Genomic DNA, 57,671 nt, shown 5'->3' with positions numbered 1-57,671 from the left:
GGACGGCAACGGGCGCTGGGCCAAGGAGCGCGAACTGCCGCGCACCGAGGGCCACAAGGTCGGCGAGGGCGTCGTCCTGGACGTCCTCAAGGGCTGCCTGGACATCGGCGTCAAGAACCTCTCGCTGTACGCGTTCTCCACCGAGAACTGGAAGCGCTCGCCGGACGAGGTGCGCTTCCTGATGAACTTCAACCGGGACGTGATCCGCCGCCGCCGCGACGAGATGGACGAACTGGGCATCCGCATCCGCTGGGTGGGCCGGATGCCGAAGATGTGGAAGTCCGTGGTCCAGGAGCTCCAGGTCGCCCAGGAGCAGACGGTCGGCAACGACGCGATGACGCTGTACTTCTGCCTGAACTACGGCGGCCGGGCGGAGATCGCGGACGCCGCCCAGGCGCTGGCCCGCGACGTCGCGGCCGGCCGGCTCGACCCGTCCAAGGTCAACGAGAAGACCTTCGCGAAGTACCTCTACTACCCCGACATGCCGGACGTGGACCTCTTCCTGCGCCCCAGCGGGGAGCAGCGCACCTCCAACTACCTGATCTGGCAGTCCAGCTACGCGGAGATGGTCTTCCAGGACGTGCTGTGGCCGGACTTCGACCGCCGCGACCTGTGGCGCGCCTGCATGGAGTACGCCTCCCGAGACCGCCGGTTCGGCGGCGCGAAGGCGTGACCGGCGGGCGGTAGCCGTCCCGCCCGCCGGCCGTCCGGCCCGGAGACCGCTGAGGCTTCCGGGCCGGCCAGCCGGGATGTGCGGGAAGGGCTGGGCGGGCGGCGGCTCAGTCCTGGTGCACGACGTCGGTGCCGGGGCCGCCGTCGAGGGTGTCCGTGCCGGGACCGCCGTACAGGTGGTCGTCGCCCTTGTCACCGTTGATCGTGTCGTCGCCCTTGCCGCCGCGCAGGACGTCCTTCCCGTTCCCGCCGGACAGGTGGTCGTCGCCGGGGCCGCCGTAGATCCTGTCGTTGCCGTCGCCGCCGGACAGGTCCTGCCAGCCGGCGCCGCCGTGGATCACGTCTTTGCCGGCGCCGCCGTCGACGGAGGTGTAGTTGCCGGTGGCGTAGACGGTGTCGTCGCCGTCGCCGGCCAGGACGATGGCGCCCTTGGCGGCCTTGATCGTGTCGTCGCCGTCACCGCCCAGCGCCACCGTGTACGGGCCCACCGTGAGGGTGTCGTCGCCCGCGTCGCCGGAGACGGAGTTCCCCTGGACACCGCCGGTCTCGGTCAGGGTGTCGTTGCCGTCGCCCAGGTCGATCGAGGCGAAGTAGTACGTCTGGCCGGTCTGGTTGTCGTACGCGACGGTGTCGTCGCCGTCGCCGAGGGACAGCTGGAGTGTCGCGTACGGGTCCTCGCTGTCCTCCCCGGTGACCAGGCAGGAGACCCGCGTCCGGTCCGCGGGGCCGGCGTAGGAGCAGCCGTCGCCCGTGGTGATGGTGACGTCGTCGGAGATGGCGTAGGTGAAGTCCGCACCGCTCCTCGTCGCGGTGACCGACACGTTGTTCGTCTGCCCGGAGGCGGCGGTGTAGACGACCACTCCGTTGTCGACCGCGACGGTGGCGGCCGAGGTGGCGGCCTCGGCGGTGCCCGCGACCAGGAGCGGGGTGGCCAGCGCCGAGCCGAGGACCAGCGTCAGGGCTGATGCGGCACGTGTCATCCGGCGGCTGACAGGACGAGAGGACATGGCGAGCTCCAGGAGAAGTCGGTGTTTGCCGGAGTCGGTGCTCCGACGACAACGTGTGACTTCCGGGATGTGCTTTTCGTTGCCTCGCCGCTTTGCGCGAAGAGTGTCCCCGCCGGCCCGTTTCGGACGGCCGTCGCGCCGATGACCTGCGGTCTTCCTTCGGCCGATCGAATTTCCCGCAGAACTCCTCCAGGAACTGTTCACCTCGCGGCCGCCTCCCGGCCCGGCGGAGACGGCGGGCCGGAATTCCGGGCTCCGCCGGAATCGCGTGTTCCGCCGGCCGGTTTCGGTCGACCGGTGGCGAATGCACCGAGGTACGGGAAAGGGGGCAAAAAGGCATTGGAAGGCGGGAGAAGGCAGGAGAAGGCGTGGAAGGGGCGTGAAAAAAGGGGGCGCCGTCCACTACCGGACGGCGCCCCCTCATCGCCCCCGCGGGGCCGGGGCCCGGGGTGTCAGCAGCCCAGCAGCCGCGTGGCCAGGTAGGACTCCACCTGGTCCAGCGAGATCCGCTCCTGCTTCATCGTGTCGCGCTCGCGCACGGTCACCGCGTTGTCCTCAAGGGTGTCGAAGTCGACGGTGATGCAGAACGGCGTGCCGATCTCGTCCTGGCGGCGGTAGCGGCGGCCGATGGCGCCGGCGTCGTCGAACTCGATGTTCCAGTGCGCGCGCAGCGCGGTGGCCAGGCCCTTCGCCTTCGGCGACAGCTGCGGGTTGCGGGACAGCGGCAGCACCGCGACCTTCACCGGCGACAGCCGCGGGTCGAGCCGCAGCACGGTGCGCTTCTCCATCACGCCCTTGGCGTTCGGCGCCTCGTCCTCGGTGTAGGCGTCGATCAGGAACGCGAGCATGGCGCGGTTCACACCGGCGGCCGGCTCGATCACGTACGGGTACCAGCGCTCGCCCGCCTCCTGGTCGAAGTACGACAGGTCCTGGCCGGAGCCCTTGGCGTGGGCGTTCAGGTCGTAGTCCGTGCGGTTGGCCACGCCCTCCAGCTCGCTGAACTCCGAGCCGCCGAAGTTGAAGCGGTACTCGATGTCCACGGTGCGCTTGGCGTAGTGGGAGAGCTTCTCCTTGGGGTGCTCGAAGAAGCGGATGTTCTCCTCGCGGATACCCAGGCCCAGGTACCAGTTCCAGCGCTGCTGCAGCCAGTACTCGTGCCAGGTCTCGTCCTCGCCCGGCTTGACGAAGAACTCCATCTCCATCTGCTCGAACTCGCGGGTGCGGAAGATGAAGTTGCCCGGGGTGATCTCGTTCCGGAACGACTTGCCCATCTGCGCGATGCCGAACGGCGGCTTCTTGCGCGAGGTGGTCTGCACCTGGGGGAAGTTCACGAAGATGCCCTGCGCGGTCTCCGGGCGCAGGTACGCGAGCGAGCCGGCGTCCTGCGTCGGGCCGAGGTGGGTCTGGAGCATGCCGGAGAACTGCTTGGGCTCGGTGAAGGCGCCCTTGGTGCCGCAGTGCGGGCAGTTGATGTCGGCCAGGCCGTTCGGCGGCGGGTTGCCGTGCTTGGCCTCGTACGCCTCCTCCAGGTGGTCGGCCCGGTACCGCTTGTGGCAGGAGGTGCACTCGGTCAGCGGGTCGGAGAACGTGGCGATGTGGCCGGAGGCGGCCCACACCTCGGGGGCGAGGATCACCGACGAGTCGAGCCCCACCACGTCGTCGCGCGAGGTGACCATCGACCGCCACCACTGGCGCTTGATGTTCTCCTTGAGCTCGACGCCCAGCGGCCCGTAGTCCCAGGCGGCCCGCGAGCCGCCGTAGATCTCGCTGCTCGGGAAAACGAAGCCACGGCGCTTGCTCAGGCTGACGATGGTGTCGATCTTGTCGGCGGCCACGGTGCTCTCTTCAGTACGACGAAGGGGTCAGTCCTCCCAGATTACCGGCGGGTGCGGGGCGCATATCAAATCCGTTCTCCCAGTCCAGCGCGAGGCGTGGTCCGGGCGGGCGAAGAACGAGCAATAATTGACAACGGTTTCCACTTACGGGGGCCGTGGTGATCGGGTCCAGGCTGGCACAATGGGGCGACCCGGAGGAGTGCGACCGAGAAGGAGACAACCGGTGAGCAGCACCAGACAGCCCGTGCGCAGCCGCTCCACCCGGCAGCGGGCCGCGGTGGCGGCGGCACTCGACGAGGTCGAGGAGTTCCGCAGCGCCCAGGACCTGCACGACCTGCTCAAGCACCGGGGCGACTCGGTGGGCCTGACCACGGTCTACCGCACGCTCCAGTCCCTCGCCGACGCCGGCGAGGTCGACGTGCTGCGTACCGGCGACGGCGAGTCCGTCTACCGCCGCTGCTCCGGCGGGGGGCACCATCACCACCTGGTCTGCCGCGGCTGCGGCAAGGCGGTCGAGGTCGAGGGGCCGGCCGTGGAGAAGTGGGCCGAGTCGATCGCCGCCGACCACGGCTTCGTGGATGTCGCCCACACGGTGGAGATCGTCGGCACCTGCGCGGAGTGCGCCGCCGCGGCGGCCCCGCCGGCCGCGAACCCCGGGTGACGGGCCGGACCGGGGCCGCTTCGCCGCGTCGGTGAGCCGGCCGAGCGTCGTGCCGCCGGATGGCGGCGCCCCGCGCGCGGGCCGGTGGCAGGTTCACGACTCCGTCGTCCCCCGGCCCCCGGTCCCGGCGCGCGAGCAGCCCGGCCGGGTCGGGAGGCCGCTGTTCCCCGGGTCCGCTGTTGCCCCCGGGGCTGCTGTTCCCCGCGTCCGCCGTCGGCGTCCGCTACAGCCAGCCGCGGCGGGCCGCCTCCATGCCGATCTGGAAGCGGGTCCGCGCGCCCACCTGCTGCATGAGTTCGTGGATGTGCCGCTGCACCGTGCGGATGCTCCACCCGAAGGTGCGGGCGATGGCCGCGTCGGTCGCGCCGCTGGCGAGCAGGCCGAGCAGCTGCCGGTCCCGCGGGTTCCTCGTCACCTGGCTCCCGGTCGGCCCCGACCGGTTGAGCGGAACCGCGCGGCTCCAGACGGCCTCGAAGAGCGCGGCGGTCATGTCCAGCAGTGAGGACGGGTGGATGAGGTAGGCGACGCTGTTGTGGTAGTCGGCGGCCGAGCTCATGATCGCCAGAGTGTCGTCGCACATCACCAGCTTCACCGGCAGCGAGGTGCCGACCTTGGCGCGTTCGCCGCGCTTGATGCCCTCCCAGATGTTCTCCAGCCGGCCGGGGATGGCCACCGACTCCTGGTCGTAGACGACGCGGTAGCCGATGGTGCCCTCCGCAAGGAACCGCCGCTCCTCCAGGTTGGGGCCCTCGTCCCCGTGCTCGCCCGCGGCGACGAAGTACGGCGGCTTGTCGAACGCCCGGACCTCCTGCTGCGCCCGGCGCTGAACGCGCATGAAGGTGCGCCAGATCTTCGGCGCGCCGTTGATCACCTCGACGTTGCTGTCGCGCTGGTTCGCGGACTTCTCGGCGTGGAACGCCTCGTCGAGCGTGTTCAGGTGCTGCTGGAGCTGGCGGAGTTCGTGCTCGCGCTTGGCGATCAGCACCGAGCCGGCCAGCGACGGCTCCACCGCGGTGTACCGGGCCGGCCGGCCGGGAGCGCGGGTCACCAGACCGCGCTGGATCAGGCTGGTGAGGGCCCGCGTGGTCGTCGAGGTGGTGACGTTGACGCGGCTTGACAGATCGTCAGCGGTGGAGTGGCCGCGCGATATGAGTGTCTCGTACACACGTGCCTCGGTCTCGGGTATCCCGATTGTTTCCCACATGAGAACTCCTTGGCGTGTTTGTGACATCTGTCCAGAACCCGAAGTCATCCGGTACTTGTCAGGGGTGGCACAACCACGACACCGTCTCATGTCACATGACTCGCCGGGATCACTTCCGACCCGCCGTGTGTGTACAGCCCCAAGGGGAGACATCGGTGAAGAACACGTCCTTGCCACGAAGACTCATCACCCTCCTGACCGCCGGAGTCGTCGCCGCCGGCATGTCCGTAGCCGCCGCGGGCGCGGCACAGGCCGCACCGGAACCGCGGACGTCGTCCACGGCGGCCGCTTCGCAGGCGGCATCGGCACAGCAGACGTCGTCCACGGCGGCCGGCTCGAAGGCCGCGTCGGGACAGCAGAGCCCGTCCACGACGACGGGTTCGCAGCCGGCCGGCTTCTCGTCCGTCTGCGGATCGGCCACGGGTAACCGCGCGTTCGCCTGCCAGGCGCTGAAGCGCACCGACGTGGTGGAGCCGAAGGCGGTCGGGGCGGACGCCGTTCCGGCCGGCTACGGGCCGAGTGACATCCAGTCCGCCTACGACCTGCCGTCCACGACGTCGTCGCCGACGGTGGCCATCATCGACGCGTTCGACGACCCCAAGGCCGAGTCCGATCTCGCCGTCTACCGCGCGCAGTTCGGGCTGCCCGCGTGCACCACGGCCAACGGCTGCTTCACCAGGGTCGACCAGAACGGCGGCACGGACTTCCCGCCCGCACCGCCCGCGGGCGACGACTGGCCGACGGAGATATCGCTGGACCTCGACGCCGTGTCGGCGGCCTGCCCCGGCTGCCACATTCTTTTCGTCGAAGCTGACAACGATGTCGACCCCGACAGCCTGCCCACGGCCGCCGACACCGCCCGCACGATGGGCGCGAAGTACATCTCGATGAGCTGGGGCGGCAGCGAGGACGGCACCGAGAACGGCGCCGACGAGCAGTTCTTCGACCACCCGGGCGTCGTCTACACCGCCTCCAGCGGTGACGACGGCTACTCCGCCGGAACGATCTACCCCTCCACCTCGCAGTACGTCGTGTCCGTCGGCGGCACCACGCTCTCACGGGCGACCGGCACCGGACGCGGCTGGACGGAGTCGGCGTGGGACGGGGCCGGCAGCGGCTGCTCGGCCGACGTGACCAAGGCGGCCTGGCAGAGCGGGGTCTCGGCCTGCGCCACCCGCGCGGACACCGACATCTCCGCGGTCGCCGACCCCAGCACGGGGCTGGCCGTCTACAACAGCGACACCGGCAGCGGCTGGGACGTCGTCGGCGGCACCAGCCTGTCCGCGCCGCTCGTCGCCGCGATGTACGCCCTGGCGGGCACCCCCGTCCCGGGCACGTCCCCGGTGTCCTACCCGTACGAGGACCCGCACCAGGCCGACGACCTCAACGACGTCACCCAGGGGGCGAACGGCTCGTGCTCGCCGACCGCGCTCTGCGTGGCCGGCGCCGGCTGGGACGGCCCGACCGGCCTCGGCACGCCGCACGGTGTGGGCGCGCTGACCACCGGCCCGCACGGTCAGATCTCGGGGCAGGTGACCGACTCCTCCACCGGCAAGCCGCTCTCCGGCGTCAAGGTGTCCGTCGACGACGGCGGGTACACCGCGACCACGGACACCGACGGCGACTACGACCTGGGCGTCCCGCCCGGCAGTTACGCCCTGACCGCGACCAGGTACGGCTACACCGACAAGGGCGTCACCGGCATCGCGGTCACCGTGGACACCACCACGACCGAGAACGTCGCCATGACCGCCGAGCCCGTCCACACGGTGTCCGGCGACGTGACCGACGGGTCCGGCCACGGCTGGCCGATGCGGGCGAAGATCACCATCGACGGCTACCCGGGCGGCCCGGTCTACTCCGACCCCTACACCGGCCACTACTCGGTGAGCCTGCCCGCGGGCAGCGACTACACGCTGCACGTCGCCTCGGCCGACCTGCCCGGATACACCGGCCAGAACGCCACCGTGGCCGTGGACGACGCCGACGTGTCGAAGGACATCGCGCTCAAGGTCGACACGAGCGTCTGCACCGCTCCCGGCTACGCCTACCAGGAGGACGGCACCACCGAGGCGTTCACCGGCTGGTCGGGCAGCAGCGTGCACGACGGCTGGACGGTGACCGACAGCGCCGGCACCGGCCAGGCCTGGGTCTTCGACAACCTGAGCGGCTACGCGGCACCGCCCGGCGGTGACGCCGACTTCGCCGACGCCGACTCCGACTACTACGGCCAGGGCGGCCGCCAGGACACCTCGCTGGTCTCCCCGGTGATCGACCTGTCCGACAAGGTCGATCCCGAGATCGGCTTCGACAGCACCTACATCAGCTTCCCGGGCCAGACCGGCAGCGTCGACCTCAGCCTGGACGGCGGCACCACCTGGACCAGCGTCTTCCAGCCCGACGGCAGCTCGAAGCACATCGACGTGCCGATCCCGCAGGCGGCCGGGCAGTCCGACGTGCGGGTGCGCTTCCACTTCACCGGCTCCTGGAGCCGGCGCTGGGAGCTCGACAACATCCTGGTCGGCAGCCGCTCCTGCGCTCCGCAGACCGGCGGGCTGGTGGCCGGCACCGTGACCGACACCAACACCGGCGACCCGCTCGACGGCGCGAAGGTCACCAGCGGCAGCAACGCCGCGCAGTCCGGCGTGACGGTCGCCACCCCGGACGACGCGGGCCTGGGCGACGGCTACTACTGGCTGTTCAGCTCGCACACCGGCGCCACCGCCTTCACGGTCGCCGACGGCAAGTACACGTCCACGCAGGCGAGCGTCAACGTACCGGCCAACGGCGTCCGGCACCGCGACTTCGCGCTCGGCGCCGGCCACCTGACCGTCGCCCAGCAGACCGTGTCGACCAGCCAGGAACTCGGCGCGGCCAAGTCGAAGACCGTGACCTTCGGCAACGACGGCACCGCACCGGTGCACGTGAGCCTCGGCCAGGACGACGCCGGTTTCACCGCCATGGGCGCGAAGTCCGGCGCCGCCCTCTCCTCGGGCGCGCCGGCCATGGTCCTCAAGACCGACGCCAGCATCGCCGCTCCGACCGCCGCGACCGCCGCGGCCGGCACCTCCGGGTCCGGGGTGTCCCCGCAGACGGGGCCGTGGACGTCGATCGCCGACTACCCCGAGCCGGTGATGGACGAGGCGGTCGCCGACCACGACGGGAAGATCTACGCGGCCGGCGGCTACAACGGCGACTACGCCACGCAGGACGCCTACGTCTACGACCCGGCGGTCGGCTCCTGGAGCCCGATCGCGCGGCTGCCCGAACCCCTGGAGGCGACCTCCGCGGCGTTCGTCGGCGACACGCTGTACGTCGCCGGCGGGTGGAACGCACTGAGCCAGGACAGCACCCACACCTACGCCTACAGCCCGGCCGCGAACACCTGGACGCGGGTCGCCGACCTGCCCGACGGTGTCGCCGGGGCCGGAACCGCGGTGGCCGACGGCAGGCTCTACGTGATCGCCGGCTGCACGTCGGGGCAGTGCCTGCCCGCCACCTCCGCCGTCTACAGCTACGACCCGGGCAGCGACGCCTGGACCGCGGCACCGGACTACCCGTCCTCGGTCGCCTTCGCGGCGTGCTCGGGTGTCGAGGCGAAGGTGGTGTGCGCCGGCGGCACCAGCGGCAGCACCACGCTGAGCAGCACCTACACCTACACCCCCGGCGCCTCCGGCTGGACCCGGGGAGCCGACCTGCCCACCGACGTGTGGGGTGCGTCCACCGCCGCGGCCAACGGCCGGCTGGAGGTCATGGGCGGCATCGTCAACGACGGTAAGGACGTGACCAACCAGGGCTTCGCCTACGACCCCGACACCGACTCGTGGTCCGACCTGCCCAACTCCAACAGCGCGACCTACCGCGGCGGCGCCGCGTGCGGCATCTACAAGATCGGCGGCTCGGGCGCCGGCGGCGCCGTCCCGGTCGCCGAGAACCTGCCCGGCTACGACCAGTGCGGCGGCTCCGTCGCCTGGATGTCGACGAGCACCACCGGGTTCGACGTGGCGCCCGGCGCGACCGTGAAGGTCCAGGTCACCACCGACTCCTCGGCGGTGTCCCAGCCCGGTACCTACCTGGGGAACCTGGTCATCGGCACCGACTCGCCGTACGGCAGCGCCCAGCCGGTCGTCGTGACCATGGAGGTCACCCCGCCCAAGACCTGGGGCAAGGTGACCGGGACGGTGACCGGCAGCGGCGGCGCACCGGTCGCCGGCGCCACCATCGCGGTCTGCACCATGTACGACACCAGCACCGGCAGGTGCGGCCCGACGACGTTCACCCTGAAGACCGACGGGAGCGGCGCCTACCAGCTCTGGCTGGACAAGGGGTTCAACCCGCTGCAGATCATCGCCGCCAAGGACGGCTACACCCCGCTGCTGAAGATCGCCAGGATCCAGAAGGGAGGGACCACCACCGTCGACTTCGCCCTCACCGCGAACAGCGCCTACACGCAGGCGAAGACGCAGGGCTACCTGACCGCCCACGCGCACGGATCGACCGGGTGACAGCGTCCCGTGACGCTGCCGTGTGACACCGCGAGGTGACACCAGCGGGTGCCGTGCCGGGTCCTCCACCCGGCGCGGCACCCGCGGCCGTTCCGCGCGGGCCGGTCAGCGCTCGCTGTCGAGGTGGGCCATCTGCCGCTCGTCGTACCGGCTGCCCGCCGCCGCGCCGGGCGGTACCGCCTCCTCCATCGCGGCCAGGTCGGCGGCGTCCAGGGCCACGTCGAGCGCGCCCAGCGACTCCGCCAGCCGGTCCCGGCGCCGGGCGCCCACCAGCGGGACGATGTCCTCGCCCCGGGACAGCACCCATGCGATGGCGGCCTGGGCGACGGTGACGCCCTTGCCCTCGGCGACCTTCCGCAGCGCCTCCACCAGCACGAGGTTGCGGTCGAGGTTGTCCCCGCTGAAGCGCGGGCTGCGGTTGCGGAAGTCGCTCTGGTCGGTGGCGCGGTCCTTGGACCAGTGGCCGCTGAGCAGGCCCCGGGAGAGCACGCCGTACGCGGTGACGCCGATGCCCAGCTCGCGGGCGGTGGGCAGCACGGACGCCTCGATGCCGCGGGAGAAGAGGCTGTACTCGATCTGGAGGTCGCTGATGGGCGCGGTGGCCGCCGCCCGGCGCAGGGTGTCGGCGCCCACCTCGGACAGGCCGATGTGCCGGACCCGGCCGGCCTGGACCTCCTCGGCGATGGCCCCGACGGTCTCCTCGATCGGCACCCCCGGGTCGAGCCGGGCGATCCGGTAGACGTCGACGTGGTCGGTGCCCAGCCGGTTCAGCGAGTAGGCGAGGAAGTTCTTCACCGCGGCCGGGCGCCCGTCGTAGCCGCCCCAGCCGCCGCCGGCGTCCCGCAGCGCGCCGAACTTCACGCTGATCGCGACCTGGTCGCGGCTGCCGGGGCGGGCCCGCAGCGCGTCGCGGATCAGCAGCTCGTTCAGGCCCATGGCGTAGAAGTCGCCGGTGTCGAGCAGGGTGACCCCGGCGTCGAGGGCGGCGTGGATGGTGGCGATGGACTCGGCGTCGTCCGTCTCTCCGTACAGGGCGGACATGCCCATGCAACCGAGGCCGATGGCGGAGACGGCGGGTCCGGTCGCGCCGAGGTTACGGGTACGCATCGCGGTCGCTCCTTGAAGGTCGGGTGTGCCAAGTCTCACACGCCGCCCGCCCGTTCCGCCCGCAGCGTTCCGTCCGGCGGGCGTCCGGGCCAGGGCCGCCGACGGAGCCTGGGCGCGAGAACGCCCCGGCGGACCGCGGGGGAGCGGTCCGCCGGGGCGGTGGGCGTGCGGGGTCGGCCTGCCCCGGTCGCCCGGCCGGCCCTGGCCGGTCCTGGCCGACCCTGACCGGCCCTGGTCAGCTCCGGGCGACCAGGGCGGCCACGATGCGGTCCAGCGCGGCCAGCTCCTCGGCGGGCAGCGCGTCGAGGGCGGCCGGCGGCGCGTTGAGGATGGCGTTGGCGCGGGCGGCCGTGCGGTGCCCCTCCGGGGTGGCCGTGACGATCTTGCTGCGGCGGTCGGTGGGGTGCTGGTTCCGCTCGACCAGGCCGCGCTTCTCCAGGTCGTCGACGACCAGCGTCAGGTAGGGCCGGTCGCAGGCCAGCCGCGCGGCCAGGTCGCTCATCGAGGACGGCCGGTCGACGATCCGGCGCAGTGCCTTCACCCGGAAGAAGCTCATCCCCAGCGCCTCGGCGATCTCCTTGCGGCGCTCGTTCTTCTCCAGCACGAAGGCGGTCAGGTTCCGCCACACGTGCTCCGAGAGCCCCGCGGGCCCCGTCTCCGTCGCGGCCCCGGCGTCCCGCGCGCTCTCCTCCGGGAGGGCCGTCGAGCCGCCCACGGAGACGACCGCCGCCGCGGCGCCCGTACGGTTCGTACCGCTCATGACACCTTCACCGCCACCTTGTCCCGGTCCTCCTCGGGCGCCATCAGCGCCGCCGCCGTCCGCTCCGCCGTGCCGCGCGCCCATCGTCCCGTGGTGAGCACCCCCAGGGACAGGACGCTGACGCCGCACCCGGTGATGATCCACCACACGCCGGTGTGCAGACCGGCGGCGAGGGCCGCGCCGAGGACGGCCACGCCCAGCGACTGTCCCACCTGGCGGCTGGTGGAGGCCACCGCCGCGGCGACCCCGGCCTGCGTCCGCGGCATGCCGGACACCGCGGTGTTGGTGATCGGCGCGTTGACGAAGCCGAACCCGATGCCGAAGAGCACGTACGCGGTGAACAGCCGCGGGTCACTGGACTGCGCGTGGAACACGGCGAACATCAGGCCGCTCGCGGTGGTCGCCACGCCGGCCGCCAGCAGCGAGGGGCGCGGGCCGCGGGCGCCGACCAGGCGGCCCGACAGCGGTGCGAAGACCAGGCACATCACCGCCATCGGCAGCAGGTACAGGCCCGCCCGCAGGGCGCTCATGTGCCGGTCGTCCTGGAGGTAGAGGGTGTTGAGGAAGAGGAAGCCGCCCAGCGCCGCGAAGTTGCTGACGGCGATCAGGGTGGCCCCGCTGAACGGCACGCTGCGGAAGAACCGCACGTCGATCAGCGGCTCGTGGCGCCGCGACTCGTACCGGACGAGCGTGCCGACGGCCGCGACGGCCACCACGAAGCAGCCGATGATCAGCGGCGAGCCCCAGCCCGCGCCCGAGCCCTCGATGATCCCGTACGTCAGCGAGCCGAGCAGCACGATCACCAGCAGCTGACCCACCGGGTCCACCCGCCGGGCGCGCGGCGCCCGCGACTCCGGCACGAACTTGGCGGTGAGGATCAGCGCGGCCACGCCCACCGGCAGGTTGATCCAGAAGATCGACCGCCAGCCCACGGAGCCCACCAGCGCGCCGCCGACGATCGGCCCGGCCGCCATGCTGATGCCGACCACGCCGCCCCACACGCCGATCGCCTTGGCGCGCTCCTTGGCGTCGGTGAAGGTGTTGGTGATGATCGACATCGCCACGGGGTTGAGCATCGAGCCGCCCACCGCCTGCACCATGCGGAACGCGATCAGCCAGCCCAGGCCGGGCGCGAGGCTGCACAGCAGCGAGCCGACGGAGAAGACCACCAGGCCTATCTGGAACACCCGGCGACGGCCCAGGCGGTCGGCGGTGGAGCCTGAGACCATCAGCAGCGAGGCGAGCACCACCAGGTAGGCGTCGATCGTCCACTGGAGGCCCGAGATGCTGGAGTGGAAGTCCTCGCGCATCGACGGCAGGGCCACGTTGAGGATCGTGTTGTCCAGGCTGACGATCAGCAGGCTCATACAGCAGATACCGAGCACGAGCATGCGCCGGCGGTAGGACATTTCTGGCATAGGGGAGGCTCCTGGGACGGGGAGAGCGGGGCGGCGACGGAGACGGGGCCGACGACGGAGGCGGCGGCGACGCTGAGGGCGGAGACGCGGCCGGCCGCGCCGTGCGGGGTCAGCGCGCGAATTCCTTAGGCTTCGTAATCTTTAATACTGTACAACGAAGTGTGTTGCGTGTCTCCGTCGGTGCGGAAGGCCGCCGCACTCCCCGCGTCCGCTCGATTCCCCCTCCCTCGGTGGGCCCCCGGGCTGCCCTCGGGTGGCCGCCGGGCGCGGCGCTGGCATGTCGGGGGCATGCCACGTCCCCGTCGGCGCCATGCGGGACAATGGACGGCATGACCGCTGACGCCACCCTGGCCACTCCCGCCCAGGACGCCCCGACCCCCCTGGAGATCGGCCCGCACACCGTGTGGCCGCCGGTGGTCCTGGCCCCGATGGCGGGCATCACCAACGCGCCCTTCCGCACCCTGTGCCGTGAGTCCTCCGGCGGCCGGGGGCTGTTCGTCAGCGAGATGATCACCACCCGCGCGCTGGTCGAGCGGAACGAGAAGACCATGCAGCTGATCCACTTCGACGCGTCGGAGAAGCCGCGCTCGATCCAGCTGTACGGCGTCGACCCGGCCACCGTCGGCAAGGCGGTGCGGATGATCGTGGACGAGGACCTCGCCGACCACATCGACCTCAACTTCGGCTGCCCCGTGCCCAAGGTCACCCGCAAGGGCGGCGGCTCGGCGCTGCCGTTCAAGCGGAACCTGCTGCGGTCGATCCTGCGCGAGGCGGTGACGGGGGCGGGCCGCCTGCCGGTCACCATGAAGATGCGCAAGGGCATCGACGACGACCACCTCACCTACCTCGACGCCGGCCGGATCGCCGTCGAGGAGGGGGTCACCGCGGTCGCGCTGCACGGCCGCACCGCCGCCGAGCACTACGGCGGCACCGCGGACTGGTCGGCCATCGCCCGCCTCAAGGAGCACGTGCCGGAGATCCCGGTGCTCGGCAACGGCGACATCTGGTGCGCGGAGGACGCCGTCCGGATGATGCGCGAGACCGGCTGCGACGGCGTGGTCGTCGGCCGCGGCTGCCTGGGGCGCCCCTGGCTCTTCGGCGACCTGGTCGCCGCGTTCGAGCCGGGCGGCCCGGGCGCCCCGTCCGCGCCGCGGTTCGGGCAGGTCGCCGCGGTGATGCGGCGGCACGCCGACCTCCTCGGCCAGTGGCTGGGCGACGAGAGCCGCGGCGTGATCGACTTCCGCAAGCACGTGCCCTGGTACACCAAGGGCTTCGCGGTCGGCTCCGAGGTGCGCCGGGCGCTGGCCACCGCGTCCTCCCTGGACGAGCTCGACGAGCACCTCGCCAGGATCGACCACGCCCAGCCCTGGCCGGCCCACGCCGACGGCCCGCGCGGGCGCACCGCCGCCGGCAAGCGCGTCGTCCTGCCCGACGGCTGGCTCGACGACCCCTACAGCTGCGCCGTCCTCACGGAGGGCGCGGAGACGGACACGTCCGGCGGCTGACCGCGGCCCCAGGCCGCCGGGCCCCGGGTCCTCGGGCCCCGGCTCCCCGCCGCCTCGGCCCGGCCCGGCGCCCGGATCGCGCGCCGGGCCGCGGTGGCGTAGTCCGCGTACGTCCGGGAGCTGAGGCGGCAGGCGTCGCACCCGCGTGATGTGTGCCACATTTGTTCGTTGCCTAGCTCAAATGAGCGCACATAAGAGCGCTCTACTTCTCGAATGCACGAAGGGCCGCGGCGGGCGGCCCGCGTCCATCCGTCCACCCGCCGCCCGCCCCCGTCGTCACGCCGCGTCGAGACGGCGGCCCGGGCGGCGACGCCCCGACACCCGGACGGCCGCTGCGGCTTCGACTTCTGAACACCGCGTCACGACCCCGTCCGTGCAGTCCGGGGCTTCGATCCGACGGCAGACGGGCGTGAACACCCGTGCGTCATGCCGATGGACGCGCTGGAAAACCTTCGAGATGGGTACGCTCCCCGCCGTCAGGGCAACCAGGACGCGAGGAGTCGAACCACCCGTGTCGGGCAGCGAGCAGGACCACAAGTACGTGTACGGCTTCACCGAGGGCAACAAGGACCTCAAGGACCTCCTCGGCGGGAAGGGCGCCAACCTCGCCGAGATGACCAACCTCGGCCTGCCCGTCCCTCCGGGCTTCACGATCACCACCGAGGCATGCCGGGTCTACCTGGAGTCCGGCGCCGAACCCCCCGCCCTGCGCGCCGAGGTGAGTGCGCACCTCGACGCGCTGGAGCGGCGGATGGGCCGCACCCTCGGGCAGCACGACGACCCGCTGCTGGTCTCCGTCCGCTCGGGCGCGAAGTTCTCCATGCCGGGCATGATGGACACCGTCCTCAACATCGGCCTGTCCGACGCCTCGGTCGCCGGGCTGGCCGCGCGGGCCGGCGGCGACGAGCGGTTCGCCTGGGACTCCTACCGCCGGCTCGTGCAGATGTTCGGCAAGACCGTCCTCGGCGTCGACGGCGAGCTGTTCGAGGAGGCGCTGGAGGCCGCCAAACGGGCCAGGGGCGCGGACAGCGACCTCGGCCTGGACGCGGCCGACCTGCGCGCCCTGGTCGGCGACTTCAAACGGATCGTCGCCGAGCAGGCCGGCCGGGACTTCCCGCAGGACCCGCGCGAGCAGATGGACCTGGCCGTACGCGCCGTCTTCGACTCCTGGAACACCGACCGGGCCCGCCTCTACCGCCGCCAGGAGCGCATCCCCGGCGACCTCGGCACCGCCGTCAACATCGTCGCGATGGTCTTCGGCAACCTCGGCCCCGACTCCGGCACCGGTGTCGCCTTCACCCGCGACCCCGCCAGCGGCCGGCAGGGCGTCTACGGCGACTACCTCCAGAACGCCCAGGGCGAGGACGTGGTGGCGGGCATCCGCAACACCGTCCCCCTCGCTGACCTGGAGCGGATCGACAAGCCCTCCTACGACCAGCTGATGTCGATCATGGAGACGCTGGAGACGCACTACCGGGACCTGTGCGACATCGAGTTCACCGTCGAGCGCGGCCGGCTGTGGATGCTCCAGACCCGGGTCGGCAAGCGCACCGCCGCCGCGGCCTTCCGGATCGCCACCCAGCTGGTGGACCAGGGCCTGATCGACGAGGCCGAGGCGCTGCGCCGGGTCACCGGTGCCCAGCTGGGCCAGCTGATGTTCCCCCGGTTCGACGACGCGGCCACCGCCGACGGCTCGGTGCGGCGCATCGGCTGGGGCATCGCCGCCTCGCCCGGCGCGGCCGTCGGGAAGGCGGTCTTCGACTCGTACACCGCCGTGAAGTGGTCCCGCTCCGGCGAGCGCGTCATCCTCATCCGCCGCGAGACCAACCCGGACGACCTCAGCGGCATGATCGCCGCCGAGGGCATCCTCACCTCCCGCGGCGGCAAGACCTCGCACGCCGCCGTCGTGGCCCGCGGCATGGGCAAGACCTGCGTGTGCGGCGCGGAGGAGCTGGAGGTCGACACCAAGCGGCGGCGGCTGACCGCGCCCGGCGGGGTGGTGCTGGAGGAGGGCGACCTCGTCTCCATCGACGGCTCCAGCGGCAGGATCTACCTCGGCGAGGTGCCGGTGGTGCCGTCGCCGGTCGTCGAGTACTTCGAGGGGCGGACGCGGCCCGACGCGGAGCAGGCGGACGACCTCGTGCGGGCCGTCCACCGGATCATGGCCTACGCCGACCGGGTGCGCCGGCTGCAGGTCCGGGCCAACGCCGACAACGCCGAGGACGCCGCCCGCGCCCGCCGGTTCGGCGCGCAGGGGATCGGGCTGTGCCGTACCGAGCACATGTTCCTCGGCGAGCGGCGCGCACTGGTGGAACGGCTGGTCCTGGCCGACACCGACGCCGAGCGGGAGGCGGCGCTCGACGCGCTGCTGCCGATGCAGCGGGCCGACTTCGTCGAGCTGTTCGAGGCGATGGACGGGCTGCCGGTGACGGTGCGGCTGCTCGACCCGCCGCTGCACGAGTTCCTGCCGGACATCACCGAGCTGTCGGTGCGGGTGGCACTGGCCGAGGCCCGCAAGGACGCCAACGAGAACGACCTGCGGCTGCTCCAGGCCGTCCACCGGCTGCACGAGCAGAACCCGATGCTCGGGCTGCGCGGGGTGCGGCTCGGGCTGGTCGTCCCGGGCCTGTTCGCCATGCAGGTACGGGCCATCGCCGAGGCCGCCGCCGAGCGCCGTGCCGCGGGCGGCGACCCGCGGCCGGAGATCATGGTGCCGCTGGTCGGCACCGTCCAGGAGCTGGAGATCGTCCGCGACGAGGCGGACGGGGTGATCGCGCAGGTCGAGGCGGCCTCGGGACAGCCGCTCGGGCTGTCCATCGGCACCATGATCGAGCTGCCCCGGGCCGCGCTGACGGCCGGCCAGATCGCGGAGGCCGCGGAGTTCTTCTCCTTCGGCACCAACGACCTGACGCAGACCGCGTGGGGGTTCTCCCGGGACGACGTCGAGGCGTCGTTCTTCACCGCCTACCTGGAGAAGGGCATCTTCGGGGTGTCGCCGTTCGAGACGATCGACGCCGACGGCGTCGGGGCCCTCGTGGTCGCCGCGGCACGGGCCGGCCGGGCCACCCGGCCCGGCCTCAAACTCGGGGTGTGCGGTGAGCACGGCGGCGACCCGGAGTCCGTGCACTTCTTCCACCACGCCGACCTGGACTACGTCTCCTGCTCGCCCTTCCGCATCCCGGTGGCCCGGCTGGAGGCCGGCCGCGCCGCCGGGGAGGCCGCGAAGGACGACACGCGATGAGCGGACGGACGTATCCGATGACCGGACCGACGTACCGGATGACCACCTGAATCCGGGGCCGACCCGGACCGCCGGCGGATGGCCCGTGCCCTGGGGCCCACCCCTCACCGCCGGCACCCCCGGGTCCGCCCCGACGGGGGCGGCGCGCCTGTGCGAGCGCGCCGCCCCCACCCTTCTCCCGGCCCGGGCCGCAGCTCTCTGGCCGTAACTCTCTGGCCGTAGCTCTTTTGCCGTACCCCCGGGCCGTACCCGCCGGCCCTCGGCCCCGGAGCCTCAGTCCTCCCAGCGCTCGGGGCCGGCGCCGCGCCACTGGACGAGCTCGGGGCGGCGCAGGTCGAGTGCGTCGAGGTCGTCCAGGCCGGCCCGGCGCAGGAATTCCAGCAGGTCGGCGGTGCCGGTGGCGGTACCGGCGTGCTCGCCGCGGATCGTCACACGGCGTCCGCCGGGACCTGGGGGGTGCACGATGACCGGAGCGTCCATGTCCCCAGCGTAGGACCGCGGCGCGGCTTCCCGGCGGGGTTCCGTCCGGGGGCGTACCGGTCGGGGGCGTACGAGGCGGGGCCCCGCGGAAGGCCGCGGCCCCGGGGCGCCGCGTGGGCGCGCCGGGGCCGCGGGGGAGCGGGGGAACGGCGGGGACGCTCAGCCGGCCAGCATGCGGGCGCGGAGCTTGGCGATCGTCGCCGGGGAGATCCCCAGGCCCTTCACGGCGTAGTCGTACATCGAGCCGTAGTCCTTGGAGACCTCGTCGAACCCGGCGTCGAGGTAGGACGCGCGCACCTGGAGGGCCGGGGCGTAGACGGCGGCCTGCTCCGGGGTCATGGCGGCGAGCGTGGCCTGCGCGGCCGGGCTGTCGTAGTAGTACTGGTTGCTGAGCAGGTAGTCCTGGGTGACCGTGGCCCGGTCGACGCCGAGCAGCGTCAGCAGGACCGCGCTGGTCCAGCCGGTGCGGTCCTTGCCCGCCGAGCAGTGGTAGAGCGTGGCGCCCTTGGCGTTCGCGATCTGGGTGATCAGCTTCCCGAAGTCCTGCTTGGCGTTGTCCTGCGTGACGAAGGAGCGCTCGGTGTCCTCCATCATCGCGGCCATCTGGTCGGCCGTGGTGATCGAGGTCGCCATGCCCGCCGAGCCGGTGCCGATGATGTTGAGGTTGGTGTACTTCGCGCCGGTCGGGACGGAGTCCGGCGCGGCGGCGATCTCCGCCGGGGTGCGCAGGTCGACGTCGCTGGTGATACCGAGGCTGTCGACCACCTTCTGGTCCGCGGCACTCAGCGTCAGCGCGGCCGAGCGGTACACGAGGCCCATCCGCACCCACTGGCCGTCGGCGGTGCGGTAGCCGCCCGCGTCGCGGAGGTTCGGGTCGGAGGCGAGACCGAGGTCGCGCACCGTCAGCACCAGCGGGGCGCCGGAGGCGGGCACCAGCCGGACCCACGAACCGTGGACGCCGGTCACCGTCAGCTTCGCCGAACCGTTCGCGGTGCCGACCAGGCGGGTCTGCGCCGAGGCGGAGGTGCCGGCGAAGACCGCGACCCGCTCGTGCCGGGAGGTGGCGAAGGAGACCGTGAGGGTGCCCGGCTGCTTCCCGTACGCGACGGAGGCGGAGGTGAACGGGCTGGCGACGGTCCGGGAGACCGGGGCGGGGCGGTGCGCGAACGCGGAGGCGTGGGCGTTGGGCTGCGCGATGGCGGCGCCGGCGCCGGCGCCGACCAGGACTGCGGCGCAGGCGGCAACCGCCGCACCCCGCTTGACGTGGGAGAACGTGCTCATGGAGCGGACGGTAGGAAGTGTCGGCGCCCTCTCGGTGAGATCAGGGTGAACGGCCGGGTGGGCACGGATGAACAGCCCCTCCGGAGGTTCCCGGCCGCACCCCGCCCTCTGCCGGTGCGCGCGGCGCCCGGCATCAACTCGTTGGTGCGGAAGGGGGGTTGGCGGTTGGGTTGGCGGTTTGGTTGGCGGTGGAGTCGGCCCACACGCCGGCGCGGGCGGCGGCGCAGGCGGCGGCGGCGGCCCGGTCGGCGGCCTCCTCGGTCAGGGGCGCGCCCGTGTTCAGCAGGGCGTAGTACAGGGGGGCGGACACCGCCGCGACGACCTGCCGTCCGTCCGTACCCCCGGGCAGTTCGCCCCGGGCCACGGCGTCGGTGACGCAGCCGGCCCACTCGTCGATCCGGACGGCGTAGAAGCGCCGCAGCGCCGCCGCGGCCTGGGCGTCGCAGAGGGAGGCGGCGATCAGCGCGGTGAACAGCCGGCCCTGGCGCGGTTCGGTGAGCGTCCTGACGACCAGGCGCGCGTTGGCGCGCAGGTCGCCGTCGAGGGAACCGGAGTCGGCGCGCGGCAGCGACTGCTCGGCCATGTCCGCCAGCAGTTCGGCGGCCAGGGCGCCGGGGGTGCCCCAGCGGCGGTAGACCGTCGTCCTGCCGACTCCGGCGGCGCGGGCGATCTCGGCCAGGTCCAGGGCGTCGAAGCCCCGTTCGGCCAGCGCGTCCGCGGCGGCCTGGAGGACCGCCTCGCGGACCCGGGCCGTGCGGCCGCCGGGGCGGGCGGTGCCGGGAGCGGGAGCCTCGCTGCCGGTGCTGCCGGTGCTGCCGGTGCTGCCGGTGCTGCCGGTGCTGCCGGTGCTGCCGGTGCTGCCGGTGCTGCCGGTGGTCCCTGTGGCCCTGGCGCCGGGGTGGGCGGCTGTCCGGCGGCCTCCGGCTCGATCCTTCTCCTCGCGGCTCACCTGGACTCCTTCACGCTTCTCCGGACCGCTTCTCCGGACTGCTTCTCGGGGCGCCGCGCGGAGCCGTTCCGCGCCTCCCGGGCCCGCCCCGCGCCCGTGTGCGGCTCGGCGCTCCTTCGACGGCGTGGGCCCGGTCGCGGGTCGCGCCGCCGGGCCGTTCGCACGTCCTCAGCCTACACGTATCGGGATCGCAGTTCCTTTAAGGAGCTGTGCGGTGCTACAGTCGGCGACGTAACGGGATTCAAATCCCGTTAAGCCTGGCCGAGTCACCGGCCTCCGTGCGCGCGGCCGCCGCGCGGCCGCATCCCGACACCTCCGTCCGTTCACCTGGCCCCGCGTACCGCCGCGTCCGCGTGCGGTGCGCCGGGCCGAAAGGCAGACACGCCATGCCCGCAGTGACCACACCGCCGCCCGGTGGCGGCAGCCTCCCGGCCGTAGCGGGGACGACAGCCGCAGTCGAGGAGCCGGTCCGGCTGACCGGCCGGCTCCGGCTGGTGCTCGCCGTGCTGCTCGTCACCCAGTTCATGCTCGCCGTCGACTTCTCGATCCTGAACGTGGCGCTGCCCGAGATCGGGGACGGTCTGGGTTTCGCGCTGTCCGACCTCCAGTGGGTGGCCACCGCGTTCGCGCTGTGCGCCGCCGGATTCACCCTCTTCTTCGGCCGGGTCGGCGACCTGATCGGGCGGAAGAGGATCTTCGTCGCCGGCACCGCGCTGCTCGGGCTGGCCTCCCTCGCCGGCGGACTGGCCACCGGCCCCGGGACGCTGCTGGCGGCCCGGGTCGCGCAGGGGCTCGCGACCGCCGCGGCCACGCCCGCCGGGCTGTCGCTGCTGACCACCTCGTTCCCCGAAGGGCCGCTGCGGCGGCGGGCGCTGGGGGCCAGCGGCGCGCTGATGTCGGCCGGCTTCACCACGGGCGCGATCCTCGGCGGCGTCCTGACCGACCTGCTCTCCTGGCGTTGGGCGTTCTTCGTGAACGTGCCCGTGGCGCTGGCCGTCGCGGCCGTCGCCCCCGCCGTCATCCGCGAGTCCCGGCCGGCCGCCCGCCCGGCGCTCGACCTGCCGGGCGCACTCTCCGCCACGCTCGGCCTGCTCGGCCTCGTCTACGGGCTCACCCAGGCCGGCGCCTACGGCTGGACCGACGCGCGGACGCTGGCCGGCCTGCTCGTCGGCGCCGCCGCGCTGGCCGTCCTCGCCCTGGTGGAGCGGCGGGCGGCGGAGCCGCTGGTGCCGCCGCGGGTGCTCGCCCGGCGCACGGTGGCGTGGGGCAACCTGCTCGGTCTGCTCGCCTTCGCCACCGAGACCTCGCTGGTCTATCTCCTCACCCTCTACCTCCAGAAGACGCTCGGCTTCTCACCGCTGGAGGCGGGGACCGCTTTCGGAGTCCTCGGTCTGGGTACCGTCGCAGGCGGCCTCCTCGCGCCCCGGGCGATCGGACGCACCTCGACGGCGGCCGTCCTGGTCGGCGGCGGCCTGCTCCAAGCGGTGTGCACCGGAGCCCTGTTGCTCCTCGGCACCGGGACCGGACCGTCCATGGCGCTGCTGCTGCCCGCCACGTTCTTCGGCGGGGTGGGCAACATGCTGGTCATCGTCGGCTTCATGGTCACCGTGACCAGCGGGCTGCCCGACGGCGAACAGGGGCTGGCCACCGGTCTCGCCTCCATGGCGCAGCAGGTGGGTATCACCCTGGGCACCCCCGTCATGTCCGCGGTGGTCGCCTCGGCCGGCGGGGGCGCGGCGACCGCCGCGGCGGTACTGCACGGCGTCACCCGGGCCGTCGCCGTCAACACCGCCCTCGTCGTCCTCGGGGTGCTGCTCGCCGCCGTGTTCCTGCGCGGCTCCGGCGGCGGCCCCGGTTCCGGGGCGGCGTCCGGCTCCGCGCCAGGTCCGGACCTGCGGGATCGTCGGAGCGGCGCGCGTGGCTGAACTTCGCCGCTCCGGTTTCCCGAACATTTCGGCGAAGTGAAAGAATGTTGCGGTACCAGCCGGGGGGTGAGAAGTGGGTGTGCTGGCCGTCGATGAGAGAGGGGCCCTCGGGCTACGATCGCTGACATGAGTGCCACCAGCGTTCAACATCCACCGGATGACCAGCCCCAAGCACCGAGCGCGGGCGCGGCCACCCTCGCCGAGATCGCCAAGGCGGCGGGCGTCTCGGCCCCGACTGTTTCGAAGGTCCTCAACGGGCGCGGCGACGTGGCACCGGCCACCAGGAGCCGGGTGGAGGAACTGCTGCGGCTGCACGGGTACCAGCGGCGGCGCGGCAGTGTGCAGAGTGCTCCGCTGATCGACCTGGTCTTCCACGAGTTGGAGAGCTCGTGGGCCATGGAGGTCATCCGCGGCGTCGAGAACGTGGCCCGGCTGGAGGGCCTGAACGTGGTGCTGTCGGAGTCGGCCGGGCGGCTCACTCCCGGCCAGACCTGGGTCGACGGCGTCCTGGCGCGCCGTCCGACCGGCGTGATCCTGGTGCTCTCCGACCTCGACTCCGCCCAGCGCGCCCAACTCACCAGTCGCGACATACCGTTCGTCGTCATGGACCCGGCCGGCGACCCCGGCGACGACGTCCCGGCGATCGGCGCCACCAACTGGCAGGGCGGGCTCGCCGCCACCCGCCACCTGCTGGAGCTGGGCCACCGCCGCATCGGCATCATCGGCGGGCCGGACGGCATGATGTGCAGTCGCGCCAGGATCGACGGCTACCGGGCCGCCCTGGAGACCGCGGGCGTCGCCTTCGACTCCCGGCTGGTGCGGTTCGGCAACTTCCACCACGAGGCCGGCTTCAACGCGGGCCTGGAGCTGCTGCGCCTGCCGGACCGCCCCACCGCCGTCTTCACCGGCAACGACCTCCAGGCGATGGGCCTTTACGAGGCCGCCCGCGAACTCGGCCTGGGCATCCCGCGGGACCTGAGCGTGGTCGGCTTCGACGACCTGCCGCTGGCCCGGTGGATCAGCCCGCCGCTGACCACCGTCCGCCAGCCGCTCACCGAGATGGCCGAGGCCGCCGCCCGCCTGGTGATCGACATCAGCCGGGCCAAGGAGCCGAGCACCCTGCGGGTGGATCTGGCCACCCGGCTGATCGAACGGGCCAGCAGCGCGCCGCCGCTCCGGCCCTGAACCCCGTCGGCTGTCGGGCTGGTCCACCGCGCCGCCGGCCCGACACGCGGGCGCACCGCCTGTGCGGCACTCCTGCCGACGGCGGCGGGGCCGCGCGGGCGGCGTCGCACAGGCGCCGCGCGGGGCCGCGCCGACGGCACGCGGGACAGCGGCGGCGGCGCGCCGAACGGAAGAGCGACGCGTCAAGTACGGTGCGTGCGCCGGAGGGTGACCCGCGGTTCGGGTGGCGCCGGTGATCCGGTGATCCGGTGATCCCGGCGACCTGGGTGGCCCCGTCGATCCGGGTGCCCGTCGATCCGGATGACGGCTGCGGTCGGTGCCGCGCTGAGCCCGGGGCAAACACCCGGCGGCGCGCGCGGCCGGCCGGACAGGCAGGCGCCATGGACTCCGCTGACGTCGTCGGAGTACTCCCCGGCCTGACCATGCCGCGCTTCCCCGTGGGCGCCGCCTACCTGTGGCGTGAGGCCGGCGGGGCCACCCTGGTCGACACGGGGACCGCGGACCGCGCAGACGCGACCCACCGGGCGCTGGACGGGACGCCGTTGACGCGGATCGTGCTCACCCACGGGCATGAGGACCACGTCGGCGGCGCCACCGCGCTCGCCGCGCCGCACGGCGCGGAGGTGGTGGCGCACCGGCTGGACGCCCCGGTGATCCGGAGCGGGGCGGCGGGCGCGCCGCCGGTGCTGGAGGAGTTGGAGAGGCCCGTCATGGCGGCGCTGCCGCCGCTGCCGGCCGCTCCGCCCTGCCGGGTGGACCGCGAGGTGGAGGACGGCGACGTGCTGCCGTTCGGCGGCCGAGCGGTGGTCGTCGCCGCGCCCCGCCCCACCGACGGCTCGCCGGCCCTCCATCTGCCCGGCCCCGGAGTGCTGTTCACCGGTGACGCGGTGGCCGACGTGGGCCGCACCATGCTCGGCGTCTTCAACACCGACCGTGCCCGGGCCGTGGCGTCCCTGCGCCGTCTGGCCGAACTCGCCCCGGACACGGCACTCTTCGGCCACGGCGAGCCGGTCGTCCACGGCGCCGCCGCGGCCCTCGCCGCAGCCGTGGCCGCCACCACCCGGCCTCCGGTGCGACGCCCGGCCGCACCCCTGTCAGGGCCTGCGGCAGTGCCGCACCGCAGGCGTCGCGACTTCGCGCCCGGTGACCCCCGAGGACGGCGGGAGCAGCGCGCTGTGGGAGCGCTCCCGCCACTCTGACGTGCGAAAACGGCGCGAGGTGTTGACGCCCGATCAGGGCGGCCGTATGGTCTGCGCGCAGAGTCGGAATCGGTGTCGAAACATTCGACCCGTATGTTTCGCCGACGCCGACGCCGACGCCGACGCCGACGCCGACGCCGACGCCGACGCCGACAACGTACCGAGTGCCGTCATCCGCCACCCGGGCACCGTTCGCGAACCCCCGCGTACGGATCACGTCCACGTACCTCTGAGCACCGTTCAGCCTTCGAGCACCCTTCACGAACCTCCGAGAGCCTTCGAGGCGCGCCATGTCGTCCAGCGTGTCGCTTCCCCCCACCCTCGTCCCCTCGCCCCCGCGCGCCGCCGGCAACCCCCCGGTGCGGGGCGGCGCGCAACCCGCCGCCCACCCGGCGGCCCGCACCGCTCCCACCGCCCTCCGGCCGGCAGGCGGCCCCGCCGTTCCGGTGCCCGCGCGGCGGATCCGCGCCGCCCTGGTCGGCCTCGGGCCCGACGCGGAGGCGGCACACCTGCCCGCGCTGCACGCCCAGCGGCACCGCGTCGAGGTGGCCGCGCTGGTGGACGCCGACGCCGCCATGGCCCGCCGGGTCCGCGCCGCGCACGCCGTACCGGCCGCGTACCGGTCGCTGGAGGAGCTGCTCGGCCGGGAGCACCCCGAACTCGTCCACCTGGCCACGGGGGCGAGCGCCCGCACCGCCGCCGTGCTGAGCTGCCTGCGGGCCGGGGCGTGGGTGCTGGCCGAGCAGCCGCCCGCGCGCTGCCTCGCCGAGTACGACCGGATCAGCGCGGCCGAGCGGCCGGGCGGCCCGTTCGCCTCGGTGGCCGGCGACCTGCTGCTGGAGTCCGGGCCGCGCCGCCTGCTGGGGCTCGCCCGTTCCGGCGCCCTGGGCCGGCCGCTGGGCGCGCGGCTGGCCGTTCCCTGGTTCCGGCCGTCGGCCGCCGAGGGGGCGGGCCGGCGGCCGGAGTACGGCGCGGACCGCGCGGCGGCTCGCGGGGCCGAGCTGGTGGAGCTGCTGCCGGCGGTCCTGGGCGAATGGACCGAAGTGCGGCCCGCGGTGGCCCGGCCCGGCCAGCGGGGAGGGGACGCCGTGCCCACGCTGCTGGTGTGGTTCGCGTGCGGGGCGGTGGCCACGGTGCTGCCGGCGCCCGTGCGCGACGGCGGACAGGAGCCGCCGCTGCGGCTGGACTTCGCCGAGGCAACGGCCGAACTGCGCTTCCTGGCGGCCAGGTCGGACGGTGTCGGCGCGGTGCCGGCTGTCGGGCCAGGCGGGTTGGCGGCAGGCGCCCCGGCCGGGCGTGCGGCGGTGGGCGGAGGCGGGCTCGGCGGGACCTGGGGGCTCACCCTGGCCATGGCCGGCCGGGCGGGCACCACCGCGCGCGCCGGGCGGGACGCCGGCGCCCGGTCCGAGCCACCGTGCGCGCTGGCCGCCGTCCTCGACGCGATGCCCGCCGGGCGCCGCCCCCACCCGGGCGCGGGCTTGCGGCGGGCCGGCCTCGAACTCCTCACCGGGCTGCACCGGGCCGCCGCCACCGGCCGCCCGGTGCGGCGCGGCCAGTTGGGACCGGCCGACCCCTTCTACCACCACCTGCACTGCGCGCCGCCCGTGTCCCGCCGTCCGGGCCCCGCCCCGGCTGGGGAGCTGCCCCCGTACGGGCGGCCGGCGCGGGGCGGCGGGTACGGCGGAGGCACGCGGTGAACGGGACGCGGTCGGCGACCGGGGCCGGGACACCGGCCGGGACCGGGGCGCCGGGCGGGACCCGGTCGGACGCCGCGGTCCCCCGGCTGGTCCACGGCGCGCGCGACACCCTGGCCGTGGTGGCGGCCGGGACCGAGATCCTGCGCTACCACTACCGGCCCGACCTGCACCCCGACGAGTGTCCCGTGCCCTGGGCGCACCCGCTGCGCAGCCTGGCCGGCCGTACCGTCACCGGCCGCCACCCCCATGACCACCGCCGCCCCGGGAGCGGGTCCGGCCCCGCGGCCTCCCCGTCGCCGGACCACGTCCCCCGGGCGGCGGTGCCCACCTGGCGGCCGCGCTGCTGCCCGGCTCCTGGTCCAGGCCCGCGCTCGGGCCGGCCCACCGGACCGAGCACACCGGCTTCACCGCGCTGGCCGCCGGCGGGCGCACGGTCTTCACCGCGACCCTCGACTGGTACGCCGCCGACGGCCGCCACCGCGTCACGGAGGCACGCCGCTGGCAGGTGCTCGACCTGGAGCCCGAAGGGGGAAGCTGGACCCTGGAGTTCGCCACAGAGCTGCGCAACACCGCAGGCGAGCCCCTGCACTTCGCCGGAGCAGCCCCGTTCGGCCGCGAACTCCCTGGCCACTGCGGCTTCTTCTGGCGCGGCCCGGAGGGCGTGGCCGGGGGAGCGGTGACACAGCCGGCCGGCTCCGGTCCCGTCGAGGCGGGCGCCCGCGCGCCCTGGCTGGCCTTCACCGGGGAGTTCGGCGCGGAACCGGCCGCGGAACCGGCGGGCCCCGTACCGGCCGTGGAACGAGTGGGCACCGTGCTGACAGGCACGGCACCGTCAGGCGCGGCACCGTCGGGCACGGAACTCCTCGGCGCGGAGCCGGCCGGCCGGGAGCCCGACCCGGCCGGACGCCGCGGCGGACAGCCCGCCGGACGACCCGGCCGCCACCCCGTCACCCTCGTCTTCGCGGCCGATCCGCGGCTGCCCGGCGGCGCGCCGTACTGGCGGGTGCGGCACGGCCGGGCGCCCGTCGTGGACCCGCGGCCGGCCCTCGAACGGCAGCCGCCGCTCGCCCCGGGCGCCACGCTGCGGCTGGCCTACCGGCTGGTGGTCGCCGACGGCCGCTGGGACCGCGAGCGGATCGCCGCCCACCTCGCCGACCATCCTTGGTGACCGCGCCCGCGCCCCAGCCCGTCCCCGGGTGCGGCGGCCGGCTGGTCCGGGCCCTCGGGGCCCGGCGCGGGGAGGGGATCGGGGCTCGGGAGGAATCGAGGGGGCTCGGGGGATAGGCGGGGATCGAGGTGGACGGGGGGATCGGCGATCCCCGCACCGTGCTCTGCCGTGCTGACCGGATCGGTCCGGTACCGGGCCCGATCGGGTCTGTCGCGGCGCCCCCGCGCGGCGCGAGGATCGGTCCATGGCCACCACCACGGAACCCGGCACCGGCCCCGCCACCGGCAGGGCCCTGATCGTCATCGACGTCCAGGAGTCCTTCCGGCAGCGCGAGAGCTGGAAGCACGCCTCCGACCCCGGCGTCGCCCACCAGGTCGCGAAGCTCGTCGAGCACGCCCGCGCCGGGCGGGACCTCGTCGTGTGGGTGCTGCACGCCGAACCCGGTACCGGGACCGCCTTCGACCCGCAGCTCGGCCACGTGCGGCTCATGGCGCCGCTGGCCGCCGCCGACGGCGAACCCGTCCTCACCAAGACCTCGCACAACGCCTTCACCACCACCAACCTCCAACAGCTCCTCACCGAGCACGGCGTCCACGCGGTGACCACGTGCGGCATCCGCACCGAGCAGTGCGTGGAGACCACCACCCGGCTCGCCGCCGACCTCGGCTACGCCACCACCATCGCCATCGACGCCACCGCGACCGAGCCGCTGCCCGACCCCGACGCCCCCGCCGGACGCCCCTACGAACAGGTGCTCGCCGACCCCGCCACCCTGCCGCCGGCGGTGGTCATCGAGCGCACGCGCTACGCTCTGGCCGGACGTTTCGCCACCGTCGCCACCGTCGAGGAGCTGACCGGATCGTGACCCGGGTGGTCTTCCTCCTCGTCCCGGAGGTGCACCTGCTCGACCTCGCCGGTCCCGCGCAGGTGTTCGCCACGGCCGCCGGGTACGGACTCGGCTACCGCCTGGACTACGTCGCCGAGCAGGAGGACATCCCCACCGCGCAGGGCCTGCCGGTCCGCGCCGCCCTCAGCTGGCCGCGGCTGGACCCCCGCGACCTGCTGGTCGTCCCCGGCTGGCGCTGGCGGAGCGGACGCGGCGCGGGAGCGCTCACCGAGGCCACGCTGCGGCGGGTGCGCGCCCACCACGACGCCGGCGGCACCGTCGCCAGCATCTGCGCGGGCGCCGACGCGCTGGGCAGCGCCGGGCTGCTCGACGGCCGCCGCTGCACCACCCACCACGAGGTGCAGGACGAACTCGCCCGCCGCTACCCGAAGGCCGTGGTCGTACGGGACGTGCTCTTCGTCGTCGACGGGCGGGTCGTCACCTCCGCCGGCATCGCCAGCGGCATCGACCTCGCGCTCCACCTGCTGGCGGTCCGGCACGGGCCCGCGGCCGCCGCGCGGGTGGCCCGCGAGATGGTCGTCTACGCCCGGCGCAACGGCGACGAACGGCAGGCCAGCGCCATGCTGCGGCACCGCGCCCATCTCAGCGACAGCGTCCACCGCGTCCAGGACCTCATCGACACCCGCTACGCGGAGCGGCTCGCGCTGGCCGGCCTCGCGGTCGAGGCCGGCCTCAGCGAACGCACCCTGACCCGCCGCTTCACCGCGTCCACCGGCCTCACCCCGCTGCGCTACCAGCAGGAACTGCGGCTGGAGCGCGCGGAGCACCTGATCTCCCACGGCTCCACCGTCGAGTCCGCCGCCCGCGCGGTCGGCTTCCAGGACGCCCGCATGCTCCGGCGGCTGCGCGCCAAGGCGTGACGCGTGCCCGGCCGGGGGCCCGCGGGGGCAACCGAACGAGCCGCGGCGCCATCTCTTCGGTAGGGCGCCGGACACCGTTCGGCGGGCCATGGTGCGCCGCAGGGCGGTGACAGCGCGGCCGACGGCGGTACGCGGGCGCGGGCGGCGGGTACGGCGGCGGGGTGCGGGTGCCCGGCGCGCGGGCGGGTGACGACGAGGGGGCAGACGTGGCGGAACGGTTCGGCCGGCGGCGGGTTCGGCCGGTTCGGCTGGTTGGGCGGGCTTGGCGGGCGGCGGCCCCGAGGTGGCCGCGGGCGGCCCGGGCGGGACGGAGCCGCTGCGGACCCGGGCGGGGCGGAGCCGCCGGAGCGGCCGGAGCGGTTGCCGCCGAGCCGGTCGCTGGGCGGGAGGGCGCACGGCGGCGCCGCCTCGTACCGCGCCTGCCGCGGCTGCCGCGTACCCGGCAGGGCCGGCGCCGGTTGCTGCGCTGGACCGTCGCGGCCTGCGTGCTGGCGCTCCTGCCCGCGACCTGGCTGCGGCTCGACGAGGGCGGGCGGGTGCGGTCGGTCGCCGACGTGCCCGCCGAGCCGGTGGCCGTGGTGTTCGGCGCCGGGCTGGACAACGGGCGGCCGTCCGCGTACCTGGCGCACCGGCTGGACGCGGCGATCCGCCTCTACCGGGCCGGGAAGGTCGAGGTCCTCCTGGTGACCGGCGACAACAGCCGCACCACATACGACGAACCGGACGCCATGCGCACGTACCTCGCCGCGCACGGCGTGCCGGCCGGCCGGATCGTCGCCGACTACGCGGGCTTCGACACCTGGGACTCCTGTACCCGCGCCAAGCGCGTGTTCGGGGTGGACCGCGCGGTCCTCGTCAGCCAGGACTTCCACATCCGGCGCGCCCTCGCGCTGTGCGCGGCCGCCGGGATCGACGCGTACGGCGTGGGGGTCGCCGAGCGGCACGACGCCACCTGGTACGCGAGCGGATCACGCGAGGTGCTGGCCGCCGGCAAGGCCGCGTTCGACGTGCTGGCGAAGCCGGACCCGCGTTTCCTCGGCCCCCGCGAGACCGGGGTGGCGCGGGCCCTCGACGGGCACGGCGCCACCCCCGTCCGGTAAGGGGCAGGCTGGACTCGGGGCGCCTACGCCTACACTTCCGGGGCACCGGTGCCGTCGCCGGTACGGGCTCTCCGGTGCGAGGGAGCCGTGGGCCGGCGCCCCGCCCGCGCCCACCGCCCCGCTCGCCCGTCAACGTCCATAGAACGCCCACGAACGGAAGAAGAGGCCGCACCCCCATGCCAAGCGCCGGACAGCACACCTACCGCACCGACCTCACCTGGACCGGGAACCTCGGCACCGGAACCGACACCTACCGCTCCTACCGCCGTACCCACGAGGTCGCCGCGCCCGGCCTGCCCGCCATCTCCGGCTCGGCCGACCCCCACTTCCGCGGGGACGCCGACCGCTGGAACCCGGAGCAGCTGCTGCTCGCGGCGCTGTCCCAGTGCCACCTGCTGTCGTATCTGCACGTGTGCGCGGTGGGCGGTGTCGTGGTGACGGCCTACACCGACCAGGCGTCCGGAACCATGGTGGAGACCGGCGACGGCGGGGGCCGCTTCACCGAGGCCGTGCTCCGCCCGGTCGTCCAGGTGGCCTCGGCCGACATGGCGGAACAGGCGATCGCCCTCCACGAGCGCGCCCACCACCTGTGCTTCATCGCCAACTCCGTCAACTTCCCCGTCCGCCACGAGCCCGTGGTAACCGTCGCCGGCGCCTGACGCCCACACGGACGGCGGCCGCCCCGCGTGTACGCCTTGACCGCCGGACGCGCTGGGCGGCAGGTTGGAGGCGTGGGCGCCGAGACCTGCCATGGGCCGCCGCCGTGCGGGTCGGCGCGCACCGGGCTCCCCGCCTGCCCGCGCGTACGCCTTCCCCTCCGCCTTTCCCCTCAGCCTTTCCCCTCTGGCGCCCGCCCCGGCTGTCGCCCGGTGCATGTCCGGGCTCGCTGCGGGCACGCGTGGGGAAGGAGGACACCGGGCCGACACGGAGTCGACGCAACGCCGGGCGGCGCCGGCCGGCGGGTCAGCCGATCAGCCGGCAAGCCGGTCAGCGGGCAAGCCGGTCAGCGGGCGTGGGACGGCCGGCGGACGCCCGTCAGCAGATGGAGGAAGCAGCGCAGCCATGACGACCCCCACTGAGCGCGGCACTTTCCGCCAGAACGAGGACGGCCGCCCGACGGTCCTGTTCGAGCGGATCTACGACCTTCCGATCGATCGCGTGTGGGCGCTGGTCAGCGATCCCGCCGAACTCGCCCACTGGTTCCCCTTCCCCGAGGTCACCCTCGACCTGGTGATGGGTGGTGCGGCCACCTTCTCGGGCGACCGGAACGCGCCCGGCGCCGTGGTGGCCGGGCGGGTCACCGCGCTCGACCCGCCGCGCCTGCTCGCCTACGACTGGGGCGGCGACGAACTGCGCTTCGAGCTGACCCGGCTCGACGGCGCCCGCACCAGGCTGAGCTTCACCGATTTCCTGGAGGCCGAGGACGCCGCCGCCCGCAACGCCGCCGGCTGGGACCTGTGCCTGGCCGCCCTCGGCGCCCGCGCCGCCGGTGCCCCCGCCCCGCCCCGGGGCGGCGAGGGGGCGTGGCAGGAGCACTACGACGCGTACGTGGCGGAGGGACTGCCCTCGGGGGCCGTCGTGCCCGACCGCGGATAGCGCCCTTCCACCAGCGCCCTTCCCCGCCAGCCTGCCGGGGACGGAGCGCCCTCGGGCACGGAGGGCGGCGGCCCCGGCCGGTTCACCTGATGGGCAGTGCCTGCGCGAGCTGGCGCCACTCCTCCCGGGGCAGCGTGCCGTCCCGGCGGATCACCTGGAGGGCCACGTGGTCCGCGCCCGCCTCGTGGAAGGCGGCCACGCGGGTACGGACGTCGGCGGTGTCCCCGAGGACGAAGAGCGCGTCCAGCAGCGTGTCGCTGCCGCCGTTCGCCAGATCCTCCTCGGTGAAGCCCAGCCGCAGCCAGTTCCTGGTGTAGTTGGGCAGGCCGAGGTAGGGGGACAGTGCGCCGCGCGCGGTCTCCCGGGCCCGCGCCCGGTCCGCGTCCAGCACCACGCCGAGCTCCGGGGCGAGCACCTTGCCCTTGCCCAGCACCTCGCGGGAGCGCGCCACATGCTCCACCGTGACGAGGTAGGGGTGGGCTCCGGCCGAGCGCCGCGCCGAGAGCTCCAGCATCTTCGGGCCGAGCGCGGCCAGCACCCGCTGCTCCGACGGCACCGGCTGCCCGGCGCCGTCCAATCCGTCCAGGAACTCGGCCATCTTCTCCATCGGCCGCCCGTAGCCAGGGGTCATGGGGCCGTGGCTGACGCCCAGCCCCAGCAGGAACCGCTCGGCTCCGGACGACCCCAGCGCCGCGACGTCCTGCGCGACGGAGGCGGCGTCCTTGCTCCAGACGCTGAGGATGCCGGTGGCCACGGTGATCCGCCGGGTGGCCGCGAGCAGCGGAGCCGCGCGCTCGACCGCGGGGGAGCCGCCGAGCCAGAGCGTGCCGAACCCCAGCTCGTCCAGCTCCGCCGCGGCCTCGGCGTTCTCCTCCTGGAACTGCGGCTCGGCCCTGCTCAGCAGCTGCGTCCACACTCCGACACGGCCGATCCGTTCCACAACGTCAACAGTCATGTCCTTTCAACGGCCGCCAGCCGCACAGGAATTCCGCCGTCCGACGGATCATCCCGGACGCCACCCGAACGGATGAACGCGCCTTCGCCCAGCCGGGTGGCGGTCCCGCCCCGGCGCGTGTCGCGGCGGGGGCGGTGCGCGGTGCGCGGTGCCGGCCCGTCCGGGCGCGCCGCCCGTCGTGGTGGTCGCCGTACCGGTAGGGAGATCTCACGAATGCGGAGCAAGAGTGACAAAACGTGTGGGCGAACGAGGGTGCGGGCAGAGGTCTGGAGGCAGCGGGAGGGCGGGGTCGCGGGGAGCGGTTCCGGGTGAGGCGAGCGGGGTGGGTGCGGGGTGCGGGTGCGGGGTGCGACGCGGCGATGTCGGGTTCTTCTGCCGCTCTGCCAGGCGCGGTCGGCGGCGGAGGCTCCCCGCCGTGTCGGCGGTGATTTCAGTATCCGAAAGAAACGATTGAGACCATTGGAGGAGATCGTGGTGGCGAAGACCATGGCGGCCGCGGCCGCTGTGTCGGCGGGTCCATCAGTATCCGCGGTATCGACGGTGGCGACGGTCTCGGCCGTGTCGGCCGTGTCGTCCGCGCCATCCGTGGTGCCGGGGGCGCCGAAGGTGGCCGGCCCACGGCTGCGGGCGCGGTCCGGGACCGGCGAGGTGGCCACGGCCGACGGCACGGGCCGGGTGGCGGCGGTCCGCAAGGAGAAGGCTCCGCCGCGCCCGCCGATAGGCGTTCCGGCAGGGCCGGCCTGCCCGGTCGGCGCAGTGGTGGAGATGGTCTTCAGCCGGTGGACCACCCCGATCCTCTGGACGCTGCACGCCTACGGCCGGCAGCGGTTCGTGGAGCTCCAGCGCCGGGTGGGCACCATCACCGCGAAGGTGCTCACGCAGCGGCTGCGCCAGATGGAGCGGGACGGCCTGGTGATCCGCACCTACTACGCGGAGGTACCGCCCCGGGTGGAGTACGAGATCAGCGACCTCGGGCGCAGCCTCGCCCCGGTCTTCGCGCACCTCGCCGAGTGGGCGGACGCCAACCTGGACCGCGTCGAGCAGGCCCGGCACACCTTCGACGCCACCCCGGCGGCCGGCCCTGGCAGACGCGCCCGCGCCTGAGACGCCTCCCCCGCTCGCGACGGGCGCGGCCGGCGGGGCGGGCTACGGTCGGGGTATGGAGCCGATCGGACGCGCGGAGTCGTGGGAGGCGGCGGAGGGTGCCACCGAGGGGCTGTACCTGTCCGAGGACCTGGCGCGGTACGTGGCCGAGCCGGACAAACGGCCGGGCCGGACCGCCTTCCAACGGGACCGGGCGCGGGTGCTGCACTCGGCCGCGCTGCGCCGGCTGGCCGGGAAGACGCAGGTGGTGGACCTGAGCGCAGGGGCGGGGGCGCTGACGGGGACGAGCCCGCGCACCCGGTTGACGCACTCGCTGGAGTGCGCGCAGGTCGGGCGGGAGCTGGGCGCGGCCCTGGGCTGCGACCCCGATCTGGTGGAGACGGCCTGCCTCGCGCACGACCTGGGGCACCCGCCGTTCGGGCACAACGGAGAGGAGGTACTGGCGGAGTTCGCCGAGTCCTGCGGCGGCTTCGAGGGCAACGCGCAGAGCCTGCGCCTGCTCACCCGGATCGAGCCGAAGCGGTTCGCGCCGCGGCCACCCGCCGGGGACGGTACCGGCGGCGAGCCCCTGGTCAGCGTCGGCCTGAACCTGACCAGGGCGGCGCTGGACGCCGCCACCAAGTACCCGTGGCGGCGCGGCGCCCACCCGGACGGGCCGGACAGCCCCAAGTTCGGCGTGTACGAGGACGACCTGCCGGTCTTCCGCTGGCTGCGCGCGGGCGCGCCCGAGGGCCGCCGCTGCTTCGAGGCGCAGGTGATGGACTGGGCCGACGACGTCGCCTACTCCGTGCACGACGTGGAGGACGGCCTCCAAGCGGGGCACATCGACCCCCGGGCGCTCGGCTCCGCCCCGGAGCGGGCCGAGGTGTTCGCCTGCGTGACCGCCCGCTACGCCCCTCCGGGCACCTCGCAGGAGGAGCTGGGCGCCGCCCTGGACCGGCTGCTGGCCCAGCCGTGGTGGCCCGCGCGCTACGACGGCTCCGCGCTCGCCCAAGCCCGGCTCAAGGACGCCGCGTCGCAGCTCATCGGCCGTTTCTGCCTGGCCGCCGAGGCCGCCACCCGCGCCCGCTACGGCACGGCGCCGCTGACCCGGTACCGGGCCGAGCTGGTGGTGCCCAGGGACCAGCGGATGGAGTGCGCCGTGCTGAAGGCGGTGGCCGACCGGTACGTCATGCAGCACGCCGCGCAGGCCCGGCGCCGCGCCGAGCAGCGGGTGGTGATCGGGGAGCTGGCCGCGGCCCTGCTCGACCGCGCCCCCGACGGGCTCGACCCGCAGTTCAGGGCGCTCCACGAGGCGGCCGGGGACGAGTCGGGCCGGCGTCGGGCCGTCGTCGACCAGCTCGCCTCGCTGACCGACGCCGCGGCCGTGGCCCTCCACGCCCGGCTGGCCGGCCGAGGGTGATCGGCCCTCCTGGGTTTCCTGGGGTTTCTGGGGTGGCTGGGGCTCCGGGCCGGCGGGTGGGACCGTAAGATCGCACACCTGCCCGCCGCGGGCCCCCGCCGGTCCCCGCCGACGCGGTCGGCGCGGCGCTCTTCCCGCGCGGGTCGCCGTGCGGGACGCTCAGCAGGGGCACAGGCTCCCGTACGGCGCCGGCAGGACACGAGCACGGCACCTGCCGGCAGTCGGCAGAACACCGGCAGAACACCAGCAGGACATCACCAGGCACGCACGGCAGCAGGCACACCGACAGGCAGCAGCAGGGCACAGCGGACAACAGCCGGGCACAGCGACAGGGCACAACAGCCGGGCACAGCAGCAGGGCAACGGACAAACCCGCCGGGGAGGCACACTGTGGTGGACGCGCACCAGACGTTCGTGATCGTCGGAGCCGGGCTCGCGGGAGCGAAGGCCGCCGAGACGCTGCGCTCCGAGGGTTTCACCGGCCGGGTGATACTGGTCGGCGACGAGCGCGACCATCCCTACGAGCGGCCGCCGCTGTCCAAGGGCTTCCTGACCGGCGCGGCGGAGCGCGACTCCGTCTTCGTCGAGTCCGCCACCTGGTATGCCGAGCACGACGTCGAGCTGCACCTCGGCCAGCCCGTCGTGCACCTCGACCGGGCCGCCCACACCGTCACCCTCGGCGACGGCACGGTCCTGCACTACGACAAGCTGCTGCTGGCCACCGGTGCCGAGCCGCGCCGTCTCGACATCCCCGGCACCGACCTCGCCGGCGTCCACCACCTGCGCCGGCTGGCCCACTCCGAGCGGCTGAAGAACGTGCTGTCCAACCTCGGCCGGGAGAACGGCCACCTGGTGATCGCCGGGGCCGGCTGGATCGGCCTGGAGGTCGCGGCGGCCGCCCGCGGCTACGGCGCCGAGGTGACCGTCGTGCAGTCCGCGCCCACCCCGCTGCACTCCGTGCTCGGCCCGGAGATCGGCTCCGTCTTCACCGACCTGCACACCGAGCACGGCGTCCGCTTCCACTTCGGCGCCCGCCTGACCGAGATCACCGGCCAGGACGGCATGGTGCTGGCCGCGGTCACCGACGACGGCACCGAGCACCCCGCGCACGACGTGCTGGCCGCGATCGGCGCGGCGCCGCGCACCGCGCTGGCGGAGTCGGCCGGCCTCGCGATGACCTCCCGCGCGGAGGGCGGCGGCATCGCGGTCGACGCCTCGCTGCGCACCTCCGACCCGGACATCTTCGCGGCCGGCGACGTCGCCAACGCCGAGCACCCCCTGCTGGGCGGGCGGCTGCGGGTCGAGCACTGGGCGAACGCGCTCAACGGCGGTCCGGCCGCCGCCCGCGCCATGCTCGGCAAGGAGGTCTCCTACGACCGGGTGCCGTACTTCTTCTCCGACCAGTTCGACCTGGGCATGGAGTACTCCGGGTACGCCCCGCCGGGCTCCTACGAGCAGGTGGTCTGCCGGGGCGACGTCGGCAAGCGCGAGTTCGTCGCGTTCTGGCTGGACGCGGGGAACCGGGTGCTGGCCGGCATGAACGTCAACGTGTGGGACGTCACCGACCCGATCCAGCAGCTGGTCCGCGGCCGCCGCCCGGTCGACCCCGAGGCGCTGGCCGACCCGGCGGTGCCGCTAGCCTCGTTCCTGGACTGACCAGCGAAGTCGAGAAGGACACCCCCATGCGCACAGCCGTCGTACCCGTCGAGGAGATCTTCGAGCTGCGGTGGGCGGTGCTGCGCACCGGGATGCCGCGCGAGGCCGCCGTCTACCCGGAGGACGCGCGCGGCGACACCTTCCACATAGCCGCGTACGACGACGAGGGCGCCGTGCGCGGCTGCGTGACCTTCTTCCCGGACCCGATGCCCGGCGAGGCCGCGCCCGCCTACCGCTTCCGCGGCATGGGCAGCGCCGTGGACGTGCGCGGGCGGGGTTTCGGCGCCGCCGCGCTGCTGGCCGGCCTGCGGGAGAGCGCGGCCCGCGGCGCCGGGCTGGCGTGGTGCAACGGCCGCACCTCGGCGGCTGGCTTCTACGAGCACTTCGGCTTCACCGCGCTCGGTGAGGAGTTCGTCCTGGAGCCCAGCGGCCCGCACTACGTCTTCGTCACCAAGGACCTCGACCGCTGAAAAGCGGCTGAGCGGCTGAGCGGCTCAGATCGCGGAGCCGGGCGACGCGGCTCGCGGGGTTCAGGAACCGGAGGCCGCCTCCCGCTCCGGCCGCACGTGCGCGTCCGGGCCGGGGTAGACGGTGGTCACGTGGTCGCTGTCGGACCACCGCACGTCGTAGGGGGGCGTGCCGTCCGCGTGGCGGCAGCCGACGATCCGCCCCTCGCGCCTGGCCGTCTCCGTCGTGGGGCTCTCGACGACGAGTCGGTCGCCGACGTGTGCGCGCATGGCCCTCGCCACCTTCCGGGTCGGGCGGTGCGCCGCCGCGGCGCCGTACCGCCGGTGGATTGCGTGCCACCTCCCAGGGTGGCCCGGCTGGGCCCGGACCGCCAAGGCACCCGGCCGGCCGCCGCACCCCGGCCGCCCCGGACGTACGACCGCCCCGCGACGCCGGGAGGCGCCGCGGGGCGGACCCGTGCGGAACCGGACCCGGACCCGGGCCCGTCGGTCTCAGCCCAGGGTGAACTTCTGGGACGCCGTCCCGTTGCAGTCGTAGATCTGGAGCCGGGTGCCGTTGGCGGTGGCGCCGCTGGGGTCGTCGAGGCAGCGGCCGGACTGCGGGTTGTACAGCGACCCGTCGGAGCGCTGCTGCCACACCTGGCCGCCGACGCCGTTGCAGTCCCACAGCTCGACCTGCGTGCCGTTGGCCGTCCCGTTGCCGTTGATGTCCAGGCAGCGGCCCAGCGTCTCCAGCGAGCTGTTGGAGTTGTGGTACCAGTGCTGGTCGACCGCCCAGCTCTGGCAGCCCCACAGCTGCACCGCCGTGCCGTCGACTCCGATGTCGTCGGAGGCGACGTCCACGCAGCTTCCGCCGGGCGCGGCGATCGGGGCGCCGCCGTTGACCGAGAACTTCTGCGCCGCCGAGCCGTTGCAGTCGTAGATCTGGAGCCGGGTGCCGTTGGCGGTGGCGCCGCTGGGCGAGTCCAGGCAGCGGCCGGACTGCGGGTTGAGAAGCGACCCGTCGGCCTGCTGGACCCACTTCTGGCCGCCGACGCCGTTGCAGTCCCAGAGCTCGACCTGCGTGTTGTTCGCGGTGCCGTTGCCGTTGATGTCCAGGCAGCGGCCGATCGTGGACAGCGAGCCGTTCGCGTTGTGCGTCCAGTGCTGGTCCTCGGCGTACGACTGGCAGTTCCACAGCTGCACGGCCGTGCCGTTCACACCGGTGTCGTCCGCGGCCACGTCCACGCACTGCCCGCCGGGGCCGGTGACGGTGCCGGCGGGGCCGTTGGGCACATTGGTCTCACCGGAGTAGCCGACCGAGACGACGTTCGCCTGGACGGCGTTCTCGGTGGCGTCGCTCGGGTAGCCGGAGACCATCACGCCCTCGAAGAACGTGCCCATGTTGCGGTTGCTGTTGTCCCCGCCGGTGCCCAGGATGATGCCGCCCTCCTGGTGCATCGGCTGGTAGCCGCCGCGCGTCGGTAGCGCGCCGCTCCACCACGTACTCAGGCTTCCCGATTGGGAGTTGCCGCCCTTGAGCGCGTACGCCGTCTGCCCGTTGTCCTTCAGTACGGCGGTGACGAAGGCGCTGGAGTTGCCCTGGTTGGCGGTGTTGGAGCCGTTGTTCCCCTGGAACATGCCGTTCTCCATGTCGGCCTCGACCCAGGGGCCGCTGCCGGTGCACGGGGCGAAGAAGCAGGTGGTGGCGATGCTCAGGGCGTCCATGTGGCCGTTGCCGGTGTCGTACGGGGTGCTCTCGGCGTTGCCGTAGTCGAAGCAGCAGTCCGAGCCGACGTGGGTGCCGCTGGCCACCATGTAGGCGCCCTCGGCCTGGCCGTTGACGGCGACCCCGGAGGCCACGCCGGTGTAGCGGTAGCCGACGCCCGGGGAGATCCAGATGCCGTAGACCTTGTGGCCGCCCGCGCTGACCGAGATCTCGCTGGCGTCGGCGCCCCGGTCCGCGCCGCCCGCGCCGCCGGCCGGACCGGGCAGCAGGTCGTTGTGGCGCCCGGACTGGTCGTAGACCTTGGTGATCCGGCAGGTGGTGCCGCCGCAGAACTGGTCCTGCGCCTCCGCGTTGGCGTATCCGCCCTGCGCGAGCAGCCCGATGTCCTGCGTGGCGCCGTCCGAGGCGCGGGTGACCTGGTAGAGCGGCCCGTTGTACGAGGACAGCAGCGCCCGGGTGGTGCTGTGCGCGGCCACGCACGGGGTGCCGCCGGCGGCGTAGAGGTCGCAGGGCAGCGAGCCGGCCGCCTGCGAGGTGGCGGGCATCGCCACGAGCACGCCCAGCAGCAGCGCCAGCGTGCCCAGCACGGCGGCCAGCGGGCGGTGCAGGCGCTGCCTCAGCGTCCTGGCCGGGGTGGCGGCCCCGGTACACGCGGGTTCGGCGTGGAGCCGTCTTCTGCGAAGACCTGGCATCGGTCAACTCCTCACGGAGGGTGGGGGATGGAGGGGTCGCGGTGGTAGACGCGGGAGGGCGGCGGCGGGCGGGGCGCCGGCGGCGGGGTGGGGCTCCGGCTCGCCAAGGGGTCCGTCCGGCCGCGGTCCGGGGACGCGGCCTACAGGAAGCGCCACAGGTGGTCGGTGGTGCGGCTGTCCTCGTACTGCACGACCTGCGCGCTGTCGGCGGTGGACATGCCGTCCACGCCGAGCACCAGGCCGCTGTTGCCGTTCCGGACGCGGAACCAGCCGTCGCCGTTGTCGAGGAGGTGCCAGTAGTGGTCGGCGGTGCCGTTGTCGTGGTACTGCTGCACGGCGGCGCTGTCGGCGAGCGAGGCGTTGCTGACGGCCAGCAGCAGGCCGCTGTTCTGGTTCCTCACCGTGAAGCGGTTGTTGCCGAGGTCGGTGAACTGCCACAGGTGGTCGGCGGTGCCGTTGTCGGTGAACTGCACGACGTTCGCGCTGTCGGCGGTGGACTTGCCGGCCACGCCCAGCACCTTGCCGCTGTTCCGGTTCTGCACCCGGTACCAGGTGCCGGGCGTCACGGCGGCCCGCTGGGCGGCGACCGTCCACTGGAGGATGCCGCCGGAGACGCCCGGCGCGAGCTGCGCGACGACCCGCAGCGCGGTGCTGGTCACGGCGGTGAACGCCACCCGGTTGAAGGTGTTCGGCGCGGTGCCGTACGCGGAGGCTCCCGCGACCGGCTGCCAGGTGCTCCCGTCGAGGTACTCCACGTGCCAGGACGCCGGGACCCGGCACGAGCCGTGGCCGGTGTCGTCGTACCAGTAGACCGAGACGGCCGAGGCGGTCACCGGCGAGGACCAGGTGTACTGGGCCCACTCGGCGGTGCCGGTGTGGTCCCACCAGGTGAGGCGAGGATGCGACTGGTCGTAGGAACTCGACGGTACGTAGCCGCTGTTGATGGCGTTCACGGTGTCGCCCGACCAGCACCAGGAGGCGCTGGGGACGGCCGGCAGCTGCCAGTCCCAGCCGCCCGCGCCACCCGCGGCGATCAGCGGGAAGGAGCTGACGCGCAGGGCGGCCGCGCCCATCGGCACCAGGGTGACGGTCTCGGCCGCCATCGGGGAGTTGACCGGGCTCGGCTGGAGCGTGGTGACCACGTCCTGCGTGTCGCCCTGCCAGTTGGGGATCGCGCGGGCCTGCGCGGTGATCGCCACCGGGGTGCCCGCCTGGGTGAACGGGTTGCCGCTCGCCCCCGTCGTGACGGCCTCGTACGTGCCGGGAACCAGGCCGTAGTTCCAGGCGGAGGTGGGGAAGACCTCGCACTCCGCCCAGTGCGAGGCCGGGTCGCCCACGCGCACGACGTTCTCGCCGATCCGCAGCGAGTACGTCAGCGGGCCGCGGCTGACCGAGACGGAGTCGTGGTTGGCCGGCCAGCTCTGCGTCCTGACGTCCATCGGGAAGGACGCGGTGACCGTGTCGCCGTTGGCCCAGGCGCGGTTGACGGCCGCGAAGCCGGAGCCGGCGGTGGCCGTGACGGTCTGGCCGTTGACCTTCACCGAGGGGCTCGCGCACCAGGAGGGGAGGCGCAGGTAGAGCGGGAAGGCGGTGGTGCCGGACCCGGAGAGCGCGAGGGTCAGCGTCACCGTCTGGTCGAACGGGTACGAGGTGGTCTCGGTGACCGTGACCGGGGTGCCGGCGGCGCCCACCTTCGCGGTCACCGTCGTCGGCGCGTGGAGCACGGCCGCCAGGCCGTTGTCGGCGGTGGCCAGCCAGGCGTTCTCGGTGAAGTACGCCCAGCCCTGGCCGTAGTTGTGCGGGCAGCAGCGGTACGTGTCGACGCCGAGCAGGTACGCCTGCATCGAGAAGGTGTTGTCGAACTGGCCGAGGGTCTTGTCGTAGCCGTCGAGCTGAACCGAGTTGGCGCTGGTCGCGTAGTGCAGCGCCGTGTGGCCCGGCTCCATCGCGGCCGGCAGCGAGTTGAAGGCGAGGTTCTCGGTGCCCTCGGCCCAGCTGGGGTCGCCGGTCATCCGGACCATCGACTCGAAGCTCTGCATGTACTCGACGATGCCGCAGGTCTCGAAGCCCTGCCGCGGATCGCCGTACCCGGGGCGGGCGTTCTCGTCGCCCGCGAAGCCGCCGCCGGGGAACTGGCCGTAGGTGCCCTGGATCGCCGCGTAGTCCTGGTAGCTGGCCTGGGTCAGCGAGGAGTCGCCGCGCAGCGCCGCGTACGCCGGCTCGGTGAAGCCCTGCGCCAGGCTGACGTTGTGCAGCACCGGCAGGTTGTTCACGTAGTCGGCGCCGTTGGCGTGGATCCTGTCGGCGAGCGACAGCAGCGCGGTGTCGCCGGTGCGGGCGAAGAGCCAGTGCACGGTCGCCAGGTTGGTGGCCCAGCGGGACGCCGCCCAGCTCTGGTTGAAGGCGGAGGCGCCGAAGCCGTTCTGGTAGTGGAGGAAGGCGGTCAGCAGCGGGATGATCCGGCTGTCACCGCTCCACTCCTGGTAGGTGCACAGGGCCTGGAGCAGCGGCATGTAGGGCCAGAAGTCCGGGCCGCCGCCCAGCGAGGTGCGCAGGGCGGTCGGTCCGAAGAAGCCGTCGGACTGGGCGGTGGCGAGGATGCCCGCCACCCAGGTGGTCGTCTTGGACCGCAGCCCGGCGTCGCCGGTCACCCCTGCCAGCGAGGCCAACCCGCGTAGCCAGTAGGGGACTTCCTCCCATCCGGTCTGCGCCGGGTGCAGCCAGCCGGTGGTGGAGGTGTCCAGGAAGTGCGAGACCTGGTCGTAGGCGCCGGCGATCCCGGTGGTCTCCAGCGCCAGTTGCTGGGCCAGCCAGCCGGAGGCGCGCACGCTCCCCGAGGGCAGCTTCAGCAGCGGGGTGCGGCTCAGCCCCGACGGGAACGGGTGGTACAGCCCGCCACCGGAGGTGTCGCCCACCAGGGTGATGCGCGGGCCGCCGCCCGTGGCGCCCCACGCGGCGGTGACACCGCGTCCGGCCAGGGCGGCGGCGCCCAGCACGGCGGCCCCGCCGCGCAGGAAACTACGACGATCCATCACGACTCCAACTGCTCGGGGGCCGCTCCCTGACGGAGTGGCGGGTGGGGGGGTTCCGAGCCGCGTGACGCGGGTCTCCCACGGTTCCAGCGACGGAGGGCGGGGGAGCGAGGGGACTCCCGGCCGGATTCCAACGTTGGAGAACCGCGTTGACACTGAGCATGACAACACCTCGTCCCCCCGCTGTCCAGATCCCTGACACGACCCGCCTCCCGCCGGGATGCGGGCGATCTGCCGCGCCGGGCCCGGGTGGAGTGGGCCGGCCGAGGTGGGCGGGGCGGGCGACGGGAGGGCTGGTCCGGCTTTACAACGTGGGAAGGGGCCGTTGCGAGAGAGCGCTCTCCGGCCAAGTCGGAGCCGGGGCGCCCCGGGGTGTTGACAGGTTCGCGACAGCGTACGACAGTCACTCCGAATCCGGGCGCCGACATCGTTATCCACAGCCGGACGGTCCGAGTGTCCCGGACGGTCCGAAACGGCCCGAAACGGTCCGGGCCGTCCGGACGGTCCGAACAGGTCCGAACAGGTCCGACGGCGGTTGTCCGGCGGTTGTCCGACGCCGGCAGGTGCCCGCTCCCCCCTCCGTCCGCCCGCAGAGGCAGGTGCCCGATGGTGCGACCGGCACGACAGCAACGACCCGAACGGCTCGCGAGATCCGAGCCCTCCGGGCGACCCGAACCCTCGGGACGCCCCGAGGCTTTCGCCCGCCCCGAACCGGCGGCCCGCCCGTCGGCCGCCGGTGCCGCCCGGCGGCGCCGCGGGCCCCGCGCGGCCGGCCTGACCGGCCTGACCGGCGCGCTCGGCGCGCTGACGGCCGCGGCCCTGGCCGTCGTCGGCCTGGGCGCGCCCGCGGTGGCCCAGGCGCGGGCGGCGGCGCTGGTGACCGCGCCGGCCTCCCTCGTCAACCCGCTCATCGGCACCTCCAACGCCGCCGACGACTTCCCCGGCGCCGACGTGCCGTTCGGCATGGTGCAGTGGAGCCCGGACACCCCGTCCCGGCCGGACGGCGGCGGCTACGCGTACAAGGACACCTCGATCACCGGCTTCAGCCTCACCCACATCGCCGGGCCCGGCTGCGGTGCCGGCGGAGACGTCCCGGTGCTGCCGACCGTCGGAGCCGTCAGCACCTCGGCGACCGACGGCTTCTCGCACTCCAACGAGTCCGCCACGCCCGGCGCCTACACGGTGAAGCTGGCCAACGGCGTGACCACCGAGCTGACCACCACGACCCGCAGCGGCATGGCCCGCTTCACCTTCCCGTCCAGCACCCAGTCCAACCTGGTCTTCAAGCTGACGGGCAGCCAGAACGGCTCTTCCAGCACGCAGTTCACCCAGGTCTCCAGTACCGAGGTGAGCGGCCAGGTCACCAGCGGCAAGTTCTGCGGCGCCGGCAACAGCTACACCGTGTACTTCGACATGGTCTTCGACCGGCCCTTCGCCACCCAGGGCACCGCCGCCGCCACCGCCACCCCGAAGGCGTCGGCCCCGCTCACCGGGGCGGGCAAGAACGCCGCCGAGGAGCCCGGCCACCCCGTCCTGCACGGCGCCGCGCCCAAGAGCGCCGGCGCGTCGGCCAAGGGCGCCTCGGCCGGCAGCGCCGCGGCCCAGGACGCCAAGAGCGCCGCCGCCCCCGCCGCCGCGGCGAACAACGGCTACGTCACCTTCGACACCACCTCCAACCCCGTCGTGCAGGCGAAGGTCGGCGTCTCGTACGTCTCGGCCGCCGGAGCCGTCGCCAACCGGACCGCCGAGAACCCCGGTTGGGACTTCGACGGCACCCGCAGCGCCGCGCAGGCGTCCTGGAACTCCCTGCTGGGCAAGGTGCAGATCGCCGGCGGCACCTCCGACCAGCAGACGGTCTTCTACACCGCCCTCTACCACGCGCTGCTGCACCCGAACGTGATCAGCGACACCAACGGCCAGTACCCGGGCTTCGACGGCAAGACCCACACCGTCGACTCCGGCCACGGCGCCGCCTACGCCAACTACTCCGGCTGGGACGTCTACCGCTCCCAGGCCCAACTGGAGGCACTGGTCGACCCGCAGGCCGCCTCGGACACCGCCCAGTCGATGGTCGACGACTACGCCCAGACCGGCCAGTTCCCCAAGTGGTCCGAGGACAACGGCGAGTCGTACGTCATGGTCGGCGACCCGGCCGACGAGATCATCGCCGACTACTACGCCTTCGGCGCCCGCGGCTTCGACACCTCCACCGCGCTGACCGACATGCTCGCCGAGGCGCGGAACACCAACAACGACCGGCCCGGCCTGAACTACCTCGAACAGATCGGCTGGCTGCCCAGCGACGGCTCCTACGGCTGCTGCAACTTCTACGGCCCGGCCTCCACCACGCTGGAGTACAACTCCGCCGACTTCGCCGTCTCCGCGTTCGCCGGGGCCCTGGGCGACACCGCCGACCAGAGCGCGCTGGCCACCCGCGCCCAGGACTGGCACAACCTGTTCAACAGCGCGAGCGGGTTCATTCAGCCGCGCGACTCCTCCGGCGCCTGGACCGGCTCGTTCTCGCCGACCTCCGGCAACAACTTCGTCGAGGGCGACTCCTGGCAGTACACCCCGATGGTGCCCTTCAACGTGCACGGCCTGGCCACCGCCATGGGCGGTGACAGCAAGCTCGCGACCTTCCTGGACACCGACCTGTCCTCGCTCACCGGCGCCAACGGCTACACCGACCTCGGCAACGAGCCCAGCCTCAACATCCCCTGGGAGTACGACTACGTCGGCCAGCCCTACAAGACGCAGGCGACGGTGCGGAAGGTCCAGGACCAGATCTGGACCAACGGCCCGGCCGGCCTGGCCGGCAACGACGACCTGGGCGAGATGAGCTCCTGGTACGTCTGGTCGGCGCTCGGCATGTACCCGGAGACCCCGGGCACCGCCGACCTCGCCCTGGGCAGCCCGATGTTCACCACCGCCCAGATCACCCTGCCCAGCGGCAAGACCCTCACCGTCACCGGCACGGGCGCCGCCGACAACGCCCCCTACGTCCAGTCCGCCACCTGGAACGGCACCGCCTGGAACAACGCCTACCTGCCGACCGCCGCGCTCACCTCCGGCGGCGCGTTCACCGCCGTCCTCGGCACCAGCGCCGCCACCGGCTGGGCCTCCGGCGCCTCCGCCGCCCCGCCGTCGTACGCCGGCTCGCCGACGTACACCGACGTCGGCGTCTCGGACGACGCCTCGCCGGCCGCCGCGGACTTCGACGGCGTCGGCAACAGCTACTCCGCGCAGGCGCTGGCCGCGGCCGGAGCCAGCCCCGGGGCGAAGATCACCGCGGGCGGCACCACGTTCACCTGGCCCACCCCGGCCGCCGGCCAGCCGGACAACTACGAGGCGAACGGGCAGAGCGTCGCCGTCTCCGGCTCCGGCTCCATCGCCTTCCTCGGCGCCGCCAACCACGGCCCGTCCACCGGCACCGCCACCGTCCACTTCACCGACGGCACCACCCAGAGCGTCCAGCTGACCTTCTCCGACTGGACCCTCGGCGGCGGCAAGGCCACCCCCGCGGCCGGCGACACCACCGCGCTGACCACCAGCTACCGCAACAAGACGGGCGCCTCCTCCGAGCAGGTCGCCACCTACGTCTTCGCCACCGCGCCGGTCGCGCTGCCGTCCGGAAAGACCGCCGACTCGGTGCGGCTGCCCTCCGACACCAGCGCCGGCGGGCTGCACGTCTTCGCGATCGGCTTCGGCGGCGCCGCCGCGGCCGTCAGCGGGCCGATCACCTCCGGCGTCGACTCCACCCTGTGCGTCGACGACAACAGCAGCGGCACCACCAACGGCACCAAGGTCCAGATCTGGACCTGCAACGGCAGCGGCGCCCAGACCTGGACCATCGGCGGCGACGGCACCGTCACGGCGCTCGGCGGCTGCCTGGACGTGTCGAACTCCGGCACCGCCGACGGCACCAAGGTCCAGTGGTGGACCTGCAACGGCAGCGGCGCCCAGCAGTGGCAGCAGGGCGCCAACGGCTCCCTGGTCAACCCCGAGTCCGGCAAGTGCCTGGACGACCCGAACAGCACCACCACCACGGGCACGCAGCTGCAGATCTACACCTGCAACGGCAGCAGCGCCCAGCGCTGGAACCTCCCGTAGGGCCCGCGGGCCCAGCGGTACCCGGGGCGTCCGGGCGGCCCACCCGCCGCCCGGACGCCCCGGGGGAGCCGGGGGAGCCGCCCGCCGAGGGGCGTCACCGAACGCGTCCGGTCGACGACGTGCTGGTGGCGGCGGCCCGGCCGGACCGAGACGCGCTGGTCCGGCCGTAGACTGCTGGGGTGGCGGGACGGATCAGGGACGAGGACGTCAGAGCGGTACGGGACGCCGTCCCGATCGACTCCGTCGTCTCCGAGTACCTCCAGCTGCGCAGCGCCGGCGGCGGCAACCTCAAGGGCCTGTGCCCCTTCCACGACGAGAAGTCCCCGTCGTTCCAGGTCAGCCCCTCCAAGGGCCTCTACCACTGCTTCGGCTGCGGGGAGGGCGGCGACACCCTCGGCTTCGTGATGAAGGTGGACCACCTCTCCTTCACCGAGGCCGTGGAACGGCTGGCCGCGCAGGCCGGGATCACCCTGCGCTACGAGGAGGGCAGCCACGTCCCCGGCCGCCAGCAGGGCGAGCGGATCCGGCTGGTCGAGGCGCACAAGGCGGCGGCGGCGTTCTACATCGAGCAGCTGGGGACCGCCGAGGCCGAGATCGCCCGCGTCTTCCTGGCCGGCCGCGGCTTCGACCAGGGCGCCGCCGAGCACTTCAGCGTCGGCTACGCCCCGGCCGGCTGGGACCACCTGGTGCGCTACCTGCGCGGCAAGGGCTTCACCGACCGGGAGCTGATCACCTCGGGGCTGGCCTCCGAGAGCCGCCGCGGCGGCGCGATCGACCGCTTCCGGGGCCGGCTGATCTGGCCCATCCGCGACATCACCGGCGAGGTCGTCGGCTTCGGCGCCCGGCGGCTGCGCGAGGACGACCAGGGCCCGAAGTACCTCAACACCCCCGAGACGCCGCTCTACCACAAGTCCCAGGTGCTGTACGGGATCGACCTGGCGAAGAAGGAGATCGCCCGCACCGGCCGGGCCGTCGTCGTCGAGGGCTACACCGACGTCATGGCCTGCCACCTGGCCGGCGTCACCACCGCCATCGCCACCTGCGGCACCGCCTTCGGCGGCGACCACATCAAGATCCTGCGGCGGCTGCTGATGGACGACGCCACCGCCGAGGTCGTCTTCACCTTCGACGGCGACGAGGCCGGCCAGAAGGCCGCGCTGCGGGCGTTCGAGGACGACCAGAAGTTCGCCGCGGAGACCTCCATCGCGATCACCCCCGGCGGCATGGACCCCTGCGAGCTGCGGATCTCCGAGGGGGACGCGGCGGTCCAGCGGCTCATCGACGGCCGCACCCCGCTCTTCGCGTTCGCGCTGCGCTCCATCGTCGCCCGCTACAACCTCGACACCGACGAGGGGCGGGTGGCCGCCGTGGACGCGGCCGTCCCGGTGGTGGCGGCGATCAAGAACCAGGCGCTGCGCGACCGCTACGCGATCCGGCTGATCGGCATGGCCGGCATGGCCTCGCAGGCCGAGGAGCAGAGCATCATCCGGCGGGTGCGGGCGCTGGCCCGCGCCCGGGCCAACGGCGCGGCCGCCCCCCCGGGCAGGACCGGCGCCGGCCGGCCGGGGCGGGGCCGGGTACCGGGCCGGGTGCCGGGGCGCCCGCGGCGCCGCGCGGCCCGCGGCTGGACCTGCGCAGCCCCGCGCACCGCGTGGAGCGCGAACTGCTCAAGCTGGCCCTGCAGTTCCCCGCGCTGGTCGCGCCCGCGTTCGACGCCTACGGGGAGGACGAGTTCACCGGACCGCCCTACGCGGCGGTGCGGCGGGCCATCGCCGAGGCCGGCGGCACGGAGTTCGCCGACGGCGAGTACCTGACCCGGGTACGCGAGGCGGCCCCCGACGACACGGTGCGCGGCATGGTCACCGAACTGGCCGTCGAGCCGGTCATGCACAAGGTCCCGGAGGTCTACGCGGGCGAGGTGCTGGTGCGGGTGCGGGTGCTCGCCGTCGACCGCCGCGTCGCCCAGGTGCACGCCTCGCTGGCCCGGTTCGCGGCGCAGGGGCTGCCCTCCGACGCACCGGAGGCCGCGGCGGCGCACGGCGAGCTGTGGGCCCTCCAGCAGTACGCCCAGCGGCTGCGCACGCTCGGAGCCGCGGCACTCTGACCCGGCGGCTGCCCGCTGTCCACCGAACGGGGGACACCGGTCGGCCCGGGCGGCCGACACCCGGACCGCGGCCCGGGCGGCAGGCTGGCCGCATGACGGAGTACGCGGTACGGGTACGAGGGCTGCGCAAGCGGTACGGCGAGGTCGCGGCGGTGGACGGGGTGGACCTGGACATCCGGCGCGGCGAGGTGTTCGGCGTCCTGGGGCCGAACGGCGCGGGCAAGAGCACGACGGTCGGCATCCTGCTCGGCCACCGGGCCCGCGACGGGGGCCAGGTGGCGGTGCTGGGCGAGGACCCCGAGCGGGCCGGCCGCGCCTGGCGGGCCCGGATCGGCGTGGTGTGGCAGGACGAGTCCGCGGCCGAGGAACTGACGGTCGCCGAGACGCTACGGCACTTCGCCGGCTACTACCCGTGCCCGCGCGACCCCGAGGAGGTGATCGCGCTGGTCGGTCTCGAAGACCGGGCGGGCAGCCGCTCCAAGCAGCTGTCCGGCGGCCAGCGGCGGCGGCTGGACGTGGCCCTGGGGGTGATCGGCCGCCCCGAGCTGCTGCTGCTCGACGAGCCCACCACCGGTTTCGACCCGGTCGCCCGGCGGCGGTTCTGGGCGCTGGTGCGGACCCTCGCGGACGAGGGGACGACCATCGTGCTCACCACCCACTACCTGGAGGAGGCGGAGGAACTGGCCGACCGCCTCGCGGTGATCGCCGCCGGCCGGGTGCGCGCGGTGGGCGAGCCGGCCACCCTCGCCGGACGCGCGCGGGCCGCCGCGACCGTACGGTGGACGGAGCCGGGCGGCGGCCCGCGCGAGCTGGTGACCGCCACACCGACGGCCGAGGTCGCCGCGCTGGCCCGGCGGTTCGGCGGGGAGGTGCCGGAACTGCGCGTCATCCGACCGACGTTGGAGGACGTCTACCTGGAGCTGATCGAAACCGGCAAGGGCGCCGGTGGTGACCGACCCGGCGGAGAACACGAGCCGCGGCCGCGGCACGAGCAGCCGCGGCCCGGAGCGGAGGTGGCGCGGTGACCGCCCTCGGCGCCGGACCGGATACCGCCGACGTGCAACGTGAACGCCTCCCGGGAGCATGGCGGTTGGGCCTCTCGCGCGGCGCGCTGGAGCTGCGCCTCTTCTTCCGCCAGCGTGAACAGGTGGTCTTCACCTTCGCCTTCCCGATCGTCTTCCTCTTCCTCTTCGCCTCGATCTTCAGCGACGACATGGCAGGTACCGGTGCCACCGCCTCCCAGTACTACGTGGCGTCGATGACCGCCTCCGGGATCATGTCCACCAGCTTCCAGTCGCTGGGTGTGTCCATCGCCATCGAGCGGGACCAGCACGTGCTGCGGCGGTTGCGCGGCACGCCGATGCCGCCGGCCGCGTACTTCCTCGGCAAGGTCTGGCTGGTGCTGGTCACCGGGCTGCTGGAGACCGCGCTGCTGCTGGCGTTCGGCACCGCCGTCTACGGCGTCGACCTGCCGGACAGCCTCACCGGCTGGCTCACCTTCGGCTGGATCTTCGTCCTCGGCATCACCGGCTGCGCGCTGCTCGGCATCGCCGTCAGCAGCGTCCCGAAGTCCGCCCGCAGCGCCACGTCGGTGGTCGTCCTTCCCTTCCTGGTACTGGAGTTCATCTCGGGGGTCTACATCCTCGTGGACACCGTGCCACGCTGGATGCTCACCGTCGGGGCGTTCTTCCCCCTGAAGTGGCTCTGCCAGGGGCTGCGCGGGGTGTTCCTCCCGTCGGCCGCCGCCGCGCTGGAGCCGGCGGGCAGTTGGGAGTACGGGCGGACCGCGCTGGTACTCGGGGCGTGGTGCGTGGGAGGGCTGGTGCTGTGCCTGCTGACCTTTCGGTGGAGCGGCCGGGACGAGCGGTGACCCGGAGCGGTGACAGCGGTGGCGGTGGTGACGGCGGCGGCGCGGGGCCGGCGGCCGACGGCACGGGGACACGGTGAACGCGGTGGCGCGCGGGACCGCGGGGGAGACCGGGGTCCACGTCTGGGAGCGGACCTTCCTGCCGTGGGACTGCTACTTCGCGGCGGCGTGGGCGGCGACCGGACTGTTCGCCCTCGCCGCCGAGAAGCCCGCAGAACCGGTCCGCCTCGCCGCCGTCGCCCTCCTCGCCCTCCTCATCCCCTGGTACGCCGCCGTCGGACGGCCGCTGATGACCGCCCCCGCGGTGAGCGTCAGACAGGTCGCGCGCTACCTCACCGTGCTCGTCCTGGTCTTCCTGGCGGCCACGTTCCTCGTCGCCGAAGTGCGCCTGGGCACCTTCGCGATGGTGCCGCAGTGCTTCATGCTGCTGCGGCTGCGCGCGGCGCAGGCCACCGCCGCGGTGATCAACGCGGTGCCCGTCGCCGGCTGGGCGCTGCTGTGGCGGCCCGCCGGACAGGACCTCTTCTACAACGCCATGTCCGCACTGGCGACCCTGGTGTTCTCCGTGGTGGTCGGCAGCTGGATCATCCGCATCATCGAGCAGAGCAGCGAACGCGCGCTGATCCTGGAGGAGTTGCGGGCGAGCCGGGAGGAGGTGGCGCGGCTGTCCGCGGAGCGCGGGACGCTGGCCGAACGGGAGCGGCTGTCCCGGGAGATCCACGACACCCTCGCGCAGGGCTTCACCAGCCTGCTGATGCTGGTCCAGGCCGTCCAGTCGGAGGTGCGCCGCGATCCCGAACAGGCCCTGCGGCACCTGGAACTGATGGCCGACACCGCCCGGGAGAACCTCGCCGAGGCGCGCGCCCTGGTGGCCGGCGGCGTGCCCGCCGACCTGGCCGGCGGCACGCTGCCCGACGCGGTGCGGCGGCTCGCCGCCCGGCACGCCGAGCAGTCCGGGGCGGCGGCCGCCGTCGACGTCACCGGGGTCGTCCGCGCCCTGCCCGCGGCCGTCGAGGTGGTGGCCCTGCGTGCCTGCCAGGAGGCGCTGGCCAACGTCCGCCGCCACGCCGGCCCGGCCGTCCCGGTCCACCTCACCCTCGCCTACGGGGAGGCGGAGCTGGCGGTGACGGTACGCGACGAGGGCTGCGGCTTCGACACCTCCGCCGCGTCCGGTCCGGGCTACGGACTGCCCGGACTGCGCTCCAGAGCGGCGGAGTTGGGCGGCCGGGCCGAGGTGTCCGGCGCGGTGGGCAAGGGGGTGACCGTGTCCCTGACGCTGCCGGCGGGCGCCGCCCGGTGATCCGCGTGCTGCTCGCCGACGACCACCCCGTCGTACGCCAGGGCCTGGCCGCCATGCTCGGCTCGGAGCCGGACCTGGAGGTGGTGGGCGAGGCATCCAACGGCCCGCAGGCAGAGGCGCTGGCGGCGACGCTGCGCCCCGACATCGTCCTGATGGACCTGCGGATGCCCGGCGGCGGCGGAGCGGAGTCCACCGGGCGCATGACGGCGGCCGGGCTGCCCTGCCGGGTGATCGTACTGACGACGTACGAGTCGGACGGCGACATCCTGCGGGCGGTCGAGGCGGGCGCCGCCGGTTACCTGCTGAAGGACGTCTCGCCCGCCGAACTCGTCGGCGCCATCCGAGCGGCGGCCCGAGGCGAGACCGTCCTCGCCCCCTCCGTCGCCGCCCGGCTGGTCGACCGGCTGCGCACCCGCACGGAGCAGCCCCGGCTGTCGGAGCGCGAGACGTCGGTGCTGCGGCTGGTCGCGGAGGGCTGTACCAACGCCGAGATCGGACGGCGCCTGTTCATCGGCGAGTCCACCGTCAAGACCCACCTGCTGCGCGCCTTCACCAAGCTCGGCGTCGCCGACCGCACCGCCGCCGTCACCAGCGCGATGCGCCACGGCCTGCTCTAGTGCCGCTCCCGGCAGGGTGTGCCCCGCTCGCCGCCCTGGCACGGCCGTCCGCCGCGTTGCCGTACCGGCCGAGCAGGCCCACTACGAGGCCGGTTCGGCGCCTTGCGGCTGACCGCACCGGGACACCTCGCTACCGGGCGAACCGTGCCGGTCGCGGCACTGGCCGGCCGGCCGGTGCCCGACGGCGGGCGTGCGCCGGGGCGGTGCCGGAGTAACGGGAGGTCGCGTCACCAGGTGGACGCGCCCGTTCACGCGGGGTGAAAAAAGCCCGCGCACGACTCTCGTGGCGGAGCGGCGTCGTGGGCCAGACTGGGGACGGCGCCGAGCCCTGGCCGAGCCCACGCCGAGCCCTCTCCCGAGCCCAACGACGCGCTCATCCGGAGGTCGCTTCCGTGCAGACGCAAGCCCAGACCACGCCCCCCGCCGCTGTCCCGGCCGGGCCGGACACCCTGTCCGGTGCGGCACTTCGGGTGCCCGAACAGCGCCCCGTACAGGCCGCGTTACCGAACGGCGGACCGGAGGGGCAGGACGGGCCGGAAGGGCGGGACAGGCCGGACCCGTTCGGCGAACCTGCGGACGGCGGCGAGCCGGATGGGCAGGTGGGCGCGGCCGAGCCCGAGGAGGCCGAGCCCCCGCGGCGGGAGGAGGCGGCGGCGCCGGCCGCGGACCTCTTCCGGCAGTACCTGCGGGAGATCGGCCGCATACCGCTGCTGACCGCCGTACAGGAGGTGGAGCTCGCCCGGCAGGTGGAGGCGGGCCTCTTCGCGGAGGAGCGGCTCACCGCCCTCCCCGGCCCGGGTCCGGAGCCGGTGCTCGCGGCGGATCTGGACCGCCTGGTGGTGGCCGGCAGGATGGCCAAACGGCGCCTCATCGAGGCCAACCTGCGCCTGGTGGTGTCGGTGGCGAAGCGGTACACCGGGCGCGGCCTCACCATGTCCGACCTGGTCCAGGAGGGCAACCTCGGCCTGATCCGCGCGGTGGAGAAGTTCGACTACGCCCGCGGCTACAAGTTCTCGACCTACGCCACCTGGTGGATACGCCAGGCCATGACCCGCGCCCTCGCCGACCAGGCCCGCACCATCCGCGTTCCCGTCCACGTGGTCGAACTGATCAACCGCACCGTCCGGGTCCGCCGCCGGCTGCACCAGGAGCACGGTGCCGAGCCGAGCCTGGACGACGTGGCCGCCCAGCTCGGCCTGCCCGCCGAACGGGTGGCCGAGGTGTTGCGGCTGGCACAGGAGCCGGTCTCGCTGCACGCGCCGGTCGGCGAGGAGGACGACCTCGCCCTCGGCGACCTCATCGAGGACGGCGACGCCACGTCCCCCGTGGACTCCGCGGCGTTCCTGCTGCTGCGCGAGCACCTGGACGCGGTCCTCTCCACCCTCGGCGAACGCGAGCGCCGCGTCGTCCAGCTCCGCTACGGCCTGGCCGACGGCCGCCCCCGCACGCTGGAGGAGATCGGCGGCCTCTTCGGCGTCACCCGCGAGCGCATCCGCCAGATCGAGTCCAAGACCCTCGGCAAACTCCGTCACCACACCTACGCCGAGCAGCTCCGCGGCTACCTCGACTGACGTCCGCGCGCGCCTGCCCGTTCGCCCGACCGTCTTCCCGTCCGCCAGTCCTCACGTCGGTTGCGGAAAGGCCGCGGAACGGCATGTTCCGTGCAACTGACCGATTCCGGCACGCGGGCGCTTGGGTAGTGTGGTGCGCAAGTGTGAGGGGATCGCGGGTGGGGGCCTGGGTGAAAAGCCCCTTTCGGCGGTTCCTGCCGATTCAACAGGAGCTTGCTGCCCATGCGTTCACGTATCGCGATCGCCACCCTCGGTGTGGCGGCATCCACCGTCCTGCTGGTGTCCGGGTGCGGGGGCTCGAAGAGCAACGACACCATCAAGCAGCCGACGACGAGCCCGCCGTCCAGCTCCGCGTCGGCTTCGACGTCTCCCTCGGCGACGACCGCAGCGGCCGGGCGTCCGACGATCACCTTCCCGTCGTACGCCAAGAACGTTTTCGAGGACCAGCACACCGGAGATCCGGTCAAGGACGAGATCCTCGCGGACAACGCGCAGTGGGTCGATTCCATGGACGACGCCATCTTCCAGGGCACAACGAAAACGAAGGCGTTGAGTTTCTACAGCACCGGCAAGGCTCTCACGTCGGCTATTAGCTATGTGAAGGGTTACACCAAGGACGGCTCCAAATGGGCAGGAACAACGAGGTTTTTCGATCGTAAGGTCACGCTCCTGGGGTCCGACGAAGCCTCAGTGATCTACTGCTCCGACGAGAGCAAGTCCTGGATCACGACTCCAGGTAAGCCCGTCGACAGCTCGCCCGCCGACGCCAGTAGCTACGTGCTGTACAACATGGATCTGAAGAAGAACGCGCAGGGCGTGTGGCAGACAGACAACGGCACTTCTGTCCGGGGAGCGAAGCAATGCCAGCCGTAATGCGCATGGGTGGGACTGTCGGACTCGTCGTTGCGATAGCAGTCCTCGCGCTGTGTGGCCCAGCCGATGCCGTCGGCCGTGGCAGTCGCGGGACCTTCACCACCGCGAAACCGAGTGGCAGCGGAGCTTCGGACGCCAAGACGGGACTCATCAACGCCACCGTCGGCGTGCAGTACGACACGTCGAAGAACGGGACGGCAAGTGGCGGGAACCCCGTCGGGCCGGTGACGCCGGTGGGGAACTGGTCGCCGCCTCCGTGCTGGTATCAGCCGACCTACACACCCGAGAAAATGAAGGAGGAGGAGGAGACGGTCTGGGCCGAGGCGTCGCCGAGCGAGGAGTGGAAGCAGAGCCAGCGGGACCGGTACCAGAACGGGAAGCCCTACACGAACTTCAACCTGGACCAGCAGGGGAAGGGCTACTTCTGGGAGGGTTACTCGCCGCCGGAGAACGCGGATGTGCCTGGGGCCGAAGCGTGCGCCGACGAGCCTTTCTGGGTGCCGATCGGGAAAACACCGGAGCACAAGAACGCTGTCACGCCCGAGATCCTCGCGGAGTTGGCGTACAAGGCCATCCTGATCCCGCAGGGCACGGCCCAGTTGAACCCGGCGGGCACGCAGACGGTGAACCTGCCGACGTGGGTGTGGATGGACGGGAAGTCCTTCCACCCCGTCTCGGTGCGGGCGTATCTGCCGGACTACGGGGTGGAGGCGACGACGACCGCGACGCCGGTGAGTATGCACATCGACCCGGGGACGTCGGACGCGCGGCTGTACCCGGCCTCGGGGACCTGCCGGTTGGGCGCGGACGGGACGTTGGGCACCGCGTACCAGCCCGGGGACGACGGGGAGCCGCCGTGCGGGGTGACGTATCTGCGGTCCTCGGACAGCGGCTCGTACCGGATGACCGTCACGGTGACGTGGCGGATCAGTTGGACGGGGACGGGCCAGACGGCGCCGAAGGCGCTGCCCACCGGGAGGTTCGGCGCGTCCCAGGACGTCACCGTGCAGGAGATCCAGACCGTCAACCGCTGAGTCGACGGCGGGGCTCCCAAGGCAGTTCAGGACGGGGTCAGGACGATCCAGGTGCGGCCGGGGTGGAGTTGGGCGGGGTGGCCGTCGGCGGTGTAGGTGGTGCCGTCGGCGGGGGAGGGGCGGGACCAGCGCAGGGGGTAGGAGCGGCCGTTGCGCAGCAGGGTCGCGGAGCCGTTGCCGACGGTCTGGCTGAACGGGACGAAGCCGGTACGGCTGTGGTACTGGGACTGCTTCACCTGGACGTGCTGGACGATGACGTTGTCGGCCGTCCACGGGGACCCGGTGCCGTCCATGGCGACGCGGTAGTGCGTGCCGGTCCAGGTGAAGGCGAAGCGGGCCGCGGGCATCGCCGCCGAGGCGGAGGCGCGGGCGGTGCCGCCGGCGGGGACGGCCGAGGAGAAGCGCAGGCCGATGTCCTTGGCCGGTCCGGCCCCCGCGGTCAGGCCGGCCGGGCGCAGGTACTCGTTGTGCGGCGCCGGGCGGTCGGAGGAGCGGAAGAACGCGCGGGTGCCGGTGCGGGCGACGATGGCGCGGCTGCCCTGGAGGACCGGTAGGAGCTTGCTCTGCGCTCCGGAGAACGCCAGGGCCGGGTGGTCGTACTCGGCGAGGAGTTGGAGGTCGGTCTCGCGGGCGCTGCGGACCGGGCCGACCACGGACGGCAGGTGCCGGTCGTCGAAGACCGCCATCAGCCGCGACAGGCCGCCCTCGACCTCGATGGCGTAGACCAGGTCGGCGTCGTTCAGGCCGGTCTGCGGGCGGGCCGCGGCCACGTTGTCGACCTTCACCGCCAGCACCCGCCCGGCCTGCCCGGGTTCGCCGGTCAGCACGTTGCGGGCGGGCGCCGTGGTGCGCCGCCCGCCCCCGTCCTGGCCGGTGGTGCCGGTGGTGGCCGTACAACCCGCCGCGAGGGCGAGTGC

40 protein-coding genes and 3 pseudogenes (2 of these 43 cut by a window edge) are annotated in these 57,671 nt (G+C 73.6%); 29 read left to right on the top strand and 14 right to left on the bottom strand.

Translation table 11 applies throughout. From position 1 onward, the window contains the following. On the top strand, window positions 1-673 hold the 3' portion of the coding sequence (locus BS72_RS04965; RefSeq protein ID WP_037906707.1) for an isoprenyl transferase. Its footprint begins 125 nt before the window's first position; only the last 673 of its 798 coding nucleotides appear in the window; its start codon lies off the left edge, out of view; it ends in the stop codon at window positions 671-673. A 106-nt stretch (window positions 674-779) separates the two neighbouring features. On the opposite strand, the gene BS72_RS04960 is transcribed toward BS72_RS04965, so the two are convergent. Together BS72_RS04960 and BS72_RS04955 are read right to left on the bottom strand one after the other, a co-directional pair. Further along, a complete protein-coding gene (locus BS72_RS04960) occupies window positions 780-1,679 on the bottom strand; it encodes a calcium-binding protein (protein ID WP_037906705.1) in 900 nt (299 codons plus the stop codon). Window positions 1,680-2,131: 452 nt separating this feature from the next. Continuing rightward, on the bottom strand, window positions 2,132-3,514 hold the full coding sequence (locus BS72_RS04955) for a glycine--tRNA ligase (RefSeq protein WP_037906703.1): 1,383 nt from the start codon (window positions 3,512-3,514) through the stop codon (window positions 2,132-2,134). Between the two features lie 181 nt (window positions 3,515-3,695). Here BS72_RS04955 and BS72_RS04950 point away from each other — a divergent pair, with 181 nt between their 5' ends. Then, the gene (locus tag BS72_RS04950) at window positions 3,696-4,175 is read left to right on the top strand and encodes a Fur family transcriptional regulator (RefSeq protein WP_078901019.1); all 480 of its coding nucleotides are present in this window, start codon (window positions 3,696-3,698) and stop codon (window positions 4,173-4,175) included. Between the two features lie 223 nt (window positions 4,176-4,398). On the opposite strand, the gene BS72_RS04945 is transcribed toward BS72_RS04950, so the two are convergent. After that, window positions 4,399-5,379 carry a helix-turn-helix transcriptional regulator gene (locus BS72_RS04945; RefSeq protein ID WP_198545756.1) on the bottom strand — a complete coding sequence of 327 codons (981 nt, stop codon included), beginning with the start codon at window positions 5,377-5,379 and terminating at the stop codon, window positions 4,399-4,401. A gap of 155 nt (window positions 5,380-5,534) precedes the next feature. On the opposite strand from BS72_RS04945, the gene BS72_RS04940 reads away from it, so the two are divergent. Further along, the gene (locus tag BS72_RS04940; RefSeq protein WP_051950680.1) at window positions 5,535-9,884 is read left to right on the top strand and encodes a carboxypeptidase regulatory-like domain-containing protein; all 4,350 of its coding nucleotides are present in this window, start codon (window positions 5,535-5,537) and stop codon (window positions 9,882-9,884) included. A gap of 105 nt (window positions 9,885-9,989) precedes the next feature. Here BS72_RS04940 and BS72_RS04935 read toward each other — a convergent pair whose 3' ends face one another. The 3 genes from BS72_RS04935 to BS72_RS04925 form a co-directional block, all read right to left on the bottom strand. Continuing rightward, window positions 9,990-10,991, bottom strand: a complete 1,002-nt coding sequence (locus tag BS72_RS04935) for an aldo/keto reductase (RefSeq protein ID WP_037906695.1) — start codon at window positions 10,989-10,991, stop codon at window positions 9,990-9,992. Window positions 10,992-11,226: 235 nt separating this feature from the next. Next, on the bottom strand, window positions 11,227-11,751 hold the full coding sequence (locus BS72_RS04930; protein WP_078901017.1) for a MarR family winged helix-turn-helix transcriptional regulator: 525 nt from the start codon (window positions 11,749-11,751) through the stop codon (window positions 11,227-11,229). Next, on the bottom strand, window positions 11,748-13,169 hold the full coding sequence (locus BS72_RS04925) for an MFS transporter (protein ID WP_037906692.1): 1,422 nt from the start codon (window positions 13,167-13,169) through the stop codon (window positions 11,748-11,750). Before BS72_RS04925 ends, BS72_RS04930 begins: the two co-directional genes overlap by 4 nt. A 329-nt stretch (window positions 13,170-13,498) precedes the next feature. On the opposite strand from BS72_RS04925, the gene dusB reads away from it, so the two are divergent. Together dusB and ppdK are read left to right on the top strand one after the other, a co-directional pair. Next, window positions 13,499-14,674, top strand: a complete 1,176-nt coding sequence (dusB, locus tag BS72_RS04920) for a tRNA dihydrouridine synthase DusB (protein ID WP_037907690.1) — start codon at window positions 13,499-13,501, stop codon at window positions 14,672-14,674. Window positions 14,675-15,131: 457 nt separating this feature from the next. Next, complete coding sequence (gene ppdK / locus BS72_RS04915) at window positions 15,132-17,915, top strand: pyruvate, phosphate dikinase (RefSeq protein ID WP_078901016.1); 2,784 nt, start codon at window positions 15,132-15,134, stop codon at window positions 17,913-17,915. 273 nt (window positions 17,916-18,188) lie between these two features. Here ppdK and BS72_RS04910 read toward each other — a convergent pair whose 3' ends face one another. From BS72_RS04910 to BS72_RS04900, 3 genes are all read right to left on the bottom strand, one after another. Further along, complete coding sequence (locus tag BS72_RS04910; RefSeq protein WP_037906687.1) at window positions 18,189-18,395, bottom strand: hypothetical protein; 207 nt, start codon at window positions 18,393-18,395, stop codon at window positions 18,189-18,191. A gap of 159 nt (window positions 18,396-18,554) precedes the next feature. Then, the gene (locus BS72_RS04905; protein WP_037906685.1) at window positions 18,555-19,676 is read right to left on the bottom strand and encodes a tyrosine-protein phosphatase; all 1,122 of its coding nucleotides are present in this window, start codon (window positions 19,674-19,676) and stop codon (window positions 18,555-18,557) included. A 133-nt stretch (window positions 19,677-19,809) separates the two neighbouring features. Next, entirely contained in the window at window positions 19,810-20,625 is an 816-nt protein-coding gene (locus BS72_RS04900; RefSeq protein WP_078901015.1) for a TetR/AcrR family transcriptional regulator, read from the bottom strand. A gap of 386 nt (window positions 20,626-21,011) precedes the next feature. Between BS72_RS04900 and BS72_RS04895 the strand changes: the two genes are divergently transcribed. From BS72_RS04895 to BS72_RS04850, 11 genes and pseudogenes are all read left to right on the top strand, one after another. Beyond that, window positions 21,012-22,550, top strand: coding sequence for an MFS transporter (locus BS72_RS04895; protein WP_078901014.1), 1,539 nt, complete (start codon window positions 21,012-21,014; stop codon window positions 22,548-22,550). A gap of 126 nt (window positions 22,551-22,676) precedes the next feature. Beyond that, complete coding sequence (locus BS72_RS04890; RefSeq protein ID WP_037906683.1) at window positions 22,677-23,735, top strand: LacI family DNA-binding transcriptional regulator; 1,059 nt, start codon at window positions 22,677-22,679, stop codon at window positions 23,733-23,735. A 380-nt stretch (window positions 23,736-24,115) separates the two neighbouring features. Continuing rightward, window positions 24,116-24,934: an MBL fold metallo-hydrolase gene (locus tag BS72_RS04885; protein ID WP_078901013.1), complete on the top strand. Its 819-nt coding sequence runs from the start codon at window positions 24,116-24,118 to the stop codon at window positions 24,932-24,934. 302 nt (window positions 24,935-25,236) lie between these two features. After that, on the top strand, window positions 25,237-26,631 hold the full coding sequence (locus tag BS72_RS37745; RefSeq protein ID WP_157856149.1) for a Gfo/Idh/MocA family oxidoreductase: 1,395 nt from the start codon (window positions 25,237-25,239) through the stop codon (window positions 26,629-26,631). Continuing rightward, window positions 26,628-26,876 (top strand): annotated as a pseudogene (locus BS72_RS39100) (DUF6807 family protein); the annotation flags it as partial. The gene BS72_RS37745 and the pseudogene BS72_RS39100, both read left to right, overlap by 4 nt. Window positions 26,877-26,959: 83 nt before the next feature. Then, entirely contained in the window at window positions 26,960-27,799 is an 840-nt protein-coding gene (locus tag BS72_RS04875; protein WP_078901012.1) for a DUF6807 family protein, read from the top strand. Between the two features lie 244 nt (window positions 27,800-28,043). After that, complete coding sequence (locus BS72_RS04870) at window positions 28,044-28,664, top strand: isochorismatase family protein (RefSeq protein WP_051950679.1); 621 nt, start codon at window positions 28,044-28,046, stop codon at window positions 28,662-28,664. Next, window positions 28,661-29,566 carry a GlxA family transcriptional regulator gene (locus BS72_RS04865; RefSeq protein WP_037906674.1) on the top strand — a complete coding sequence of 302 codons (906 nt, stop codon included), beginning with the start codon at window positions 28,661-28,663 and terminating at the stop codon, window positions 29,564-29,566. The genes BS72_RS04870 and BS72_RS04865 overlap by 4 nt, the downstream gene beginning before the upstream one ends. A gap of 419 nt (window positions 29,567-29,985) precedes the next feature. Further along, window positions 29,986-30,666 carry a SanA/YdcF family protein gene (locus BS72_RS04860; RefSeq protein ID WP_063835992.1) on the top strand — a complete coding sequence of 227 codons (681 nt, stop codon included), beginning with the start codon at window positions 29,986-29,988 and terminating at the stop codon, window positions 30,664-30,666. 176 nt (window positions 30,667-30,842) lie between these two features. Next, entirely contained in the window at window positions 30,843-31,325 is a 483-nt protein-coding gene (locus tag BS72_RS04855) for an OsmC family protein (RefSeq protein ID WP_037906672.1), read from the top strand. 403 nt (window positions 31,326-31,728) lie between these two features. After that, complete coding sequence (locus tag BS72_RS04850) at window positions 31,729-32,262, top strand: SRPBCC domain-containing protein (protein ID WP_037906670.1); 534 nt, start codon at window positions 31,729-31,731, stop codon at window positions 32,260-32,262. A gap of 82 nt (window positions 32,263-32,344) precedes the next feature. Here BS72_RS04850 and BS72_RS04845 read toward each other — a convergent pair whose 3' ends face one another. Next, the gene (locus tag BS72_RS04845) at window positions 32,345-33,217 is read right to left on the bottom strand and encodes an LLM class F420-dependent oxidoreductase (RefSeq protein ID WP_037906668.1); all 873 of its coding nucleotides are present in this window, start codon (window positions 33,215-33,217) and stop codon (window positions 32,345-32,347) included. 765 nt (window positions 33,218-33,982) lie between these two features. Between BS72_RS04845 and BS72_RS04840 the strand changes: the two genes are divergently transcribed. The 4 genes from BS72_RS04840 (at window position 33,983) to BS72_RS04825 (ending at window position 37,849) form a co-directional block, all read left to right on the top strand. After that, a complete protein-coding gene (locus BS72_RS04840; RefSeq protein WP_078901090.1) occupies window positions 33,983-34,321 on the top strand; it encodes a winged helix-turn-helix transcriptional regulator in 339 nt (112 codons plus the stop codon). Between the two features lie 55 nt (window positions 34,322-34,376). Beyond that, window positions 34,377-35,723 (top strand): deoxyguanosinetriphosphate triphosphohydrolase, encoded by a 1,347-nt coding sequence (locus BS72_RS04835; RefSeq protein WP_078901011.1) that lies wholly within the window; start codon window positions 34,377-34,379, stop codon window positions 35,721-35,723. Window positions 35,724-36,113: 390 nt separating this feature from the next. Further along, window positions 36,114-37,379, top strand: a complete 1,266-nt coding sequence (locus BS72_RS04830) for an NAD(P)/FAD-dependent oxidoreductase (protein ID WP_037906666.1) — start codon at window positions 36,114-36,116, stop codon at window positions 37,377-37,379. A gap of 26 nt (window positions 37,380-37,405) precedes the next feature. After that, window positions 37,406-37,849: a GNAT family N-acetyltransferase gene (locus tag BS72_RS04825; RefSeq protein WP_037906663.1), complete on the top strand. Its 444-nt coding sequence runs from the start codon at window positions 37,406-37,408 to the stop codon at window positions 37,847-37,849. Window positions 37,850-37,939: 90 nt separating this feature from the next. Here BS72_RS04825 and BS72_RS04820 read toward each other — a convergent pair. The 3 genes and pseudogenes from BS72_RS04820 to BS72_RS04810 all read right to left on the bottom strand — a co-directional run. After that, window positions 37,940-38,116: pseudogene (locus BS72_RS04820) on the bottom strand (DUF1918 domain-containing protein); the annotation flags it as partial. A 222-nt stretch (window positions 38,117-38,338) separates the two neighbouring features. Continuing rightward, window positions 38,339-40,246 (bottom strand): arabinofuranosidase catalytic domain-containing protein, encoded by a 1,908-nt coding sequence (locus BS72_RS04815; protein WP_037906658.1) that lies wholly within the window; start codon window positions 40,244-40,246, stop codon window positions 38,339-38,341. Window positions 40,247-40,386: 140 nt separating this feature from the next. Further along, window positions 40,387-43,278, bottom strand: a complete 2,892-nt coding sequence (locus BS72_RS04810; RefSeq protein WP_063835958.1) for an RICIN domain-containing protein — start codon at window positions 43,276-43,278, stop codon at window positions 40,387-40,389. Between the two features lie 606 nt (window positions 43,279-43,884). Here BS72_RS04810 and BS72_RS04805 point away from each other — a divergent pair. From BS72_RS04805 to BS72_RS04765, 9 genes and pseudogenes are all read left to right on the top strand, one after another. Further along, complete coding sequence (locus tag BS72_RS04805; RefSeq protein WP_078901010.1) at window positions 43,885-47,388, top strand: lectin; 3,504 nt, start codon at window positions 43,885-43,887, stop codon at window positions 47,386-47,388. Window positions 47,389-47,567: 179 nt separating this feature from the next. Next, window positions 47,568-49,492: pseudogene (dnaG, locus tag BS72_RS04800) on the top strand (DNA primase). 92 nt (window positions 49,493-49,584) lie between these two features. Then, the gene (locus tag BS72_RS04795) at window positions 49,585-50,517 is read left to right on the top strand and encodes an ABC transporter ATP-binding protein (RefSeq protein WP_078901009.1); all 933 of its coding nucleotides are present in this window, start codon (window positions 49,585-49,587) and stop codon (window positions 50,515-50,517) included. Then, window positions 50,514-51,362, top strand: a complete 849-nt coding sequence (locus tag BS72_RS04790) for an ABC transporter permease (RefSeq protein WP_037906652.1) — start codon at window positions 50,514-50,516, stop codon at window positions 51,360-51,362. The genes BS72_RS04795 and BS72_RS04790 overlap by 4 nt, the downstream gene beginning before the upstream one ends. A gap of 82 nt (window positions 51,363-51,444) precedes the next feature. After that, window positions 51,445-52,659 carry a sensor histidine kinase gene (locus BS72_RS04785; protein WP_037907670.1) on the top strand — a complete coding sequence of 405 codons (1,215 nt, stop codon included), beginning with the start codon at window positions 51,445-51,447 and terminating at the stop codon, window positions 52,657-52,659. Continuing rightward, on the top strand, window positions 52,656-53,276 hold the full coding sequence (locus BS72_RS04780) for a response regulator (protein ID WP_037906650.1): 621 nt from the start codon (window positions 52,656-52,658) through the stop codon (window positions 53,274-53,276). Before BS72_RS04785 ends, BS72_RS04780 begins: the two co-directional genes overlap by 4 nt. Window positions 53,277-53,575: 299 nt before the next feature. Next, window positions 53,576-54,847, top strand: a complete 1,272-nt coding sequence (locus tag BS72_RS04775; RefSeq protein ID WP_407638924.1) for an RNA polymerase sigma factor — start codon at window positions 53,576-53,578, stop codon at window positions 54,845-54,847. Window positions 54,848-55,069: 222 nt separating this feature from the next. Further along, window positions 55,070-55,720, top strand: coding sequence for a hypothetical protein (locus tag BS72_RS04770; RefSeq protein WP_037906646.1), 651 nt, complete (start codon window positions 55,070-55,072; stop codon window positions 55,718-55,720). A gap of 290 nt (window positions 55,721-56,010) precedes the next feature. Next, window positions 56,011-56,754 (top strand): hypothetical protein, encoded by a 744-nt coding sequence (locus tag BS72_RS04765; protein WP_051950677.1) that lies wholly within the window; start codon window positions 56,011-56,013, stop codon window positions 56,752-56,754. Window positions 56,755-56,780: 26 nt separating this feature from the next. Here the strand turns inward: BS72_RS04765 and BS72_RS04760 are convergent, their stop codons facing one another. After that, window positions 56,781-57,671, bottom strand: the 3' portion of a protein-coding gene (locus tag BS72_RS04760) for a DUF3048 domain-containing protein (RefSeq protein ID WP_037906642.1). 45 nt of this gene lie beyond the right edge of the window; 891 of the gene's 936 nt are visible here — the last part of the coding sequence; its start codon lies beyond the right edge, outside the window — the gene reads right to left on this strand; it ends in the stop codon at window positions 56,781-56,783.

Origin of the sequence: Actinacidiphila yeochonensis CN732 (assembly GCF_000745345.1) — a bacterium.
In the GTDB taxonomy this organism is placed as follows: domain Bacteria; phylum Actinomycetota; class Actinomycetes; order Streptomycetales; family Streptomycetaceae; genus Actinacidiphila; species Actinacidiphila yeochonensis.
The sequence above is the reverse complement of the archived record's forward strand: the minus strand, read 5'-3'. Positions and strand labels throughout refer to the sequence as shown.

What these genes read in the sequence shown, in the direction of transcription:
- dusB (WP_037907690.1), top strand. Translation starts at nt 13,499, where the DNA reads ATGACCGCTGACGCCACCCTGGCCACTCCCGCCCAGGACGCCCCGACC.
- BS72_RS04945 (WP_198545756.1), bottom strand. Translation starts at nt 5,379, where the DNA reads ATGTGGGAAACAATCGGGATACCCGAGACCGAGGCACGTGTGTACGAG.
- BS72_RS04910 (WP_037906687.1), bottom strand. Translation starts at nt 18,395, where the DNA reads ATGGACGCTCCGGTCATCGTGCACCCCCCAGGTCCCGGCGGACGCCGT.
- BS72_RS04960 (WP_037906705.1), bottom strand. Translation starts at nt 1,679, where the DNA reads ATGTCCTCTCGTCCTGTCAGCCGCCGGATGACACGTGCCGCATCAGCC.
- BS72_RS04815 (WP_037906658.1), bottom strand. Translation starts at nt 40,246, where the DNA reads ATGCCAGGTCTTCGCAGAAGACGGCTCCACGCCGAACCCGCGTGTACC.
- BS72_RS04885 (WP_078901013.1), top strand. Translation starts at nt 24,116, where the DNA reads ATGGACTCCGCTGACGTCGTCGGAGTACTCCCCGGCCTGACCATGCCG.
- BS72_RS04870 (WP_051950679.1), top strand. Translation starts at nt 28,044, where the DNA reads ATGGCCACCACCACGGAACCCGGCACCGGCCCCGCCACCGGCAGGGCC.
- BS72_RS04845 (WP_037906668.1), bottom strand. Translation starts at nt 33,217, where the DNA reads ATGACTGTTGACGTTGTGGAACGGATCGGCCGTGTCGGAGTGTGGACG.
- BS72_RS04765 (WP_051950677.1), top strand. Translation starts at nt 56,011, where the DNA reads ATGAAGGAGGAGGAGGAGACGGTCTGGGCCGAGGCGTCGCCGAGCGAG.
- BS72_RS04795 (WP_078901009.1), top strand. Translation starts at nt 49,585, where the DNA reads ATGACGGAGTACGCGGTACGGGTACGAGGGCTGCGCAAGCGGTACGGC.
- BS72_RS04835 (WP_078901011.1), top strand. Translation starts at nt 34,377, where the DNA reads ATGGAGCCGATCGGACGCGCGGAGTCGTGGGAGGCGGCGGAGGGTGCC.
- BS72_RS04840 (WP_078901090.1), top strand. Translation starts at nt 33,983, where the DNA reads ATGGTCTTCAGCCGGTGGACCACCCCGATCCTCTGGACGCTGCACGCC.
- BS72_RS04805 (WP_078901010.1), top strand. Translation starts at nt 43,885, where the DNA reads ATGGTGCGACCGGCACGACAGCAACGACCCGAACGGCTCGCGAGATCC.
- BS72_RS04905 (WP_037906685.1), bottom strand. Translation starts at nt 19,676, where the DNA reads ATGAGCACGTTCTCCCACGTCAAGCGGGGTGCGGCGGTTGCCGCCTGC.
- ppdK (WP_078901016.1), top strand. Translation starts at nt 15,132, where the DNA reads ATGGGTACGCTCCCCGCCGTCAGGGCAACCAGGACGCGAGGAGTCGAA.
- BS72_RS04935 (WP_037906695.1), bottom strand. Translation starts at nt 10,991, where the DNA reads ATGCGTACCCGTAACCTCGGCGCGACCGGACCCGCCGTCTCCGCCATC.
- BS72_RS04890 (WP_037906683.1), top strand. Translation starts at nt 22,677, where the DNA reads ATGAGTGCCACCAGCGTTCAACATCCACCGGATGACCAGCCCCAAGCA.
- BS72_RS04895 (WP_078901014.1), top strand. Translation starts at nt 21,012, where the DNA reads ATGCCCGCAGTGACCACACCGCCGCCCGGTGGCGGCAGCCTCCCGGCC.
- BS72_RS04825 (WP_037906663.1), top strand. Translation starts at nt 37,406, where the DNA reads ATGCGCACAGCCGTCGTACCCGTCGAGGAGATCTTCGAGCTGCGGTGG.
- BS72_RS04770 (WP_037906646.1), top strand. Translation starts at nt 55,070, where the DNA reads ATGCGTTCACGTATCGCGATCGCCACCCTCGGTGTGGCGGCATCCACC.
- BS72_RS04810 (WP_063835958.1), bottom strand. Translation starts at nt 43,278, where the DNA reads ATGGATCGTCGTAGTTTCCTGCGCGGCGGGGCCGCCGTGCTGGGCGCC.
- BS72_RS04930 (WP_078901017.1), bottom strand. Translation starts at nt 11,751, where the DNA reads ATGAGCGGTACGAACCGTACGGGCGCCGCGGCGGCGGTCGTCTCCGTG.
- BS72_RS04850 (WP_037906670.1), top strand. Translation starts at nt 31,729, where the DNA reads ATGACGACCCCCACTGAGCGCGGCACTTTCCGCCAGAACGAGGACGGC.
- BS72_RS04950 (WP_078901019.1), top strand. Translation starts at nt 3,696, where the DNA reads ATGGGGCGACCCGGAGGAGTGCGACCGAGAAGGAGACAACCGGTGAGC.
- BS72_RS04925 (WP_037906692.1), bottom strand. Translation starts at nt 13,169, where the DNA reads ATGCCAGAAATGTCCTACCGCCGGCGCATGCTCGTGCTCGGTATCTGC.
- BS72_RS04855 (WP_037906672.1), top strand. Translation starts at nt 30,843, where the DNA reads ATGCCAAGCGCCGGACAGCACACCTACCGCACCGACCTCACCTGGACC.